Origin of the sequence: Amycolatopsis nalaikhensis (genome assembly GCF_030264295.1) — a bacterium.
In the GTDB taxonomy this organism is placed as follows: domain Bacteria; phylum Actinomycetota; class Actinomycetes; order Mycobacteriales; family Pseudonocardiaceae; genus Amycolatopsis; species Amycolatopsis nalaikhensis.
In genome coordinates this window covers 974194-1029662 of sequence record NZ_CP127173.1, presented here as the reverse complement: position 1 = coordinate 1029662, position 55469 = coordinate 974194, and the positions used below count along the sequence as shown (strand labels likewise).

The following is a 55469-nucleotide window of genomic DNA, read 5'->3' as shown; positions in this document are numbered from 1 at the left end:
CCCTTCTCTCGGCCGGGTCTGCTCAGCGGGTGGCGTGCTTCTTCAGTTCGGCCGCGGCGGCGCCGGGGTCGGTGGCGTTGTAGATCGCGCCACCGGCGACGGCGACGACGGCTCCGGCTTCACGCACGGCGCCGATGGTGTCGACCTTGACGCCACCGGCGATGGAGAACGGGACTCCGGCGAGGCGGCCGTCTTCGAGCAGCTGCTGGATGCTGTAGCCGGGGCGGGCCTGCTCGTCCAGCCCCGCGTGAATCTCCACAAAGGAGACACCCAGCTTCGCGACCTCCTGGATGCGGGCGACGCGGCCGTCGACGACACCGATCATGTCCGCGACGACCTGCTTGCCGTACTTCCGACCGGCCGCGACCGCACCACGGATCGTGTCGTCGTCGACGGTGCCCATGACGGTGACGAGGTCGGCACCGGCTTCGAAGGCGAGTGCGGCTTCCAGTTCACCGGCGTCAGCGGTCTTCAGGTCGGCGAAAACCAGCTTGTCCGGGTGGGCGGCCTTGATGGCGCTCACGGCGGCGATACCGGCGGATTTCACCAGCGGGGTCCCGAGTTCGAGGATGTCGACGTGCTCGGACACCTGGTTGGCCAGGGTCAACGCCGAGGGAAGGTCCAGAACGTCCAAAGCCACCTGCAGCTGCACGGCAATTCTCCTCATCGGTACGGGATCTGCTGAGTCCAGCAACCATCACCCGGCCCGCGAACCCCGGCAACACCCCAGCACATGCGAAACCGCAATCCCCCAATGCGCACAGCGAATAACCCCCGGGCCCGCGGACCGCTCATGACCGGCCGCTCGCCGTTCGTCCGTGATCCGGTGCCGGTCGTTCCCGGCCGGTTGTCAGCCCCCGGCGCGGCCGCAGAAGCTGGTGCGGACAAGCCGACCAGGCCAGGGAGGACGCCATGCGGTGCGAGGCACCTGATTCCGCGGCGGGCACGGCCCGCCCCGCACCCGGGCGTTGAGCGCCGTGTTCGTCCATTGCCTCGGAGTCGCGGCCGGCGGGGGATATCCGCAGTGGAACTGCGCTTGCGCGGGGTGCCGGAAGGCCCGCGCCAAGCCCGAAACCGCGTCGATGCACGCCGGGATCGCCGTGTCCGGAACCGGTGAGAAGTGGTTCCTGCTGAACGCTACCCCGGACGTCCACCACCAGATCGCGGCGGATCCGGCGTTGCACCCGGGGCCGGAGATCCGCGCGACGCCGGTGGCCGGGGTGCTCCTGACCGACGCGGAGTTCGACCACACGATCGGCCTGCTCATGCTGCGCGAGGAGTCGACGCTGGCGGTGTACGGGACCGAACCCGTGCTGACGGCGTTGACTTCGTGGTTCCCGGTCCGCGAGCTGCTCAGTGACTACGCGAACATCTCCTGGTCCCGCCTCGGCATCGGCGAACCCGTGGAGCTGGACGAACGGCTGGTCGCCACGCCGTTCCTGACCGGCTCCAAAGCCCCGCGTTACGTCGGGCGCGCGCGGCACTCGCCGCTCGGCGACTCGGCGGAGTGGGAGATCGGCTTCCGCCTCGAAGACACCGTCACGGGCGGGACCGTGGTGTACGCGCCGACGTTGCCCCGGTGGGACGGGAAGTTCGCCTGGCAGGTCGCGTCGGCCGACTGCGTGTTCGTCGACGGCACCTTCTGGACCGACGACGAAATGTCGTGCCAGGGCGCGGGAAGCCGGACCGGGCGGTCGATGGGGCACATGCCCGTCGGCGGTCCCGACGGCTCCGCTCGCTCGCTGGCCGCCCTTCCGGCGAAACGGAAGATCTACACGCACATCAACAACACGAACCCGATCCTCGACGAACAGTCCCCGGAGCGGCAGTGGCTCGCGAGCCTGGGCATCGAGGTCGGTCGAGCCGGATTGGAGGTGGAAGTATGAACGCCTGGTCCGCGGAGGAATTCGAAGCGCGGCTGCGGTCGATCGGGGAGAAGCGGTACCACCATCTGCACCCGTTCAACGAGCGGATGCACGCGGGCTCGCTGACCGAGGAGGAATTCCGGGGGTGGGTGCGCAACCGCTTCTACTACCAGGTGAACCTGCCGAAGAAGGACGCGTTCATCCTCACCAAGCTGCCCGGGCGGGACGACCGGCGCCGGTGGATCCAGCGCATCATCGACCACGACGGGCGCACCGGTGCCGAAGGCGGGATCGAGAAGTGGGTCCGGCTCGGCGAAGCCGTCGGCCTGACCCGTGAGCAGCTCTTCGACTACGACACCGTGCTGCCCGGCGTGCGCTTCGCCGTCGACGCCTACGTGGACTTCTGCCGCCGGCAGCCGTGGCTGGAGTCCGTGGCGTCGGCGCTCACCGAGTTGTTCGCGCCGGACCTGCTCAGCAGGCGGATCGTCGACGTCCGGCGCCACTACCCGTGGGTCGGGCCGGCGGGCCTGGAGTACTTCCAGGCGCGGCTCACCCAGCAGCCCAAGGACATCGCGCACTTGCTCGAACTCGTGCTGAACCACGCGAAGACGCGCGAGCAGCAGGACGCGTGCGCGCGGGCGCTGGAGTTCAAGTGCGACGTGCTCTGGAGCCTGCTCGACGCCGTCGAACTCGCCTACGGCAAGAGTTCGTGATGGACACCGGCGATCTGACCGCGACCCCGCGGCTGGCGACCAAGGCGATGCTCAAGCACGACAGCGTCCGCGACGTCGAGCTGCTCCTGCTGCCGGAACGCGTCGTGCTGCTGAACAAGTCCGGGGCGGCGATCCTCGGCCTGTGCGACGGCAGCCGGAACGTGCGGCAGCTGGTCGAGCAGCTCGAGCGCGACTTCGAGGCGACCGACCTCACCAACGACGTCATCTCGTTCCTCGAGGACGCCACCGGGCGGGGCTGGGTGGTGGTCACGTGACCGGCCCGCCGCAACCGTTCGGCCTGCTGGCCGAGGTCACCCACCGGTGCCCGCTGCACTGCGTCTACTGCTCGAACCCCTTGGCGTTGCTCGAACGCGAGGACGAGCTCGGCACCGAGGACTGGCTGCGGGTGCTCGGCCAGGCGGCCGAGCTCGGCGTCGTGCAGGTCCACTTCTCGGGCGGGGAACCGCTCGTCCGCGGGGATCTCGAGATGCTGGTCCGCGAGTGCCGCCGCCTCGGCCTGTACACGAACCTGATCACCAGCGGGCTCGGGCTCACCGAAAGCCGCGCGGAATCGCTCGTCACCGCCGGGCTCAACAGCGCCCAGCTGAGCATCCAGGGCGACGCGGCCGAGTCGACGGACCTGGTCGCGGCGAGCAAGCGGTTCGACAAGAAGGAAGCGGCCGCGCGGATCATCCGCGACGCCGGGCTGCCGCTGAACATGAACGTCGTCCTGCACCGGCTGAACCTGGACCGGCTGGACGCGATCATCGACGTCTGCGTCGGCTGGGGCGCCGAGCGGCTGGAGCTGGCCAACGCCCAGTACTACGGCTGGGCGCTGCGCAACCGCGAGCTGCTGATGCCGAGCAAGGTCCAGCTGGACGCGGCGGTCGGCGTCTACGAACGCCGGAAGGCCGAGCTGGCCGGGCGACTGGAGCTGCTCTGGATCCTGCCGGACTACTACGAGCCGTACCCGAAGCCGTGCATGGGCGGCTGGGCGCAGACGGCGCTGACCGTCGCCCCGGACGGGGTGGTCTACCCGTGCCCGGTCGCCGCGGAGATCACGACGATGGAGTTCGCCTCCGTGCGCGAGCACGACCTCGCGTGGATCTGGACGAAGTCGCCCGCGTTCGAGGCGTACCGAGGCACGGAGTGGATGCCGGATCCGTGCCGCAGCTGCCCGCGCAAGGAGCTGGACTTCGGCGGGTGCCGGTGCCAGGCCTTCGCCTTGACCGGGGACGCGAGCCGGACCGACCCGGTGTGCCAGCACTCGCCGGATCACCACCTGGTGCAGGACGCGCTCGTGCGGGCGAACCAGGAGGACGCCGGCACGGGCGGGGAAGCTCCGTTACCGCAGGCCGACGGTGCCGGCGCGAGGACGATGACCCTGACGCGGGACGAGGCCGCGGCCCGGTCGGCCGAGGTCTCGCACGTCCGGTACGCGGTGAGCCTCGACCTGACCGCGGGGGACCGGGAGTTCGGGACGAGCACCGTGGTCCGCTTCCGGGCCCGCACCGGGAACCGGCCGGTCTTCCTGGACTTCGCGGGGGACGTCGAGTCGGTCGAGTGCAACGGCCGCGAGCTCGAGCCGGACGCGCACGAGGGGGCGCGCGTCCGGCTCGCCGTGCGCCCGGGCGAGAACATTGTCCGGGTGCACGGGTCCGCGCCGTATTCGAGCACCGGCGAAGGGCTGCACCGGTTCCGCGACCCGCTCGACGGGAACGTCTACCTGCACACGAAGTTCGAGCCCTTCGCGGCGCACCACGTGTTCGCCTGCTTCGACCAGCCCGACGTGAAAGCTTCGGTCGAGCTGACCGTCACCGCCGAGGACGACTGGGTGGTGGTCGCCAACACCGACCCCGTGACGTCCGGGCCGGTCTGGCGGTTCGAGGAGACCCCGCCGCTGCCGCCGTACCTGGTGGCGTTCGCCGCCGGTCCGTTCCGCCGGGTCGCCTCGAACCACCGCGGACTGCCGCTGGCGTTGTACGCGCGCGGTTCGCTCTTCGAAGACCTCACCGCGGACGCCCCCGAGATCTTCGAGGTGGTCGGCCGCGGCCTCGACCACTTCGGCCGGTTGTTCGCCCTCCCGTACCCGTTCGCCAAGTACGACCACGTCTTCGCGCCGGAGTACGCGTTCGGCGGCATGGAGCACCCGGGCTGCGTGACGCTCAACGAGCGGTTCCTGTTCTCCCACCGTGTCACCGAGGACAAGCGGCGGCGGCGCGCCGAGGTGCTGCTGCACGAAATGGCGCACATGTGGTTCGGCGACCACGTGACCCTGCGCTGGTGGGACGACCTGTGGCTGAACGAGGCGTTCGCCGAGCTGATCTCGGTCGTCGCGCAGCCGGCGGTCACGCGGTTCGGCGAGGGCTGGACCGCGTACGCGCACCACGCCCTGCCGGTGGCCCGGCACGCCGACCGGCTGCCCACCAGCCACGCGATCCGGGTCGACACCCCCGACACCGAGGCGGCGCGGGTGAACTTCGGCCCGATCGTCTACAAGCGCGGCGCGGCCGTGTTGTACGACCTGGCCGGACGCCTCGGCTGGGAGAATTTCTACGCCGGGGTGCGAAAGTACCTGCGGACCCACGCGTGGGGCAACGCCACGCTCGAGGACTTCGTGGCCGCGCTGCGGTCCGGATCGGACGAAGACGTCGACCGCTGGGTGGCCGAGTGGCTGTTGCGCCCCGGCGTCAACACGGTCGAGGTGCTCCACGACCGGGTGCGGCAGCTGCCGGACCCGGACGTCCCGCCGCGCCACCTGCCCCTGCGGATCGCGGCGTTCGACGAGCTCGACGGCAGGCTGCTGCCGCGGCACGACGCGCACGTCCGGCTGACACCGCGCCGGTACGAAGCCGACCTCGGCGAGTTCGGCTCGCCGGATCTCGTGGTGCCCAACGCCGACGCCGGGTGCCACGTCAAGGTCCGGCTGGACCCGCGGTCCCGGGTGGCGGCGTTGCGCAGTCTGTCCACAGTGGAGGACGCGCGGGTGCGAGCGGTCGTGTGGGGCGCGCTGTGGGACGACGTCCTCGACGCGCGGCTGCCCGCGCGCAGCTACGCGTCCGCCGTGCTCACGCACGGACCGCGGGAGACCGACGGCGTCCTGGAGACGCTGCTGGAACGCGCGGTGACCGCCGTGCACGCCTACGGTGCCTCGGAATCCACCCTGGCACACCGAGTGCGCGAGCGCCTGGCGGGCGCGGTCCTGGGCAGTGACCGGCAACTCGTTCTCGCGCGGGCGCTCGTCGGCGCCGTCGCGGATCACGGGCTGTTGAGCGAGATCGTCTGCGGGCGGTCGCCGTGGGCGGAGCTGGAAGTGGACCGGGACCTGCGGTGGCGCGCGTTGGTCCGGCTCGCGGCGACCGGCGGCGACATCGACGGGCTGCTCGGCATCGCGCGCGACGCCGATCCCGGGGACAGCGGACGGCGCAACGCTCTTCAGGCCGAAGCCGCGCGTCCCACGCCGGCCGCGAAAGAACAAGCGTGGACGTGGTTGTCCGGTGACGGTCTTTCGCTCGCGGAGAAGAAGGCCGTCATGGCGGGATTCCGGCAACCGGGGCAGGAAGCGGTGCTCACGCCGTACGCTGACCGTTACCTGCGCGCCCTGGAGTCCATGGCGGACGCGCGGCCCGAGTTCGCGCTCGCGTTCGCCAGGGGGCTCTACCCTCGGTTCACCGACGCCGAAGAGCACGTCTTGGCGGCCACCGGCGATCTGCTCGAGAGCGAGTCGCTTTCGGACGGTGTGCGCAAGGTCGTCCAGGAGGAACGCGCCGAGCTGCTGGTCCTGCGGGCGGCCCGCGCCCGCGACGCCGCGGAACTCCCAGCGGCCGACGGAAAACGAGCGGCGCTCCGGCCGTGACGAACGGCACCCGCGGTGCCACGAAAGGGAACGTGAGCCCGATCACGGCCGCGAAAATCCCGGACCTTCCCGCAAATGGCCCAGTGCCTGCCGTTCGTGCGCGAGTGCCGTGCTTTCGTGCCAGGCCGATTGACCCCGCCGATCACCCCGGGCAATCTCGCTGAATACCGCGAGTCGCCGGTCCGAGCGAGAGGGTGAAAAACCATGGTTCTTCCGTCCAAGATGCCTCAGCTCGCCGACCTCGATTTGCTGCTGTCGGTCGAGAGTTACGGCAGTGTCGGCAAAGCCGCGCAGGCGCACAGCCTTTCCCAGCCGGCGGCCAGCATCCGGATCAGCGCGATGGAACGCCGGCTCGGGCTGCGGCTGCTGGAGCGCTCGCCCGCGGGGTCGAAGCTCACCGAAGACGGGGAAATGCTGGCGAAGTACGCCCGCAACGTCATGCAGGCGGCGCGGGAACTGCTGGAGTTCGGTTCCGGGGCACGGTCTTCCGAAGCGAAACGGCTGCGGATCGCCGGCAGCCCGGCGATCGCCGAGCACCTGATCCCGGAGTGGCTCAACCGCTCCGGGTTCTCGTTCGGCGAGGCCAGGGTCGAGGTGCGCACCGGGGACGTCGACGCGCTGCGCCGGCTGATCCGGACGGGCCACGTCGACCTCGCGTTCATCGACGGCTGGTGCCGGGCGGGCGGCGAGGGACGGCAGCAGCTGCGCGACGACCTGGTGACGCGCTACATCTGCGACGACAAGCTGGCCGTGGTGGTCGGTTCCCGGCACCCGTGGGCGGTGCGGAGCACCCCGTTGACCGTGCCGGAGCTGGCGGCCGCGCCCCTGGTGCTGCGCGAGCGCGGCTCCGGGCTCCGCGAGTTCACCGACGAGCTGCTCGGCACCGAGGGGGCGCCGGAGAGCTACGTCGAGTTCCCGTCCACTTCCGCGATCAAGCAGGCGGTCGCGACCAGCAGGCGGGTGACGGTGCTGAACGTCTCCACCGTGCGGTCCGAGCTCGCGGAAGGACGGCTGCACCTGGTGGCCGTCGACCAGGAAATGCCCGCCAAACCCATTTACGCGGCGTGGAGCGAACACCGGGGACTCCCGGAGTACGCGAGCGAACTCGTGGAAATCGCCGCGTCGAAAGGCTCTCCGGTGCCCGTCTTCGTGCCGGGGCAGAAGACCAGAGACGCCGGCTCGCGCAAGCGGACACGGCCGCGCAAACCCAGCTTGGCGATGGACGTCCACGAATCCATCGCCTGAGCGCCGAACGCAGGAGGAGCAACGACAGTGTCTGCCTTGAACAAGATCGCCAGGACCATGGTGTCCGACCGCCGCGGCATCCTCGCCGCCGACGAGAGCATCGGGACGATGTCGGCCCGGCTGGAGCAGGTCGGCGTCAAGGCGAGCGCCGAGAACCGCCGGGTGTACCGCGAGCTGATCGTCACCACGCCCCAGCTCGCCGAGTCGATCAGCGGCGTCATCCTGGCGGACGAGACGTTCCACCAGAAGCTGACCGACGGCCGCACGTTCCCGCAGTACCTCGACGACATCGGGATCCTCGCCGGGATCAAGGTGGACACCGGCGCGAAGCCGCTGGCCGGATCGCCGTCGGAGAAGATCACCGAAGGGCTCGACGGGCTGCGCGAACGCGTCGCGGACTACGTGAAGGGCGGCGCGACCTTCGCGAAGTGGCGCGCGGTGATCAACATCGGCCCCGACGCGCCGTCCGACCGCGCGGTGCACGCCAACGTGCACGCGCTGGCGCGCTACGCCGGGCTGTGCCAGGAAGGCGGCCTGGTGCCGATCGTCGAGCCCGAGGTCCTGATGGACGGCGACCACTCGCTGGCGCGGTGCCAGGAGGTCAGCGCCGCGGTGCTGGAGGTGCTGTTCGAGGAGCTGGACCTGATGCGGGTGCAGCTCGACGGCATCGTCCTCAAGCCCAACATGGTGGTCGCCGGCTCCGGCAGCGGGGAGCGGCCGTCGGTCGAGGAGGTCGCCGAGGCCACCGTCGAGACGCTGCGGGCGACCGTGCCGTCGGCCGTGCCGGGCATCGCGTTCCTCTCCGGCGGGCAACGCCCCGAGCTGGCGACGCAGCACCTCGGCGCGATGCAGAAGCTCGGCCCGCTGCCCTGGGAGCTCACCTTCTCCTTCGGCCGGGCGCTCGTCGGGCCCGCGCTGGAGACCTGGCGCGGCGACGACAACAACTGGACCGCCGCGCAGCAGGCGCTGTCCGAGCGAGCGGTGGCGAACTTCGCCGCGCGCTGACCCCGATCCGCCGCGGGCGGCCGGGCCCATCCAGTGGTGGCCCCGGCCCGGCCGTTCGCGGTTTCCACCCGCCCGTGCGAGCGAAGTGAGCGTGATGAGTACTCAGGAATGGGCCCCCGCCACGGTTTCCCGGAGACCCGACCAGGCGCTCGCCCTCGAACTCGTGCGGGTGACCGAGGCCGCCGCGATCGCTGCGGGCTGCCGGGACGTCCTCCGCCGCCCGGCCAGCCCGCGGACCGCCGCGGCCGTCGCGCTGCACGACCACCTCGCGTCCGTGCTCATGCGCGGCACCGTGGTGGTCGGCGAAGGCGAGAAGGACGTCACGCCGATCCTGTTCCGGGGCGCGGAAGTCGGGTTCGGCGACGGGCCCGAGTGCGACGTCGCCCTCAGCGTGGGGGACGGCGCCCTGTCGGCGGTCAAGGACGTGACGCGGTCGCTGTCCGCGATCGCGGTGGCCGAGCGCGGGGCGCTGTACGAACCGCCGCCGGACGCCGTCATGGAGAAGCTGGCCGTCGGAGCCGACTGCGCCGGCGTCGTCGACATCACCCGGCCGGTGGCGGAGAACGTGCGCGCGGTCGCCGAGATCAAGGACGTCCGGGTGTCGGACGTGGTGGTCGCGGTGCTCAACCGGTCGCGGCACCGGCAGCTCGCACAGGAGATCCACGACGCCGGCGCGCGTGTGCACTTGCTGGAGGGCGGCGAAATCGCCGGGGCCATCGCGGCGGCGCGGCCCGAGAGCGCGATCGACCTGCTGCTGGGCACCGGGGGAGCGGCGGAGGGGGTCATCGCCGCGGCCGCCCTGTCCTGCCTGGGCGGAGCGCTGCAGACGCGGCTGGAGTCCGAGGGCGCCGACAAGGTCTTCCACGTCGGCGACCTGGTGCGAAGCGAGCACGTCCTGTTCTGCGCCACCGGCGTCACCACCAACGAGCTGCTGCGCGGGGTCCAGTACCACGCGGGCCGCAGCACCACGCAGTCCATGGTGCTGAGCTCGAAGCCGGACACCGTGCGCGTGGTCAAGTCCGAGCACCGGTTCGCATGACGGCCCCGCTCGGCACGCGGTACCGCGGCCTGATCTGCGACCTCGACGGCGTCGTCTACCGCGGCCCGCTGGCCGTGCCCCACGCGGTCGAGACGCTGAACCGGGTGGAGCTGCCGGTCGTGTTCGCGACCAACAACGCCTCCCGCCCGCCCGAAGACGTCGGGAAGCACCTGCGCGAACTCGGCGTCGACGGCGAGGCGTGGTCGGTGGTCAACAGCTCGCAGGCCGCCGCCGCGTACCTGGCCCAGCGGCTGGCGCCGGGCGCTCGGGTCTGCGCGGTGGGCGGGCCGGGGGTCGCCAAGGCGCTCGAAGAAGCCGGGCTGACCCCGGTGCGCGTCGCGGACCTGGACGCCACGCTCGTCGAAGCCGTCGTCCAGGGCCTGGGCGCCGACGTCACCTGGACCGAGCTGGCGGCGGTGGGGCACCTGGCCGAAGCGGGGGTCCCGTGGGTGGCCACGAACGTCGACCTCACCCTGCCGACGCCGTCCGGGCGCGCGCCGGGCAACGGCGCGCTGGTCGCCCTGGTCCGGACGGCGACCAGCGCGTCGCCGCACGTGGTCGGCAAGCCGAAGGCCGCGTTGTTCGACCTGGCCCGGGAACGGCTCGGCACCGACCGCCCGGACACCCTGGTGTGCGGGGACCTGCTGGGCACCGACATCGAAGGGGCCAACGCGGCCGGTCTCGACTCGCTGTTCGTCCTGAGCGGGTCTTCGCGGCTGCGCGACCTGGTTTTCGCCGAGCCCGCCGCACGTCCGACGTACGTGGCCGGAGACCTGCGCGGCCTGCTCGAGCCGTTGCTGCCCCTGCGCGACGCGGTTCCCCGGGGCCGGGACATCGGCGACCACGCCGAGTCCCTCCGGTCCGTGGTCGCCTCGGCCTGGGCCGCCCTCGACGCGGGCCGCGCGGTCTCCGACGACGCCGCACTGTGGGACGGCATCGAGCAACGCCTGGTCCCGCAACAATGACGCGGTTGGCCGCGGCTCGCCTTGTCGTGAGTGTTTAGGGCGGTTCTAACCGCCCTAAACACTCACGACGGCGGTGGCGGTGGCGTCACAGGGCGGGCGGGACACCCGTGCGCTCGTACTCCGCCAGCAGGCCGATCCGGCGCTGGTGACGTCCACCCTCGAACTCGGCCGCGAGGAACGCGTCCACGATCCGCTCGGCCTCCTCGACCGTATGCATCCGGGCGCCGACGGCGGCCAGCTGCGCGTTGTTGTGCCGCCGGGCCAGCAACGCCGTCTCGACGTTCCACACCAGCGCGGCGCGGGCGCCGGGCACCTTGTTCGCGGCGATCTGCTCACCGTTGCCGGAACCGCCGATGACCAGGCCGAGGCTGCCCTCGTCGGCGACCACGCGCCGGGCCGCTTCGACGCAGTACGGCGGGTAATCGTCGTCCGCGTCGTAGGCGTGCGGGCCGACGTCGGTCACTTCGTGGCCGAGTCCGGTGAGCCGTTTGACGAAATGGTCTTTGAGTTCGAGACCGGCGTGATCGGAGCCGAGGTAGATTCGCACGCCGGAAGCCTAGGTCCGCATTCGCGCGAATACCGGCCGCCGGCCATTGTGTTTGCTTTCGGGCCCCTTGGCTTTTCTTATGGTCGCGCGGCGGGGCCGCCGGGCCGCCCGCCCGCCCGTGGTGTGGCCCGTCCCACTCGTCGGCGTCCCGGCGCCGTTCGGCACCGGTTGCCGACCACTGGTTGACGGTCGGTTGCCCCCGGTCCGCCGGGCGCCGGATGCTCGTTCGTGGCCGCGAGATTTCGGGAAGATGTCCTCGGAGTTGCGCGGCGCACGGATGTCCGGTTTTCGCCCGGTAACCGGGCACAGTCGACAGGAGGAGCAAAACATGAAGTGGGAAACTCCGGAGTACACGGTCGTCGAGGTGTGCGCTGAGGCCACCGGTTACTTCTACCGGGGCTGACGAAGCCGGGCCGCACGGCCCGTGTCGTTCGATTCTCCCGTAGCCGCGGCGGATGAGGCGAAATCCGCGACCGGACTACGCCCGTGTCGGCGCAAGGCCCCGGCTCCCGGACCCGCCCGGGCCGGGGCCTTGTGCCACCTGGTCATCCTCACGAGGTGGTTGAAGTGACACTCGAATTCCTTCCGCTGCTCGCCCTCGCCTTCGGGCTCAGCCTCGACAACTTCCGCTCGTCGATCGCCATCGGCACCATCCCCTTCGGCTGGCGGCGCGCCGTGCAGGTCGCGCTCGTCTTCGGCGTGTGGGACGCGGTGGGCCCGCTGCTGGGCGGCGTCCTCGGCCACTACCTGGGTGACTTCCTCGGTGACACGGCGGAGTACATCGGAGCCGCCGCGCTGGGGCTGTACGGCGTGTACTTCATCGTCGGCGCGATCCGGAAGCCGGAGCCCGAGGACATGGACCACCCGTGGGTGACGCTCTTCGGCATGCCGCTCACGCTGACCCTCGACAACTTCATCGCGGGCGCCGGGCTCGGGATCGCCGGGTTCTCCCTGGTCGTCCCGATGCTGACGTTCGGCGCCATGACCGTGGTCATGTCGTTCGCCGGCCTGTTCGTCGGCCGGATGGCGGCCAAGGTCGTGCGCATCCGATCCGATCTCTTCAGCGGGATTTCGCTGCTCGGCGCGGCGATCCTGCTGCCGCTCGTCTTCGGCTGACCCGCGCGCCGGGAGGACACCGATGCCCGAGAATCCCGACACCCACGTCTACCGCACCTACGACCAAGTCCTGGCCGAGCCGGGCGGCCGGCGCCGCAACCCGCACCCGGCGGCGGCCGGCGGGATCGACTGGTGGCCGGAGCGGGTCGACCTGAAAGCCTTGCGGCGCAAGCAACCCGAGTCCGATCCGCTCGGCCCGGACTTCGACTACGCCGCGCAGTTCGCGACCCTGGACCTCGACGAAGTCGCCCGCGACATCGACGCCGTGCTGACGACGTCGCAGGACTGGTGGCCCGCCGACTTCGGGCACTACGGCCCGCTCGTGCTGCGGATGGCCTGGCACGCCGCGGGCACCTACCGCGTCAGCGACGGCCGGGGCGGCGCGGGCGCCGGGATGCAGCGCTTCGCCCCGCTGAACAGCTGGCCGGACAACCGGAACCTCGACAAGGCGCGACGTTTGCTGTGGCCAGTGAAGAAGAAGTACGGGGCCAGGATCTCCTGGGCCGACCTGATGGTCTTCGCGGGCAACCGGGCCCTGGAGTCGATGGGCTTCAAGACCTTCGGGTTCGGTGGCGGCCGCACCGAAGTGTGGGAGCCCGACGAGACGTACTGGGGCCCGGAACGCAAGTGGCTGGCCGAAGAGCGCTACAGCGGCTTGCGCGAGCTCGACCAGCCGCTGGCGGCCGCCGAGATGGGCCTGATCTACGTCGACCCGCAGGGCCCGGCGACCAACCCCGACCCCCGGCTCGCCGCCCGCGACATCCGGGAGACCTTCAAGCGGATGGGGCTGAACGACGAGGAAACCGTCGCCCTCATCGCGGGCGGCCACACCTTCGGCAAGACGCACGGTCCCGCGGACCCGAACCTGGTCTGCGGCCCCGAACCGGAAGGCGCGCCGCTCACCGCGCAGGGCCTCGGCTGGGCGGGCGGGCACGGCAGCGGCATCGCGGCCGACGTCGTCACCAGCGGGCTGGAAGGGATGTGGACCCGGACGCCCGTCCAGTGGGACCACACTTTCTTCGAGACGCTCTTCGAGTACGAATGGGACGTCGAGCTTAGCCCGGCCGGGCTGTGGCAGTGGATTCCGCGCGACGGCGGGGGCGAGGGCACCGTCCCGGACCCCTTCGACCCGGACGAGAAACACCACCCCGTCATGCTCACCACCGACCTCTCGCTGCAGGAAGACCGGGCCTACGAAGCGATTTCGCGCCGGTTCCTGGAGCACCCGGACCAGTTCGAGGACGCGTTCGCGCGGGCCTGGTTCAAGCTGACCCACCTCGACATGGGCCCGATCCAGCGGTACCTGGGACCGCTCGTCCCGGCGGAACGGCTGATCTGGCAGGACCCGGTGCCGGACGTGGACCACGAACTCGTTGACGCCGCCGACGTCGCGGCCCTCAAACGGGAAATCCTCGGTTCCGGCTTGACGATCGCGCAGCTCGTCGCCACGGCGTGGGCCTCGGCTTCGACCTATCGCGACAGCGACAAGCGCGGCGGGGCGAACGGCGCGCGGATCCGGCTCGAGCCGCAGCGCGGCTGGGCGGTCAACGAACCCGCCCAGCTGGACTTCGTTCTCCCCGCGCTGCAAGGGATCCAGGAACGGTTCAACGCCTCACAAGGCGGCGGCAAACGGATTTCGCTGGCCGACCTGATCGTGCTCGGCGGGTGCGCCGCGGTGGAACACGCGGCCGCGGCCGCCGGTCACGACATCGAAGTCCCGTTCCGGCCCGGGCGCACCGACGCGACCCAGGAGTGGACGGACGTCGAGTGGTTCGACGCGTTGCGGCCCACGGCGGACGGCTTCCGCAACTACCTCGGCGACGGGTTCCGCCTGCCACCGGAACACCTGCTGGTCGACCGGGCGAGCCTGCTGACGTTGAGCGCGCCCGAAACGACCGTGCTGATCGGCGGGCTGCGGGTGCTCGGCGCCAACCACCGCGGCTCCCCGCTGGGGGTGCTGACGCGGGCGCCGGGCACGTTGACGAACGACTTCTTCGTCAACCTGCTGGACATGAGTACAGAGTGGACACCCCGCCCCGGCGGGCACCCCTGGACGACGCGCTACGAAGGCCGCGACCGGACCACCGGCGAACCGCGGTGGCTCGCCAGCCGGGTGGACTTGCTGTTCGGGTCGAACTCCGAACTGCGGGCGATCTCCGAGGTCTACGCGAGTGCGGACGCGGACGGGAAGTTCGTCCGCGACTTCGCCGCCGCGTGGGTGAAGGTGATGGAACTCGACCGATTCGATCTCGGTTGAAGTGCTTTCCACGAACGGTACCTCCCGCCGGGCGAACGGCGGACCGGGATCGATTTGTGGTGACGGATTCCGGAACTCGCGGACCGGATGTAGAGTCAGAAGCGTTGCAGGGCAAGGGAAAACCAGAACCGCGGGCCCTGCGATGACGACGTTTCGCGTACGCGGATCATTTTCGCGAATGCGGGTCGAAACACCCATTTCTCAACGATGAGGAGGTGATGTCCGATGACGATCGCCCAGGAACGCGAAGACCTCCTGGCCGAACTCGGCGGGCAGAACAGGGCGACCATCGGGGCCGTGCTCGGCACGGGCACGATCGCCAAGGCGACCGAGCGTCCCGACGGGACGATGGAGGCGACCATCCGGATCCCGGAGGACGCCATGGCGTGGGAGCCGGGCGTGCTGATTCTGCCGCACGGCGGCATCCTCGAGCTGACGATCATCAACGACGACAAGAACACCCACGCCTGCTTGCTGCCCAGCAACGGCGAGCGGCAGTTCATCGGCCTGCTGAACCACTCCAAGGGCACCGCGACGCTCGAGCTCGACGGCCCCGGCTGCTACTGGTACGGCTCCCCGGCCGGCAACGACGAGGGCCGGGGCCTGCAGGCCGCCATCGTCGTGACCGGCGAAGTGCCGCCGGAAGCCAAGCTCGACCGACCCGCCCAGCCGCGGCCGTAGGAAGGCAGACCACCGATGACCCTCGAATACGTCGACGCCGGCAAGGCGTTCAACCACAGTCAGCTGTCCAACCTGCCGCACCGCGCGCCGGACGTCACGCGCGGCGTGAACTACGACCGCATCCTCAAGGCGCGCAGCGAGAAGGACAACTGGATCACCTACTACGGTGACTACGACGGCAAGCGCCACAGCCTGCTGGACCAGATCAACGTAGACAACGTCAAGAACCTCAAGGTCGCCTGGATCTTCCAGGCGAGCGCGACCGGCATGATCGCCTCGACCTCGACCTACGCGTTCGAGGCCTGCCCGCTGGTCGTCGACGGCGTCATGTTCGTCACCGGCTGGGACGGCTGGCTGTGGGCGCTGGACGCCAAGACCGGCGAGCAGCTGTGGCGCTACAAGCACGCCATCCCGATCGACGTCACCCTGTGCTGCGCCAACGTCAACCGCGGCTGCGCGGTGGCGAACGGCAAGGTCTACATGGTGACCCAGAACGCCCAGCTGGTCGCGCTCGACGCCACCACCGGGAAGAAGGTCTGGCAGAAGACCATCGGCGACGTGCGCGCGGGCGAGAGCGCCTCGATCGCGCCGCTGGTCATCAAGGACACGCTCATCACCGGGTCCGCCGGTGGCGAGTACGGCGTCCGCGGCCACATCGACTGCTGGGACCTGGAGACCGGCGAGCAGCGCTGGCGCACCTACACCGTGCCGAAGCCGGGCGAGCCCGGTTCGGAGACCTGGCCCGCCGACGGTGAGGCCTGGCAGCGCGGTGGCGCGAACCACTGGGTCACCGGCACGTTCGACCCGGAGCTGAACCTCTACTACGCCGGCACCGGCAACCCGGCGCCCGACTTCGACGGCGAGGTGCGCGAGGGCGACAACCTCTACACCGACAGCGTCGTCGCGCTGGACGTCGACACGGGCGAGATCAAGTGGCACTACCAGTTCACCCCGCACGACCTGTGGGACTACGACTCCACGATGGAGATGACCCTGTTCGAGCGGGACGGCAAGAAGCTGCTGGCCCACTTCGACAAGAACGGGTACATGTTCGTCCTGGACCGCACCAACGGCGAGCTGCAGCACGTCACGCCGTTCGTCGACCGGATCGACTGGGGCGTCATCACCCGCGACGGCAAGGTGACCCCGCGGAAGTACCCGGACAAGGAAGGCGAGCCCTGCCACTTCTTCCCCGGCCCGGCCGGTGCGAAGGAATGGACGCACGCGTCGTACAACCCGGACCACGACCTGTTCTACGTCCCGGTCGCCGACGTGGGCGCCACCGCCACCCGGCGGCGCCGCGAGTTCAAGGAAGGCATGCCCTACTGGGGTGCCGCGGTCGAGGTCGACATCGACAACATGGCCGGGTCGGTCAGCGCGTTCGACTCCCACGGTGAGGAGAAGTGGCGCCACCGGCTCGACAACATGCCGATGGCCGCCTCGACGCTCAGCACCGCGGGGAACCTCGTGTTCGCCGGCACGCCGGCGGGTGAGTTCCTGGCGCTGAACGCCGAGACCGGCGAGAAGCTCTGGAGCTTCCAGTGCGGCAGCGGGCACCACAGCAGCCCGAGCACCTTCACCGTCGACGGCAAGCAGCACATCGCCGTGCCGGTCGGCTGGGGTGGCTGGCTCGAGGGCATCGTCCCCGGCCTGTCCGCGCAGGGTCACGGTGCTTCGCTGATCGTGTTCTCCCTGTGACCGGAGGATTTTCCGGGTAGTGCCGACCGGTGGTCGAGTCGTTCCGGCGACTCGGCCACCGGTTTCGGCGTTTCGTCGTCGGCGAGGGAAAGGTGATCCGATGAGCCAGCCATCGACGTCCGAAGTGGAGCGGCTGCCGTGCCTGTACTGCGGAGAGCGTTACGGACCGGACGAGGTCGCGCGGCACACCGAGCCCGTGGAGTGCGGGCCCTGCATCACGTGTGTCGGCAAGCCCGCGTGCTTCGAGTGCCGTCTCATGTACTGCGTCTGCGGCGTGCACCGCTACGACGGCTGAGCGGGTCAGATCTCCAGCGCGCGGCGCACGGTCGGGGCGTTCCGGCGGGACACCGGGACCATGGTCTGCGCCTGGTCGTCCATGACCAGGAACAGCTCGCCCTTGTACCGGCGCTCGACCTCGCGGATCCGGCTGAGGTTCACCACGTACTGCCGGTGCACCCGCAGGAACCCGGCGTCGCCCAGCTCGGTTTCGAGCCGGTCGAGGCCCGGCGAGGCGGCGCGCAGCAGTCCCTGGTCGGTGGACAGCCACACGTCGTTGCCGTCCGACTGCGCGAAGGCGACTTCGGGCAGCCGCAACAGGACCATGCGGTTGTCGCGCGTGGCGACCATCCGGTGCGGCTGCCCCCGCAGCGGGACATCGTCGCCGGACCGGGGGAGCGGATCCCCTTCGGTGACCCCGAACGAGACGACGTTGCCGATCAGGTGCCCGGCCAGGAACACCGGCCGGAAGCTGATCGACGTCGGTTCGGCGGCCAGGCGGGTGAGGATCTGCGTCGAGCCCGCCCAGTCCGGGTTGCGTGCCGCCTGCTCGCAGGCGTACATGGCGGCCCGGATGAACTCCGGCAGCTCCGGTTTCCACCGCACGGCGGGATCCGGGGCCGGCGTGGAGCCCGGGATGCCGAGCAGCACGCCCGCGGTGTCGTCGGCGAGCACGACCCGGCCGGCGGGGTCCACGACCGCGAGCGGCGCCCGCGAAGCCGACCGGGCGTGGTTGAAGGCGGCGATCAGTTCGGCGCCGTCGTCCTTCGCGTGCTGGCGCAGGATGCGCTGGGTCATCGTGGCGACGTTGCCGAGCCAGGAGCCCACGCTCGCGGGCAGGTCGCCGCGCCAGCAGGAGATGTTGAGCACCGCCACCGGTTTCCGCGTCACCACGTCCCGGACCGCCACCCCCGCGCAGGTCCAGTCGTGGAAGGCCTGGCACCAGTGCTCGGCCCCGCGGATCAGCACCGGGGTGTACGACATCAGCGCGGTCCCCATGCCGTTCGTGCCGGTGGCGCCCTCGGCCCAGCAGAACCACGGCGCCAGGTTGGCCTCGGCGGCGACCGCGCGGGTGGCCGGGTCGCCCCACTGGGCCAGCACCCGGCCGGTGCCGTCGGTGATGGTCACGATGCCGCCGAGCGGGCCGACCTCGTGCACCAGCGAAGCGGCGCGGAAGCCGAGTTCGGCGAACACGACGTCGTGCTCGAGCGCGTGGCCGACCTCCGCGACCGCGGCCGGGGCTTCGGCGAGGCTCGGGTCGACCCGGTACTGGTCGCGGCAGCGGTGCCAGGAGATCGCGATCTCGGGACGCACGCCGCTGAGGTCGTCTTCACCCCGCGCGAACCGTTCCCACGCTTTGAACACCGTCGTTTCGCCACGGCGGGCCGGGCTCGGTTCGAGCCGGCGTACCTGTGCCATGGGAGACCACCTTCGGTCTGCCGGGCCGGTGGCACGGCGATTTGGCTTCGTCGCAAGCTAAACTCCGCGCCCGGGCGGGGGCAAGCGGCGTGTGATGACCGTGGGTGAACGCCCCACGAACGGTCGTGCGGCGATGACGGGCGGCGGCCGGAGGCCCACCAGCGGTAGCGGTGGAGCGCCGGAGGGTTCCCGTCCTACCCTCGTTTTCCGGGCGGATCGGGTGGTTCTCCCTGGCTACCTGTCCGATCGGGTAGTTCTACAGCGATGTGGCTGAACGTCGTGAACATGTCTTGAAATGGCTCACGGCGTCGAGTTACTTTGTGACGGCTTTCAGTGTCCGGCGGTAGCGAGGAAACGCCGGTGCACGTGGCGACAAGGAGGTCGCGATGACGGGGAGAGTGCCACCGCTGGTGATCGCGCCGAGCCGCCCCAGCGGGCGTGACCGCGTGCCCGGCGGCTCCCTCGTGGCCACCTCGTCGGCGAAGGAAGTGGCCCGCGCGTGGGAGAACTTCGCCGCGGGCGAAGACATCGAGACGGGCGTGCGGCCGGAGATCCTGGCTTCCTGGTACCGGTGCCGCGACCGGTACGAGGTCGACCGCACGCTGGACGTCGCGCCGGGCGCCCGCGGCGAAGAGGCCCAGCGGCTCGACAACGGTGTCATCTACACGTCTCTCGGCGGCCTCGGTGCCCTGGCCGGGCAGGAAGTCGAGCGCGATGGCGCCGTTGTCACGGTGACGGACGGGGACGGACGCGTCCTCGGCGCCTGGGGCGACCCCACCGCGTTGCGGCGCGCCGAGCTGCACAACCTCGCGCCGTGGTCGTCCTGGTCGGAGGAAGCCACCGGCACGAACGGGATGGGCACGTCGCTCGAGGTGTCCGGCCCGGTGACGGTGACCGGGCCGGAACACTGGTGCCAGGCGTTCCACCAGTGGGCGTGCGCCGGGGTGTCGATCCGCGACGTGGTGACCGGCGCCCCGGTCGCCTCGATCAACATCTCGCGGTGGAACGCGTCGCTGTCGAAGCTCGTGCCGCCGTGGCTGACGAAAGCTGTCGCCTGCGTGGAGCAGGAGATCTACCGGCGCGCCATCTACGAAGCCGACAAGGTGATCGGCGAGTTCACCAAGAAGTGCGCGACGGCCAGCGGTTCGTTCATGGCGATGGACCGCGGCGGGAACGTGATCGCCGCCAACGAGGCCGCCGTCGCGATGCTCGGGCTGGCGGGCGAAACCCCGATCGTCGCCGGCGCGACGGAACCCGCCGAGCGCTGGATCCCGGACATCGCCGGGCTGCCGGAAGTGGTGCGGTGGGCCAAGGAACGGGCCCAGGGCAACGCGGAGTGGAGCGGCTACGCGCGGTTGCCGGTGTGCCCCGGCGAAGAGGACACGCCGCTGACCCTGCGGTCCGTTGTGGACTCCAACCACGTGGTCGGCATGCTGTGCGCGTTCGGCGTGCAGGAAGGCGAACCCTACGAAGGGAGCGCCGACGACGCGATCGGGCCGCTGCCGCGGTGCGTCATCGGGATGCGCAAGGACCGGCTGGTCCTGCTGGCCCCGTCGGAGATCCGCTACGCCGAGGCCGACCGGAACATCGTCTGGCTCGTCACCGAACGCGGCCGGATCCAGGCCGCCACCCGCGGCCTGGAGAACGTCGAGCGGCTGCTGACGTCCTTCGGGTTCCGCCGGGTGCACCGGCGGTTCCTGGTCAACCTGCGGCGGGTGGCGGAGATCGAGCGGGGCATCAAGGGCGAGCTGTTCCTGATCATGGACTCCCGCGACCACGAGTTCGTGCCCGTTTCCCGCCGGCACGCCCCGGATCTGCGGCGCATGCTCGGCGTCTGATCAGCCGGAGACGGCTTCCACCTGGCGGCGCAGGCCTTCCACGGCCCGCGCCGGGTCCGCGGCCGAGTAGACGGCCGAGCCGGCGACGAAGCAGTCGACGCCGGCCTCGGCCGCCTGCTCGATCGTGTCCGCGTTGATGCCGCCGTCGATCTCCACCACCAGGTTCAGGTGGCCGGTGTCGACGAGCTCCGCGCCCGGCGCACCTTGCCGAGGACGTCGGCCATGAACTTCTGGCCGCCGAAGCCGGGTTCCACGGACATCACGAGCAGGGTGTCGTAATGCTTGAGCACGTCGACGTAGGGCTCCAGCGGCGTGCCCGGCTTGATGGCCAGCCCCGCCTTGGCACCCGCGGCGCGCAGGTTCTTCGCGAGCATCACCGGGTCCTCGGCGGCCTCGACGTGCACGGTGACGTTGTAGGAGCCCGCTTCCGCGTACGCGATGGCCCAGTGGTCCGGTTTCTCGATCATCAGGTGGCAGTCCAGCGGCAGGTCCGTGGTGGCGAGCAGCGACTGGACGACCGGCAGGCCCAGGGTCAGGTTCGGCACGAAGTGCGCGTCCATGACGTCCACGTGCAGCCAGTCGGCGCCGCGTTTCCCTTGCACGGCGGCCACTTCGTCGGCGAGCCGGGCGAAGTCGGCGGACAGGATGGACGGGGCGATCAAAGGCTTTTTCGACACACCCCGAGCGTACGGCCGCGGGGGCCGGTGCGTGGCTATCGGTACTGCGTATCGGGGGATTGCCGTTTCGCATGTGCGGGGGTGTTGCCGGGGTCCGGGTGGCCGGGTGATGGTTGTGGCACAAGCGATCCCGCACCGATGAGGAGAATTGCCGTGCAGCTGCAGGTGGCTTTGGACGTTCTGGACCTTCCCTCGGCGTTGACCCTGGCCAACCAGGTGTCCGAGCACGTCGACATCCTCGAACTCGGGACCCCGCTGGTGAAATCCGCCGGCATCGCCGCGGTGAGCGCCATCAAGGCCGCCCACCCCGACAAGCTCGTCTTCGCCGACCTGAAGACCGCTGACGCCGGTGAGCTGGAGGCCGGGCTCGCGTTCGAGGCGGGCGCGGACTTGGTCACGGTGATGGGCACGGTGGACGACGACACGATCCGCGGTGCGGTCGCGGCCGGTCGGAAGTACGGCAAGCAGGTCGTGGCCGACATGATCGGTGTCGTCGACGGCCGGGTCGCCCGCATCCGCGAGGTCGCGAAGCTGGGTGTCTCCTTTGTGGAGATTCACGCGGGGCTGGACGAGCAGGCCCGGCCGGGTTACAGCATCCAGCAGTTGCTCGAAGACGGCCGCCTGGCGGGTGTGCCGTTCTCGATCGCCGGTGGCGTGAAGGTCGACACCATCGGCGCCGTGCGTGAGGCCGGTGCTGTGGTCGCCGTCGCCGGTGGCGCCATCTACAACGCCACCGACCCCGGCGCCGCCGCGGCCGAACTGAAGAAGCACGCCACCCGCTGACCCCACCCCACCCGGCGAACCCAGGAGCCCACTCCCATGCCACCGAACCACTCCGCTGACGAGGTCGCCCGCCTGACCACCCGGCGGCTCCCCGCCGACTGGTCCGAAGTGGACCAGCGCGCGATCGACACCGCCCGCGTGCTGGCCGCGGACGCGGTCGAGCAGTGCGGGAGCGGGCACCCCGGCACGGCCATGAGCCTCGCGCCCGTCGCCTACGCGCTGTTCCAGCGGGTCATGCGGCACGACCCCGGCGACGCGCGGTGGCTCGGCCGGGACCGGTTCGTGCTGTCCGCCGGGCATTCCAGCCTGACGCTGTACATCCAGCTGTTCCTGTCCGGCTACGGCCTGGAGCTCGACGACCTGAAGGCGTTGCGCACCTGGGGTTCCCTGACCCCCGGCCACCCGGAGTACGGGCACACCGACGGCGTGGAGACCACGACCGGCCCGCTGGGTCAGGGCCTGGCCAACGCGGTCGGGATGGCCATGGCCGCTCGCCGCGAGCGCGGGCTGTTCGACCCGGACGCCGAGCCCGGCAAGAGCGTGTTCGACCACCACGTCTACGTGATCGCCTCGGACGGCGACATCGAGGAAGGTGTCACGTCCGAGGCGTCGTCGCTGGCCGGCACGCAGCAGCTGGGCAACCTCACGGTGATCTACGACAGCAACGAGATCTCCATCGAGGACGACACCCGCATCGCGTTGTCGGAGGACACCGCCAAGCGGTACGAGGCGTACGGCTGGCACGTCCTCACCGTCGACGGCGGCGAGGACGTGGCCGGGTTCCTGACCGCGATCGAGCAGGCGAAGGCCGAGACCACCCGGCCGACGCTCATCGTGCTGCGCACCGTGATCGGCTACCCGGCGCCGACCAAGATGAACACCGGCAAGGTGCACGGCGCCGCGCTGGGCGCCGAGGAGCTGGCCGCGGTCAAGCAGGCCGTCGGGCTGGACCCGCGGCGCAGCTTCCAGGTCGACGAAGACGTCCTGCGCCACACCCGCGAAGTGGCCGAGCGCGGCCGCGCCGACCGCGAGAAGTGGCAGCTGGAGTTCGACGCCTGGGCACAGGCCAACCCGGAGCGCAAGGCTTTGCTGGACCGGCTGAGCCGCCGCGAACTGCCCGCCGGGTGGGCCGACGACCTGCCGACGTGGACGCCGGACGAGGGAGGAGTGGCGACGCGCAAGGCGTCCGCCGCGGTCCTGGCCAAGCTCGGCGAGGTGCTGCCGGAGCTCTGGGGCGGGTCCGCGGACCTGGCCGAGAGCAACAACACCACGATCAAGGGCGCGGACTCGTTCGGCCCGGCCTCGATCTCCACCGAGGCCTGGACGGCCCAGCCGTACGGGCGGACGCTGCACTTCGGCATCCGCGAGCACGCGATGGGCTCGATCCTCAACGGGATCGCGCTGCACGGCGGGACCCGGCCCTACGGCGGGACGTTCCTCATCTTCAGCGACTACATGCGCCCGGCCGTGCGCCTGGCGGCGCTGATGCGGCTGCCGGTCGTCTACGTGTGGACGCACGACTCGATCGGCCTCGGCGAGGACGGCCCGACCCACCAGCCGGTCGAGCAGCTGGCGTCGCTGCGGGCCATCCCCGGCCTGTCGGTGGTGCGCCCGGCGGACGCGAACGAGACGGCCCACGCCTGGAAGGCGGTGCTGGAGGACACCACCTCCCCGGCGGGGCTGGCGCTCACCCGCCAGAACGTCCCGACGCTCGAGGGCACGTCTGCAGAGGGGGTCGCCCGCGGCGGCTACGTCCTGGCCGACTCGGCGGGCGTCCCGGACGTCATCCTGATCGGCACCGGGTCCGAGGTCCAGCTGGCCGTCGAGGCCCGGAAGGTCCTGGCGGCCGAAGGGATCGCGGCCCGGGTCGTGTCGATGCCGTGTGTCGAGTGGTTCGACCGGCAGGACCAGGCCTACCGCGACGAGGTGCTGCCGCCGGCGGTGCGCGCGCGGGTGGTCGTCGAGGCGGGCGTCGCGCAGCCGTGGCACCGGTTCGCCGGTGACGCGGGCGAAATCGTGTCGCTGGAGCACTTCGGTGCTTCGGCGGACTTCAAAACCCTGTTCAAGGAGTTCGGCATCACCACCGAGGCCGTCGTCGAAGCGGCCCGGCGCAGCGAGAGGAAATCGCGGTGACCAAAACGGTTTCGAAGGAGCTCGACCCGGCGCTGTTCACCGACGCCACCCGCGCGGTCGTCGGCGAGGTCGACCGGGTGCGGGCCGGCGTCCAGTCGGCGGCCTGGGTGCGGGCCGGCGCGCTGCTGCTCAAGGCGCCCAAGGTGTTCACCATCGGCACCGGGCGCAGCGGGCTCGCCCTGCAGATGGCCGCGATGCGGTTCATGCACCTCGGCCTGCCCACCCACGTCGTCGGCGAGGTGACCGCCCCGGCGATCGGCGAGCGGGACGTCCTGGTCGCGGCGTCGGGCTCGGGCACCACGGGCCGGGTGGTGCGGGCCGCGCAGACGGCTCGTGACCAGCGGGCGGACGTGATCGCGCTGACCACGGCGGCCGACTCGCCGCTGGCGAAGATCGCGACCGAGGTGCTCATCGTGCCGGCCGCGGACAAGCAGGACTTCGACGGCACCGCGTCCGTCCAGTACGCGGGCAGCCTGTTCGAGCAGTCCGTCCTGCTGATCACCGACGCGCTGTTCCACACGCTGTGGAAGACCGGCGGCAGCCAGGCCCGCGACCTGTGGCGCCTGCACGCGAACCTCGAGTAGACGCCCCTTTTCCCCCTTCCCCGACTCACTTCCAGGCAGAGGAGCCCGAGATGCAGGCCGCCGATATCAGCACGTTGGAAGCGGTGGCGCTGGCGGCCACGCGCAGCGCCGCATTGGCCAGCTACGCCTGGGTGGGCCGCGAGGACCAGAAAGCGGCCGACGCGGCGGCGACCACGGCCATGCGCGCGGCCTTGGCCGACGCGCCGGGCCGGGGCACCGTGGTGATCGGGGAGGGGGAGAAGGACGACGCCCCGATGCTGTTCAACGGCGAAGTCGTCGGCACCGGGCACGGACCCGACTTCGACATCGCCGTCGACCCGCTGGAAGGCACGTCCTTCTGCGCCCGGGACCTGCCCGGCTCGCTGGCCACGATCGCGTTCGGCGAGTCCGGCACGTTCTGGTCGCCCGGACCCGGGTTCTACATGGACAAGATCGTGGTGCCGCCGGCGGCCAAGGACGTCATCGACCTCGACGACCCGCCCGAGCACACCCTGGCCAAGGTCGCCAAGGCGCTCGGCAAGGAGGTCGGCGACCTGCGCGTGATGATCATGGACAAGCCGCGGCACAAGGAGCTGATCGCCCGGGTGCTGCAGGCGGGCGCGGCGGTGCAGACCCCCGCGGGCGGCGACGTCGGCGGGAGCCTGGCCGTGCTGCTGCCGACGCTCGACATCGACCTCCTGCTCGGCGTCGGCGGCACCCCGGAGGGCGTCATGACGGCCGCGGCGGTGCGGGCGCTGGGCGGCGGGATGCTCGGCCGCCTGGCCCCGCAACGCGACGAGGAAGCGGACGCCATCCGCGCGGCGGGGATGTCCCTCGAGCGCATCTACGACTGCGACGAGCTCGTGGCCGGCGAGGCGTTCTTCGTCGCCACCGGCGTCAACGGCGGGCCCCTGCTCGGGCGGCCGCGGACCGTCGGCGGCACGACCGTCGCCGAATCGCTGCTGATCTCCCGCGGCGAGATCCGCCACATCACCCACACGACCTTCGCATGACTTCGCAGGCCCGCCCGACCAAGGAGCTTCGGTGACGCTGCACCTGGACGACCTCCGCGTTCGCCAGCTGGGCGAATGCCGTTACGACTCGCCGTTCTCCGAGATGCTTTCCACGAAGCAGACCTCGCCGCACTACGTCGCGGAAGGCGACCGGGTCCTGCTCGAGGACACCGTTTCGATGCTGGCCGGGCACCGCCTCCCGTCCGTGCAGGCCCCGAGCTTCGAGGCGGCCGGCCCGCGCCGGAAGATCTACTTCGACCCGGCGAACGTGACCGCCGGGGTCGTCACCTGCGGCGGGCTGTGCCCCGGCCTCAACAACGTGATCCGGGGCCTGGTCCAGGAGCTGGCCGTGCACTACCAGGTCAAGCGGATCCTGGGCTTCCGCAACGGTCTCCAGGGGCTGACGGCCGAGCACCGCGACGACACGGTCGACCTGACGCCGGAGGGCGTGCGCGACATCCACCACGCGGGCGGCACGATCCTGGGCAGCTCACGCGGCGGCCAGGACGCCGACGAAATGGTCGACACGCTGGTGCTGCGCGGCATCGACATCATGTTCGTCATCGGCGGCGACGGCGGCATGCGCGCGGCGACGTACCTGAGCAACGCGATCCGGGCCCGCGGTCTCGACATCGCGGTCATCGGGGTGCCGAAGACGATCGACAACGACCTGCCCTTCACCGACCAGTCGTTCGGCTTCCAGAGCGCGTTCGCCAAGGCCACGGACTTCATCGCGGCGGTGGCGGTCGAAGCCGCGGCGAGCCCGAACGGCGTCGGGATCGTGAAGCTGATGGGCCGTCATTCGGGGTTCATCGCCAGCTACGCGGCACTGGCCGCGAACGCCGCGGACATCGTGCTGATCCCGGAGGTCCCGTTCGCGCTCGGTGGCGCGGACGGCTTGCTGGCCCACGTCGAGCGGCAGGTGAGAGCCAAGGGGCACGTGGTGATCGTCCTCGCGGAGGGGGCGGGCCAGGACCTGCTGGAGGACTACGGGCTGGCCCGCGCGACGGACGCGTCGGGCAACATCAAGCTGGGCAACATCGGCGAGCTGGTCAAGGAGAGCATCACCGCGCACCTGACGGCGGTCGGCTTGACGCCGACGATGCGGTACATCGACCCGAGCTACGCGGTCCGGAGCATCGCGGCGAACGCGTACGACAGCGTGTATTGCCTGAGGCTGGCCCACGCGGCGGTGCACGCGGCGATGGCGGGCCGCACGGAAGCGGCGGTGGCCCGCTGGCGGCGCAGGTTCGTGCACGTGCCGTTGTCGTTGATGACGAGCCGCCGCAACCAGGTCGACCCGGACGGCGACCTGTGGATGTCGGTCCTGGAGACGACGTGCCAGCCGGCCGAGTTCGGCCCGGCCCGGGAGCGCGAGAGAGTCCGCGCGGGGTTCTGCTGATGTCGTGGAATCCGTTGCGGCGGTTGACGCCACTGGAATGGCTGCGAGGCTGGCTGACGGACCTCCGGCGTGCGGAGGCGGCCCGCAACGCGCTGTGCGACCACGACGACCGGTCGGCCCCGTGCGCGGTGTGTGTCGTGCGGTACCTGGATTGAGGCAGCCATCCCGTTGCGCGCAAAGGAATTTCGTGCCTTCGTCACGGGTTCGCTAGCGTCGCTTCCATGGAATGGAGCTTTCGGACGGCCGAAGAACTCGCTGCCGCATTGCGAGCGGGCGCGGTGACGTCGGTCGAGCTGACCGAAGAGGCGATCACCCGCATCGAGCGCGAAGACAAGGTGACGAACGCGATCTGCGTGCCGGACTTCGACCGCGCCCGGTCGGCGGCCCACGAAGCCGACCGGGCGAGGGCACGCGGCGAAGACGGGCCGTTGCTGGGAATCCCGGTGACGGTCAAGGAGTCGTACGACATGGCGGGGCTGCCCACGACGTGGGGCATGCCCCCGCACCGCGACCACATCCCGGCCGAGGACGCGGTCCAGGTCTCGCGCGTGAAGGCGGCGGGCGCGGTGATCCTCGGCAAGACGAACGTCCCGTTGGGACTGCAGGACATCCAGAGTTTCAACGAGATCTACGGAACCACGACGAACCCGTGGGACCCGGACCGCACGTCAGGCGGGTCGTCGGGCGGCTCGGCGGCGGCGTTGGCGTCCGGATTCGGCGCCCTGTCGATCGGGTCCGACATCGCGGGCTCGCTGCGCACCCCAGCGCATTTCTGCGGCGTGTACGCGCACAAGCCGACGGTGGGGCTGGCGGCGAGCCGCGGAATGGTGGCGCCGTCGGAACCGGCGTTCCCGATCGACCTGGACCTGGCGGTGGTCGGCCCGATGGCCCGCTCGGCCCGCGACCTGACGCTCCTGCTGGACGTGATGGCCGGACCGGACCCGCTGACGCACGGAGTGGCGCACCGGCTGGCCCTGCCACCGGCCCGCCACGAGCACCTGCGCGACTTCCGCGTGTTGGTCCTCGAGGAGCACCCGCTGATCGCGACCAGCGCGGCGGTCCGGACGGCCGTGAACCGGGTGGCCGAGACGCTTCTCGACGGCGGCGCCCGCGTCGAGCGGCGAAGTCCGCTGCTACCCGACCTGACCGAAGCGGCGAGGCTGTACATGCAGTTGCTGATTTCGGGCTCGGTGGCACGTTTCCCGATCGAGTCGCTCGAGCGGCTGCGAGCCAATGTGCCGGACGGGAGTCTCGACGCGGTCCGGGTGCAGGCGATGACGTTCAGCCACGCGGAGTGGCTCGAGGCCGACAAGGGCCGCGAGAGCCACCGCCACGCCTGGCGGCGGTTGTTCGCCGAGTACGACGCGGTGGTGTGCCCGGTCACGCCGACCCCGGCGTTCCCGCACGACCACCACCCGAACCCGATGGAGCGGCGCATCGACATCGACGGGGTGGAGTACCCGTACTTCGACCAGCTGGTCTGGGCGGGTCTGGCGACAATGCCGGGTCTGCCCGCCACGGCGATACCGACGGGCAGGTCTGTGGAGGGGCTGCCGGTCGGGGTGCAGCTCATCGGCCCGGCGTTCGAGGACCGCACACCGTTGAGGCTGGCGGAACTGCTGGAGGAGCAGATCGGCGGCTTCGAGGTACCGAGGTAGCGGTCCTAGCGGGGGAGGAGATCCACCGCCACGACAGCGGTGGGCACCGCACTGAGCACGACGAAGGGCAGACCGGCGAGCCAGATGGTTCGGCTGCGAGCCCACCGCGACGACCGCGGCGACGCCGAACAAGGTGAACGCCATCGGACCCGGAACACGGAACCCCTCCGGAGCCGGCCGCAAGGCCTAACCGGAGGGGTTTCGTCCGATGTGGAGCTGAGGGGACTCGGACTCGAATCCCTGTCCCCCTCACTCGGGATCTGGGTCTACCGGGCCGACGGCCGTAGCGGTGGGTTCGACCCGCTGCCCGCTGTGCGGGAGCGTTACTGAGGCATCCGGCTGAGGCCGTCGAGGATGAGGTCGAGCCCGAACTCGAACTCGTCGGCGAAGGCGAACCCGGTCTTCGCCAGTTCGGTGACCACCTCGGCGAGGTAGGGGTAATCCTCGAGTCCCGACGGCTTCCGGTCCACGACGGCTTTTTGCCGCCGCGCGGCTTCCGCCGGGATGTCGCCGGCGAGGGTCTTCTCCTGGAGGGCGAACCCGTAGACGTAGGCGTCCATCAGGTTGTACGCGTGCACGGCCATGCGGAAGGGAAAGCCCGCGTCACGGCGGAGGCACCGCATCACGGCGTTGTGGTGGTGCAGGTTCGCCGGTCCTGGGTTGCCCGTCTCCATCCGGCCGACCGCCCACGGATGACGGAGCAAAGCCAGCCGCATCGATGCCGCCCGGCGGTGCATGGCGGTCCGCCAGTCGACGTCGACGGGGACCTCGACCTCGGCGAAGACCAGGTCGACCATGCCGTCGAGGAGCTCGCGCTTGTCCGCCACGTGCTTGTAGAGCGCCATGGGCACGACGCTCAACCGGGTCGCGAGCCTGCGCATCGTCAGGGCCTCGAAGCCGCCTTCATCGGCCAGTTCGACGGCGGCGCCCAGCACTTTGGCGCGGTTGAGCCGCTCCCGGCCACCGGCCGCGGCGGTGTCCTGCATCGGGGTCCTCCACCTTCTGACCGGTGGCCCGGCCTTGACAGGTGTACATCGTACGCCTAGCTTGAGCCCGGCAGAGGTGTACGTCGTACACCTCGCGCGGACCCCTCTCGGAGGAGCAAGGCATGAGTGCCACGCCAAGACCCGGCAAGACGAAGCAGTTCTCCATGGCCCCCGGCGAACGGGACCTTTCGCGGGCCGCCGGAATGGCTGCCGCGATCGCGGGGGCACTGTTCATCGCGGTCCAGGTCGGCCACCCGGCCATGGACGTCTCGCTGGTCACCACCACCGACTGGGCCGTGCGCAGCACGGCGAAGGCGCTCATGGCCGCGCTGGCACTCGCCGGCATCACCGGCATGTACCTGCGTCAAGTCCGGCAGACGGGAATCCTCGGCTTCCTCGGCTACGTCTTGTTCGCCGCCGGCTACCTGCTGATGTTCGGCATCGAGGTGGTCGCCGCCGCCGTTCTGCCCGCGCTGGCACCCACGGCGCCCGGCTACGTCGCCGACGTCCTCGCCGTCGCCTTCGGTGGCACCGCGACCCATGGCATCGGCGGCATGCAGACCGTCATCGCGGTCAGCTCCGCCGGTTACCTCGCGGGTGGCTGCCTGTTCGGCATCGCGTTGTTCCGGGCGCGCGTCCTCGCCCGGTGGGCGTCGGCGCTGCTGGCCGCGGGCACCGTCGCGACGGTCGCGCTCGCGGTGCTCCCGGAGTCGTTCAACCGGCCGTTGGCCGTTCCGACCGGCGTAGCGTTGATCGGCTTGGGCATTTCGCTGTGGCGGGCCCGGCCGGCCACGGGCAGCGACAACTCGGCGCTTCCCGCTGTCGAACACGCCGCCGCGCGATGATCTCCGCCAACCGAGGTGGCTAGGGCCGGTACACGGCGTCCTGGCCGTACAGGGGCTTGGTGAAGCTGGAGATGTAGGTGTGTGAGTCGCCGGCGCCGAGGTTGTAGGTCAGGTACACGCCATAGCCTTCGCTGACGGTTCGCTGGGCAAGGCCGGCGGCGGTGCCGGCGGATGTCGCCGCGATCTGGACTGCCGCGGGGGAGAGTCCGGATTTGGGGAGGGCGATGTTCGGTACGCCCCAGGTGCCGTAGTAGGGGTTCCAGGCGTAATTGAACTTCGAGGTGATGTCGACGCCGCCGTAGGACAACCTCGATGCCGCCGGGCCGATGTTGTACAGCGAGATCAGCTTGGTGGGCATCGCCGCGCGCAGGGCCGTGACGAGGTGGACGAAGGAGCCGGCGTTGGGCTGGCCGGTGCCGTTGGTGCCGTACTCGGCGTATTCGTCGTCGAAGTCGACGCCGTCGAGCCCGTACTTGGTCACGGCGTCGGACAGCTGCTTGGCGAAGGCCGCGGCCGCTTGCTGGGAGGGGAAGTTGGCGAACCCGGCGCCCTGGTGGTTGCCCAGGATCGACAACAGGACCTTGATGCCTTTGGCCTGCAGCGGGCGGACTTGGGTGCTCACGTGGTCGAGGACGTTCCGCACGTTCGGGTTGAAGTACAGGTATGCCGACTTCGTCGCGGTGTCGTAGTTGATGTTGGCGGCGAAGATGACGCCGATGTCGAACACGTTGCCACCGCCTTGGGCGAGCTCGTACTTGCCCACGTTCAGCATGCTGTTGTTGTTCACCTCGACGTAGGCCACGGTGATCGGCCCGGTCTTGCGCGGCGCGGCGGTACTCGCCGCACTGGGGCCTGTCGTCATGCCCGCCAAGAGGGCGGCGCCTGCCAGCAACGCGGTGATCCGGCCAAGCTTGACCACGGTAGCTCAACTCCTGACGAGTGGTTTGAACCATTGTCCATGTAGGTGCTTTTCCGGCACCTTGTCAAGAGAAGTGATCGAGCAACGCGCTCGGTACCTCGATCGGCCTACGCGGTTCGTCGGACTTGCGTGCCCCGGCAACACGGTGCCACCCCAGGGACGGGGTGGCACCGCGCCCACGGTCAGCTTCCCGCGGGGCAGAAGGTGTCGTCCGGCCGCTTCCCGCTCACGAGGTACTCGGTCACGAGCGCGTTCCCGCACTTGCTGGGCGTGAACAGGTAAGCCCCGTGGCCGCCCTGGTCGATCGTGATCATCCGGGCACGCTCGCCGAACGCCGCGCGCAGCTTGCGGGCCCCGGACAGAGGCGTGCCCGGGTCACGCTGGTTCTGCACCATCAGCACGTTCGCCGGGCCGTGGCCGGTGATCCGCACCCGCGGCTCGGCGGGCGGCGCCCAGTACGCGCACGCCGAGATGTTCGCAGTCGCCGCGCCGAGCAGCGGGTAGCGGACCCGGTCGACCGCGACGTCCAGCTGGTAGCGCGCGATCGAGCGCGGCCACGCCGAGTCGCCGCAGATCACCGCGAACCGGGACGCCAGCAGGTTTTCCACCCCGGTCACCGGTTCCGCCGGCGGCTTCGGGGCCCGGCCCTGCTCGAGCCCCTGCCAGTCCTCGGCGAGCTTCGTCAGGTCCGTCGAGTACAGGCCTTCGAACGTCAAGCCGCGGAAGATCGAGCCCGTGATGCCTTCGACGGGCGCGCGGTCCAGCCGCGCGGCCAGCTCGTGGAACTTGGCCGTCACCTGCGCAGGCGTGGTGCCGAGCCCGTACTCCGGGTGCTTCGCCGCGAACGCCGCGAAGTCGGGGAACCGGTCCTCCATGCCCCGCCCGAAGCCGCGCATCGCGTCGATGTCGTAGCCGCCCGGCCCGAGGCTGCTGTCCAGGACGACCCGGTCGCTGCGCTCGGGGAACAACGTCGTGTACACCGCGCCCAGGTAAGTCCCGTAGGACGCGCCCAGGAACGACACCGTCGGCTCGCCGAGCACCGTCCGGATGCGGTCCATGTCCCGCGCGGTGTTCGCCGTGGTGACGTACGGCAGCATCGATCCGGTCTTGGACCCGGCGCACTGCTCGGCTTCCCGCTTCGCGATCGCGGCTTGCTTCACGACGTCGGCCGGGCCGTTCGCGTACGGCAGATTGCCGACCGCGATCTGCTCCGGCGTCAGGTCGCACGTCACCGGCGTGCTGTGCGCGACCCCGCGCGGGTCGAACCCGATGATGTCGTAGGAGTCGAGCACTTCCTGGGGCAGCTTCACGTACTTCAGCAGCTGCGGGTAGTCCAGGCCACCGCCGCCGGGGCCGCCCGGGTTGGTCAGCAGCACACCCCGCCGCTTCTGCGGGTTCTTGCTCGGCAGGCGCGACACGGCGACGTCGATCGTCCGCCCGCCCGGCTCCCGGTAGTCCAGCGGGACTTTCAGTGTCGTGCACTGCAGATCCGGCGTCGGGAACGCCCCGGCGGGGCACGGTCCCCAGTCCAGGGTGTTCGGTGCGGCGGAGGCCGCGGGGACGGCGGTCGTCGCGCCGAGCACGGCGATCGCGGCCACCAGCAGGGTTTTACGCATCGGATTTCCTTTCGTTCGCACCGCGCTCAGCGGCGCGGTTCCCAGCGGAAGAGCCGCGTCGCCAGCACGACCGCGACGAAGACCCAGGCGAGGGTCGGGGCGAAGAGGAGCAGGGAGTCGGCGGCCGGTTTCCCGCCGTTCCACGCGTCGAGCACCAGCTCGGCCGCCGAACCGCCGGGCAGCAGGCGCTTGAGCAGCGTCAGCTCAGCGGTGCCCGTGAGGCCGACCCAGCCGGCCACCGCGATCACGCCGACGCTGATCGGCAGCGTGGTCACCTGCGCGTGTTCCGGCGAGTTCGTCAGCCCGGCCGTGGCCAGGCCCAGCGCGAGCATCATCACCACGGTGGCCACGACGGCGGCGGCCAGCAGCAGCGGGTTCGCCGGCTTCCCGGTGACCACGGCCAGCACCGCGAGCAGCACGGCGATCTGGACCACCGCGATCGCGGTGACCGGCAGCAGCAGCCCGCCGAGGATCCCGGCGTCCCCGGCCGCGGTCGAGCGCAGCCGCTTGAGGAACAGGTTCTGCCGGCGGGCGGCCAGCGTCGTCACCGTCGTGGTGTAGAGGCCGATGCCCAGCACGAAGAACAACGTCAGCGTGGCGATGTAGCCGAGGCTCCCCACCTCGGCGAAGACGTCGTGCCGGGCGATGAAGAACGCGCTGAGCGCTGCCGGCAGCACCAGGGCGGTGACCAGCACGAGCCGGTTCCGGAAGAGCTGGATCAGCTCGCCGCGAGCGATCGTCAACATGGTTCCTTCTCTCAGGAGTTTTCGATGGCGCGGAAGACGTCGTCGAGCCGCGTCGGCCCGGCCTGCAGGTCGGCCAGCTCCACGGCCTGGTCCTGCGCCCAGGCGAGCAACGTGTGCAGGTCCTTCTGCAGGCCGAAGGTCTCGACGAGGAACTTGCCGTCCACACCCCGCGTGGCGAGCAGGGGCGGCGACGGCGCGTGCGCCGGAAGTCCGAAGTGGATGGTCGAGGGCAGCGTCCGGGTCAGCTCGGCGACGGTGCCTTCGCGGTGGAGGGTGCCCTGGTGCATGAGCCCGATGCGGTCGGCGCGCTGCTGGGCTTCCTCGAGGTAGTGCGTGGTGAGCACGACGGTGGAGCCGTCGTCGCGCAGCCGGTCGACGGCGTCCCAGAGCGCGTCCCGCGACTGGATGTCGAGGCCGGTGGTGGGCTCGTCGAGGAAGACCAGTTCGGGCGTGCCGTAGACGGCGGTGGCGAAGTCGAGCCGCCGCTTCTCCCCGCCCGAGAGCTGCCCGACCTTGGTGCCCGCCTTGCGGGTGAGGCCGGCCACGCCGAGCAGGCGCCCGACGTCGTCGTGCCGCCCGGTGAGCCGCCCGACCAGGCCGACGGTCTCGCGCACGGTCAGGTCGGCGGAAAACCCGCTCTCCTGCAGCATGATCCCCAGCCGCGGGCGGACGGCGGCGCGGTCGCGGGGGTCCTTCCCGAACACCCGCACGGCGCCCGAGGTGGGCGCGCGGTGCCCTTCGACCGTCTCCAGGGTCGAGGTCTTGCCGGCGCCGTTCGTGCCGAGCAGGGCGTACAGCTCCCCGCGATCCACCTGGAACGAAAGGTCTTTCACGGCGGGGAAGCCGCCGTAGGTGAGGGTGAGGTGATCGACGTCGATGACCGGTGTCGTGGACATGCCTCGAATTCCAGCGTGGATCGGCGCGGCCCGGCAGTGCGGCGGCGTCACCCGGATCCATGACGTGGTGTCACTGGTGGTGCCCGCTCAGCCGGATACGCTCGGCTGGTGGAGGTGCCGACGATCGCGCGCAGGACGTCCTGGACCGGCGGGAAGGTCCAGGAACGGCTGCGCCGGCTGAACCTGATCACGACGGTCCCGCCGCTGGCGCTCGTGGGCGTGTTCCTGCTGCTGCTGACCGCCCGGTCCTGGTGGCACGTCGTGCTCCAAGTCGTCGGGCTGGTCGCTGCGCTGGCGACCGCCGAACGCTGGACCGCGGGCGACTACCTCCGCGTGGCGCGGCCGAGCCTGGCCGTCACCGCGGTGGTGTCGCTGGCCGGGTCACTGACCGACGACACCGCCGCGTTCTTCAGCCTGTCCGTCGTGGGGTCGTACCTCATCCCGCCGCTGCCCCGCCACCGGCTCGCCGCGCTGGCCGGGCTGACGGTGCTGATCGCGGTGCTGGGCGCGGCGAACGTCCTCGTGCACGACGACCGGATCGGCTGGCGGCTGTTCCAGTTCGCCGCCGTGCCCGCGGTCGCCATGCTGGTCTCGACCGCGTTCATGTTCGTCAGCCAGCGCTTCTTCGACCTGATCGCGGAGCTCGAGCAGGCTCGCGAGCGCGAAGCGGACCTCGCCGTCACGCGGGAGCGGGTGCGTTTCGCGTCCGACCTGCACGACATCCAGGGACACACCCTGCACGTGGTGAAGCTGAAGGTGGCGCTGGCCGAGAAGCTGCTGGACCGCGATCCGGGCCGGGCGCGCGAGGAACTGCGTGAAGTGCACGACCTGGTCGGCGACACCATCGTCCGGACCAAGGAACTCGCCTACGCCCAGCGGCGGCTGAACCTGTCCGCCGAGCTGGAGAACGCGAAGAACCTCTTCGAGGCCGCGGGGATCCACGTCCGCGTCACGCGCGAGTCCGAAGTGGACGCCGCCGCGGGCGAGCTGCTCGGCCAGGTCCTGCGCGAGACGACGACCAACATCCTGCGGCACGCCGAAGCCCGCCAGGTGGGGATCACGCTCACCCGGCGCGGGATCACGATCGTCAACGACGGCGCCCCGGACACCGGCCCGCCCGAGCTGGGCGGGCTCGCGGTGCTCCGGCAGCGCTTGGCGGAGCACGGCGCCGAGCTGGAAGTCTCGCGTTCCGGCGGCCGCTTCCGCACCGCGGCGGCCTTCCCCGGGCCGGGGGCTTCGCCACCCGGACCCCCCAAAGCGCCGAAGGAGGCCCGAGGATGACGACGGTGGTGCTCGCCGACGACGAAGCCCTGCTCCGCAAGGCACTGGCCGCGCTGCTGCCGCTGGAAGGCGAGATCACGGTGGTGGCCGAGGCCGACGACGGCGAGACGGCGATCGCGGCCACCCTCGAACACCGGCCGGACGTGCTGGTCATCGACCTCGAGATGCCCCGCGTGGACGGGCTCGGCGCGGTCGAGCGGATCCGCCGGGCCCGGCCGGAGCAGGTGATCCTGATGCTGACCCGCCACGCCCGCCCCGGCGTGCTGCGCAAGGCGCTGAAGCTCGGCGTCCAGGGGTTCGTCAGCAAGGCGGCGGAACCGGCCCACATCACCTCGGTGATCAAGACCCTGCACGCGGGCAAGCGCTGGATCGACCCGGACGTCTCGGCGCTGGCCGTCGTCGACGACTGCCCGCTGACCGACCGCGAGCTGGACGTCCTGCGCGCGACCCGCGAGGGATTTTCGGTGGCCGACATCGCCGGGCAGCTGCACCTCGCGGAGGGCACGGTCCGCAACTACCTGTCCAACGCGATGCAGAAGACCCAGACCCGCACCCGCCACGAGGCGGCCCGATACGCCCGTGAGCACGACTGGCTGTAGCCGGTCGACCAGCTTTGCCATCAGTCCAGGCAGAACTCGTTGCCTTCGGGGTCGGTCATGACGATGAACCCGGCGCTGAGCGGCGGTTCGGGCTCGAAGCGGCGCACCCGGGTCGCGCCGAGGGCGATCAGCCGTCGGCACTCCGCTTCGAGTGCCGCCATCCGCTCGGCACCCTGCAGACCCGGTGCGGCCCGGACGTCGAGGTGGACCCGGTTCTTCGCGGTCTTGTCTTCCGGCACCTGCTGGAAGAACAGGCGTGGTCCCTGCCCATCGGGGTCTTCGACGGCGGAGCTGCTGTTGCGCTGGTCTTCGGGCACCCCAACCCGCTCGAGGAACTCATCCCACGCGGCGAACGGGTCGGCGCCCTCGGGCAGCTCGACGCCGGGCGGTGCCGGGTGGACGTAGTCCAGCACCTCGCGCCAGAAGGCCGAAAGCGCTCGCGGGTCGTGGGCGTCGAAGGTGACCTGGACGTGTCGGCTCATCGGGGCTCTCCGTTGGTCGTCATCGGGCTGACGTTGCCCACCTTGGCACCGAACGCGGACAGCGCCGGTCCTCGATTCCATTCGCTGGCGTTGCGGTCGACGCCATCGCTGGTGAGCGCTGAGTTCGCGCTGTTTCGGTTGCGCCTACGAGCCTGTCCTGAGTCGAGGTCAAGTTGAGGTTGGCTCGCGAGGCGCACGCTATGCGGCATGAGAGTGCGTCGGCGGTGCAGGCTTTGGCGGCGGCGTCAGCAGCCTTTTCGCCGAGCGATACTGGTTGTCGACGATTCGGGTCCGAGGGCGGGTTCACCGGCGGGGCCATGGTTGGCCGGTGATGGTCACTGTCTCGATGTGGTGGTGCGGTGCGGCGTCGGAGGGTGCTTCGCCGGAGGTGATCAACCATTCGTCCGCCGAGGATATGACAGTGAGGTCGTCGACGTCGAATTCGAGGAGAACTCCGCTGACGGATGGCTCTGTGGAAGATTCCCGGATCAGGACCGCATCGTTGAGGCGAGAGCCGACGAACCTCGTGAGAAGGCTTGGTGCTTGAGTGGCGCAGATTGCGCTTTCCCCGTACTTGCCCATGTCGTAGGAGCTGCCGGGCGCCGATTCTTCGAGGTGAAGCCGGTCGCCCGTGCCATGCAGTCTCAGGGCGGGGACGCGCTGGAAATGCAGCCAGAACCTCAACAGTGCGCTCCGTCGGCCTTGGTACCAGTGCGACTCCTCGGTTATTGAGTCCAGTGTCAAGCCGAGCCGGGCTCGAAGCAGTGCGGTGGTCTTGGTGCCGTCGTCCGGAGTGAGCATCAGCGCAGGGTAGGGGACGCGGCACGCCAGGCCGTCCGGAGAACTTCCAGTTCGTGCCGGGGGAACGGACAGCCCCAGAGAGTTCGGTAGCCGGCCTCGCCCAGGTCGTTGGCGACGGTGTCGAATGCCCTGAGTACGGTTCTGGCGAGCGCGGTCGTTGGCTGCTCGCTTTGCCAGAGCAGGCTTCCCTCGTGTTCAGGTGTCCTCCAGCCGGCTGCTTCGACGAGGCGGATCGCGATCGTGAGTTGCTCGGGACCGTCGGTGGCGTAGGAAGCGAACGCCTCGGCGCTGGTGTGCTCGTCCTTGACGGAGCAGAGGGCCCAACCGTGGTGCTTGATCGTCCAGGTAAGTCGCACGTCCGGCATTCTGACCGGAAGCGAAGCGCGCTGCCATCCCATTACTACTACGTGGTTGTCAGCGACAGCGGCGTCAGGGCCAGGTGTGCGCCGAGGCGGCGAACGTCTCGGGTTTGCTGTGCACGGGCACCACGCAGAGCAGGTGACCGCCCGGTGCACGCAATGTGTGGGCATCCAGCCAACCGGATACCGGCTCGGCACCCAACGCTGTGAGGCGGGCAACCTCCGCGGCCGGATCGTCGGTCTCGATGTCGACGTGGTAGCGCGGGGCACCGTCGTCGACGGCCTGGACGACGGTGAACAGGTCGGGCACGGCACCGGCCAGGACGGTGAACTGTTCTTGTCCCGGCGCGGGATGGGCCGGGACGCCCAGCGCCGCGGACCAGAAGTCGGCTGCCGCGCCGGCTTGGGAAGCGGGTGCGTCGATGAGGATCCCGACCAGTCGACTTCGGTGCATGGTCTCGACGCTATCCACGATTCAGGAGCCTGGCAAAGCTCGTCGGGACAGCCCCGATGTCAGCACCTGCGTGGTGGCCGCCACCTGATCTCGACGGCTTGCCCAGTTCTGACTCCCCGCGCCACGCCAGGCAACAGCCATCGGCTCAAGCTGTCGTCCGCTCTTCGGCAGAAGCGGACGTGTGAGGACATTGGCGACCTCTTATCGGGCACCTGCAACTTGGCCGGTGGTGGTTTGGGCCTGACCCGTTTTGACGGACATCCACGATCAGGGCTGACGCCCTCGGGAAGGATGTTCCATCATGGAGACCATGGGCAGGAAGAAGCCTCGGCCTCGTCGTTCGTTCACGCCTGAGTTCAAGGCCGAGATCGTCGAGCTGTGCCAGCGGGGCGACCGCTCGATCGGTCAGGTCGCGAAGGACTTCGACTTGACCGAGACCGGCGTGCGCGAGTGGGTCAAGCAGGCCGAACGCGACGCCGGGACCCGCACCGACGGCGGGTTGACCAGCGACGAGCGGGAAGAGCTGGCCCGGCTGCGGCGGGAGAACCGCCGCCTGTCCGAGGACGTGGAGATCCTCAAACGAGCGACGGCTTTCTTCGCGAAGGAGACCCGGTGAACGTGTACCCGTTCATCGAGGCGGAGAACGCCAGCGGTAGCGGCAACGTCAAACGTGCCTGCGAACTGCTCAAGGTCTCCCGAGCCGCCTACTACACCCACCGCGCCGCCACCCCCTCCCAACACGAACGCGACGACGCGGAGCTGACAGCCGAGATCGTCGCGATCCACAACGAGTCGAACGGCACCTACGGAACACCCCGGGTCCACGCCGAACTCCGCGCCCGCGGCCGGCGGCATTCCCGCAAGCGGATCGCCCGGCTCCTGCACACCGCGGGCCTGGCCGGACGGACCCCGAAACGGTGGCGGACCACAACCACTCCCGACCCGGCAGCGACCATGCCCACCGACCTGCTCAAGCGGGATTTCTCCTGCACCGCAACGAACATCAACACCCGCTGGTGCGGGGATATCACCTACATCCACACCTGGGAAGGCTGGCTGTATCTGGCCACCGTCATCGACCTGGACTCCCGCCGCGTCGTCGGCTGGGCCACCGCGGATCACCTGCGCACCGATCTGGTCGCCGACGCCCTACGCAACGCTGTCGCTCGGCGCCGCCCCGAGCCCGGAGTAATCTTCCACTCCGACCGCGGCTGCCAGTACACCTCCGCCCAGTTCAACGCGCTCGCTGACGAGCAAGGCGTGCGGTTATCGGTGGGACGTAAGGGACAATGCTGGGACAACGCGGTCGCCGAGTCGTTCTTCGCGACCATTAAGGCCGAATTACTCGACCGGCAGGCCTGGCCCACCCGCACCGCCGCGCACAAGGCGATCTTCGAGTACATCGAAGGCTGGTACAACACCCGCCGCCTGCACTCCAGCCTCGGCTACCTCAGCCCCGCCAGCTACGAAACGACCACACGTCACGTAGCCTGACCACAGCTCAACGACCCTGTCCGTCAAAACGGGGCAACCCCAAAGGGACCGGGCACCGGGATGGAGTGGGCCAGCAGCTTGATCGGCTTGCCACGGCGCTCACCGACGCGCCGGCACAGCTCGACGACGTCCAGCGGAGGCCGGATGTCCAGCTCCTTCAGCAGCCGCCGGCACCGGCGGCGCAGCAGCCGCTCGTTCACCGCTCCCCTCGCTCCCGCGCTGCCTGCTGGTCGCGGTATACGACGTCGAGCAGGTCCATGACCAGCTGACGACGATCCGGCGTCAGCTCACCGGCCCGCATCGCGATCCGCTGTGCTTCCTGGTCACCGGCGTTCGCCTTGAGGCGTTCCTGCTCCGCGGCCAGGTCGCGCAGCTGCTGGTCGACGCGGTCGGTCACGTCATCGTCGAAGAAGTAGTTGACCGGCACCCCGAAGAACCTGGCCAGCCCCTCGACGTGCTTGATCGTCGGGTTGTCCCGCTTGCGCTTGCGCAGCTGCCAGATGTACGTGCCGGAGATCTTCGTGCCGACGACCGTGATCGAGTCGGCGGCGAAGTCGTTGCTGTACTCGTCGCCGTCCGGCGATTTCGTGACGGCGAACAGGTGGTTGAGCTTGTCCGCGAAGTCACGCCCGGGTTCGGCCATCACCCCTCCTCAGCTCCCCTTGACGGTACCGCTCACCAGGCGTCTTAACTGAAATTAAGACCCGATCAGGTGAACACCCGTCCGATAGTTGAGACACGACCTGCGGAAACTTAAGATCAACAGCCTGGGGTGATCGAACCGGGGAGGGAACGATGACTCGACCGAGCACACAGGCGATCACCGCCGAGGACGCCGAGCGCTTGCGCAAGCTGCACGACGCGAAGCAGCTCTTTGGCGGCGACTGGATGACGGCGATCTTGCTGGCGCTGAAGAGCGGCCCAAAGCACTACACCGAGCTACTCGACATGGTCGGCTCGCTCAACGACGCCGCGGCGGCGAACAACTGGTCCGGACGCCCGCGGGTCCTGCACGCCAGCGTGCTGACGCGCACACTGAAGACGATGACGGCCGACCGCTTGATCGTCCGCGACCAGGAGGCAGGCGTGTTCCCGCCGTCGGTCACCTACTCGCTGGCGCCAGCGACGCGAGAGGCGCTCGAAGCCATGCAGCCGCTGGCCGACTGGGTGAGCCAGCACCCGGATATCGTCGCCCAGGCACGGCATCGCCGGAGTCAAGACTCCGAAGGCGCCCGCCGCTCAGCGTGACTAGCCGAGCCAGCCACCGCAGTGATCATCACGGCAGCCGAGCGCGAGATCTACACGGCGGCTACACGATCGCGGTGCAGGCTTCCGATGGTCGACGAGAGCCAGGGAGGCCGTCTGGCGCCCCGATGACTTCCTCATCGAGGACATGGAGTTCGAACCTGGCTGTGTCGTAGCCGCCGGCCTCCCAGGCGAGGTCACTGTCGCCGACGCGCCACTCGCATCCAGTGACTCGCTCCCGCAGCAACCACGCCACTTCGACCTCCCAGACTCCGCGACCTCGAACGAGCTGAACCTACCACGCAACTAGAACATGTGTTCGATCAAGAGCTTCCGGTCACCTCAGGTCAGGCCATCACAAGGGGACCCGCTCCAATCTGGCCAACTCCGACAGCTCCAGCCAGCCTTGTTGGGGGCGGCCTGCCGCGGCAGCAGCAGAGTGACAGACTCGGGCGCAGAACGGCACCGACGGAAGGAAGAGCCATGCCGGTGAGGGCGGTAGTCCTCGACATCGGGGAGACCGTGCTCGACGACACGCGCGAGTGGAACGCCTGGGCGGACTGGATCGGCGTCGGCCGGCACACGTTCTCGACAGTGCTCGGGGCGGTAACCGCGTCCGGCCGGGACAACGCCGAGACGTTCCAGTACTTCAAGCCGGACTTCGACGTCGCGGCCGAGCGGCAGCGTCGCGAGGACGCCGGCAACGGCGAGCGCATCGACGAGAGCGACCTCTACCCTGACGTCCGGCCCGCTCTAACCCAGCTTCGGAGGAACGGACTCTGGATCGCGCTCGCCGGCAACCAGACCGCGAAGGCAGGGAGCCTGCTCCGCAAGCTCGACCTCCCTGTCGATGCCATCGCGACCTCGGCTGAGTGGGGCGTCGCCAAGCCGGATCCCGCCTTCTTCCGGCACGTCATCGAGTTGGCCGGCGTCGCTCCCAACGAGCTGCTCTACGTCGGGGACCACCGGGACAACGACGTCGTCGCCGGTCACGCCGCCGGGCTCTGGACGGCATTGATCCGTCGCGGTCCCTGGGGACACTTGTGGGCTGACGACCCGACAGTGCTGGCGAACGCCGACTGGGTCATCAACTCGCTGAACGAACTGCCCAACCTGATCGCCAGAACTTGATCACGACACGTCAGCCCATGCGGCGAACGTCGCCAGCTCGTCGCTGACCGTCCGCTGCGCGCGCAGGAGCGACCGCAGTGCCGCCTTGACCCGAGGATGCTCCCGGGTGTGGAGCGGCGCGACGCTTTTGGCCAGCTGGAGCGATGCGAAAGCGTCGTCGGGCCGACCCACCTCGAGCTGCGCCGGAGCCAAGTCGATGTAGAAGTGCGATCGGCGCTCGGCCGGAAGCTCGCGAGGCGGGTGCCAACCGGTGCCGCGTTGGACCGCGGTCGGGCTGTCCCCCAGCTCCTGCGCCACAGCCACTTCATGAATTCGGACCGAAGCGGGACCGAAGGCCGTTCCGAGGTAGACACCTTCGGGCGTGTGCTCGGCAGCTCGATACGCCTCAGCGAGGTGATCATCTGCTTCTTCCGCCTTACCCGCACGTGCGGAAACGACGGCGGCCCGCATCGCCAGCGATCCGCGGGCAGCTTCGCTGTCTACTGTGGATCGGGTAGCCGGTATCCGATCGATGGCACGGACGAGCGAGCGGTGCGCCGTTTCCAGATCTCGCACGGCGAAGAACATTTCAGTACGCACATAGGCGACGGCCGCATCTAGGAAGGGTCGATCGACCTGGGAAGCAGCCAATCGCATGGCGGTGATGATCTGGCTCGAGAGGTCGGTGTAGCCGTACTTGAAAGCCAGGCCGTCAGCTGCCCGGTAAGCCAGGACCAACAGCTCCGTTGCGTTGCTGCGTTCCCGTTCATCGATCGCCAAATCGCGCGCCCGTCCCAGCTCCATCAGCAGATCCGGCAGATCGACGACCAGTTGCGCATAACGCGCCTGGACACGCTGTTCTGTCACCTGGGAGACAGCTGCTCGCAGGGCGTGCGCCGGACGAACGGGACCGTCGTCCGGCTCGTCGCAAGCCAACAGCGCCCGCCTTAGCGCCGTCATGCCGACACGCACCGCATCGTCCCTGAGCTGAGTGGTGCGCGGGGATCGGTTCTCGCGCCGCAGCTCCGCCTGCTCCTGCTTCGCCGCCTCCCAAAGCCGCCGCAAATCGCCACCCGTGCGCAGACCGCGGTCGAGCGCATCGACCAGTTCACGCGACGGCAGGTTCCGCCCTTCCCGCTCGGCCAGTGACACGTAGTTGCGCGTGTAGCCGATCCGCCGGGCCAGCTCGGACTGACTCAGGCCCGCGGCCGATCGGAGGCGCCGGATCTCCCGCACAAGATGATCGGCGGCCGGCCGCGTCTCCGTCTGCTCGTCAGTCACGTTGTTCTCCCGATCCGTTTACAGGGGTAAATCGGCACGTTCGTCATTTACCCCCTTCCGGCATCGTCGCTGGCCAGGGTCCCATGGTGATCGTTCCGACGTCACGATGCAGGAGGGAACCGGTGAACACAACCGCCATGCCGGTATCCGGCGAAGCACTACCTGATTTGAGGAACGCCGAAGGGTGGACTCGATGATGCCCGGGGCATCCGAGCGGCCGCTGACCATCGGGATCATGGGTCCGCACCTGACGGGCAAGAGCACGTTCATCTCCCGCCTGGCCTTGGAGCTTCGACGCAACGGATACCAAGTCGCCACCATCGCGGCGCTTGTGGAGCGGGCCCAACGGTTGGGGATACCGATCCTGCACAACCACTCCTGGGCATCGACGATGTGGTTCATCACCCGCGGCATCAGCGATGAACTGGAAGCGTGGGTCCACGCTGACGTCATCTTGGTCAACGGTGCTGTTCCCGACGCTCTGGCGTACTACCGCGCCGCCCTGGAGCACCGCGGCGATGCACCCGGTCAGGCAGAGCTCGATCAGCTCGAGAGCCTGGTGCGGAACCACAGTTCGAACTACAACCTGCTCTTCCGAACGACGCTCGACGCAGCCGCGACCGATGGAGAAACCGACGATGAGGTGTTTCGGCGCCTTGCTGATCGCTGGGTGCGCCGGGTTGCCGAAAGCCTTGAAGTCACCAATGTTCCCGTGCCCTCTTCCGACCACGGCACCGCCCTGGAACTCGCCATCGGTTATGTGATCGAACGCGGATAACCCCCAGACCGGCGGCGGACTTGCTGCCCCGACCGCAACTCCGCCGCCCCCACCACAGGTATGGCCCGGGTGAACACCATGGCACCGAACGAAGTCCAATGGCCCTCCGAGGACGACTTGCTTCTCGCAGAAGACGCCGGATACGTACTTCTTTGCCGCGTGCTCCTCGGGCTACGCCGTCCGTCCTTTTCGGAATCACCACCACGATCGACCGGAGCACCGATGTCCCGCGAAACCACCCGACTCGTCGACACGCTGCTGGCGACGCAGGTCCGAATCAGCCTGCTCGTGCACCAGCTTCAGGACGGAACGGCGACAACGGACGATCAGCGGCACTTCGCAGATGGGCTCGAGGAGCTGCTGGACATCCTGCAGTCTCACGCCGCGGACGTCGACGCCGGCATCGTGCTGACTCCGCACGACCTTCTTATCGCAGAACGGCACTTGGCATGACCGACGCATCGTTGCGCTACCCCGGCTTCTACGTGGTCGGCCGCGCGATCCGGGAACATCGAATGGCTCGGGACATGAGCCTCCGGAGGCTTGCCCGCCTGATGGGCACGAGCCCAAGCCTCCTTTCGAGTTGGGAGACCGGAGAACGGCGCATTCCAGCGGTGCCGCTGGGCTGGGCGCTCGGCCTACTTGAAGTGCCAGCCGCCGAATGCCATCTCCTGGGCCGACTGCACGCGGAATCCGAGCGCGCGAGCTATGTCGAAGGGAACGACTCCGGCGAGATCAGCCTCCAGCGTGCGTACGACCGATACACCCTTCACACCTACGAATGGGCACCGAAGGTCGTCCCGGACCTTCTCCAGACGTTCGGCTACGCTCACGCGCTTCCGGGAGCGCGCCCCCAGCCCGACGACGTCGACCAGGAGATCTTCGCGCGCCGCGTCCGACAGGTCGATCGAGATTCCCGGCATCGGCACACCCTCCTGCTGGGCTCGGCCGCGTTGACCCTGGAAGGCGTCCCGGCGGAGGTCGTGCAGGCGCAACTTCAGGAGATCACCAGCTCACCGAACCGGTGGCAGGTGGACACCCGGATCGTCCCGGCCGACGCGGCCGTCTCTCCGACGATCGAGTCCTTCGTCATCTACGAGACCGCGGAGAAGGCCTTCACCGTCGTTTTGAGACACGAGCACTCGACGGTCTACCTGTCCGACCTGACGACAGTGAGGCGCTACAAGTCGACGTTCGATGCGCTTCAGCGGGTAGCTGTCGCCTATGATCCGGCGACCTCATGTTGAGCGTCACGGCCTGCCGGAGCGGCAGCCGCGAAGGCGTCCCAGAGCAAGTTGAGTGGGTGATCAGCGGCGTATCGCTGTCGTTCGCCTGCGCGAGCGAAGATTCCCGTGACGATTTCGAGCTCAGGTTCGTAGCCTGTGCCGAGCTGAATCTTGCGGAGGTTCGCGCCGGGCAGCCGGCCTTCGATCGCTGCGTCGGCGACCCGCTCGGTCGTAAGCAGGCAGCCGAACATCAGCTTGCTGCTGAGCAGGTTGAGGCCGTAGTTGAGGGCGTCGATGTCGGCGACCACATGAAGCTTGCCGCGGTACTCCGGGCCGTACCAGCGGGTGAGGAAGTCGGCCAGGAGACCCGCGGTCGGCGCGAGCAGCGGCAGGCCGGCGAGGGCGTCGCGCGTCACCGGCCGGTCGGGGACCTCGCGGGTGCTGAGGTTGGTCAGCAGGGCGACGCGTTCGCGGTGCCACTCGAGGAAATCGTGCGGCACGTCCGGACCGCGGCCGCGTTCGGCAGCGAACGAACCGCACACGAGATCGACCTGCTCGGCATCCAGCTTGGACTTCAGGTCGCGGGTCCGGACATGCTCGATCTTGAGCTGGATGCCTCGGCGTTCGAAGGTGTCGCGCAGCTGCGGCCAGACCTCGCCGAGGAATTCGACGGTGAACTCGGTGGTGCCCACCGTGATGGTGGACCCGACCCGCCGGCGGGCGCCATGGACGCGTTCGGTCCAGGCGCGCAGCGTGCTCGTGGCCAGCGCGACGACCTCGTCGCCGGAGCTGGTGAACAGGAAGTCCTTCCCGCGCCCCTGCTTCGCGACAAGCGCCTCGCCCATCAGCCGGATCGCCGCATCGTTCAGCGTGTCGAGCTGCTTCTGCACGCTGGACTGCGACCGTTGCAGAACCCGGGCCGCGCGCTGCGCACTGCCGGTGGCGTGCACGACGGCCAGCGTCCGCAGTTGGTCGAGGCTCGTGTCCAGCAGCTCTGCAGGGAAGCCGAGCAGCTCGGCGACTTCCGAGTCCCTCACCAGGGTCTCCTCGCTTGTTTTCCAGTCGGATAGTTCCAGTTCTAGTTCGAGCAAGTGTAGCCAGAATGCACTGAAGTTTTCTTTCGAGCATTATTAGTCAATTTATTGCTCCAGCGAGCACCGAGTGGTCTACTCGTGCCACCGCCACCGCTCGCCCGACTTGGAGGTCCGAACGATGACCGTCCGTCCGATCGCCGTCGACGAGCAGGCGTCGAGCTGCTACTTCCGCACCACCGTCGACACCCCATACCGCAAGGCACTCGTCCAGATCACCGAGCGGTGCAACCTGCGCTGCGCGCACTGCTTCGTCTCCGCGACCAAGCGCGGCAAGGACATGCCGCTGACCGAGGTCGTGAAGAAGGTCGTCCCTCGGCTGGCCGATGCCCGGGTACGCCGGGTGACGCTGACCGGCGGTGAGCCGACCGTTCACCCGGACTTCCTCGGCATCGTGCACGCCTTCCGCAACGCCGGAATCGACGTCGGCGTCTGCACGAACGCCACCGAGCTCGATGACAAGCTGATCCGGCAGCTCGCCACGGCCGGGGTGCACGTCAACGTCTCGCTCGACGGGTTCGCCGCCGACTCCCACGGCCTGTTCCGCGGCGACCGCGCGTCCTTCGACGTGACCGTGGCCAACGTCCGCAAGCTCGCCACGGCCAGCCTCCTGCAAGGGCTGCTGTGCACGCCGAACTCCCTGGCCGCCAACGAGGAGTACGTGCAGCTGTGCGAGTTCGCGCGAGAGAACGGCGCGCGCTACGTGCTGCTCAACCCGCTGGGCAGTATGGGCCGCGGCGTGAAGTCCCAGCGGAAGCTCGCGAAGACCACCATGCACATGCAGGAGATCTTCGAGCTGACTACCCCGTTCGACGGCCCCGACCTCGACATCGCCCACATCCGCTTCCCCAACACCGACGGCAAACCCCTCGCCGGCTGCGAAGCCGGAACGATCATCTACGTCTTCACCCCCGGCGAAGTCACCGTCTGCCCCTACCTCGTCTTCTCCGCCCGCACTCCGATCTCTCGCCACCCCGACACCGACTTCATCGTCGGCAACATCTTCACCGATCGCGACATCGCCGCCCGCCTGGACGCGTACCGGTTCCACGAGCGGTTCCAGGTCGGCGCAAATCCGACCTGTACGTCGTGCAGCCTCGAACCACGATGTGGCAAAGGCTGCCCCGCCGCGGTCGTCGCCGCGGGCGGACGCATCGGCGACGTCGACGCCGAGCAGTGCCCGGTCACCGCCGAGACCCACCGGCTGCTGCCCCTGGACGTCGCGTGAGCGCGCCGCGGCTGCCGGGCAAGCTGGTGGCATTCGAAGGCCCCGGCGGCGTCGGCAAGACGACGATCACTGCGCTGGTCGCCGAGCTCCTCGGAGCGGACGGCGTTCCCGTGCACGCCACCGTCCAGCCGTCGCGCTCCCCGCTGGGCGAACTGGCTCGGCATGGCACCGACACCTACTGCGACATGGCTCTGGCCTGCCTCTGCGCGGCTGACCGTCACCACCAGCTGGCCAGCGAGATCCTCCCGGCCCTGGCCGAAGGCAAGATCGTGCTCTGCGACCGGTACGCGGCATCGTCGCTGGTCCTGCAGGGGCTCGACGACATCCCGCTCGATGTCGTCTGGGCGCTCAACCACGATGTGTACCGCCCCGACCTCGTGTGCGCGCTCAAAGCTCCACCCGCGGACGTCGAACAGCGGCTCCGCGCCCGCGGCGGACACAGCCGCTTCGAGCGCACCCCCGGAAGCAGCTTCCGCGAAACCCTCGGCTACCTGGCGGCCATGACTTTCCTGCGCGACCAGGGCTGGCCAGTCGAGATGATCGAGTGCGCCGACGATCCCCGCGCCACGGCTGGCACCATCATCAACCTGATCCACCGCACCCTCACGGAGAGCCCGGCATGCCCCTGACCGTCCTCACCCTCAACGTCGGCAACCCCGCCATCGAACGAGCCCGCCGCCAACGCGACTGGCTCGCCCGCCGCGACGAGGACGTCTTCGTGCTCACAGAGACCGGCTCCGGGCCCGGCACGCAGCTGATCGCCGAGTCCTACGGCGACGCCGGCTGGGCGGTCACCTTCCCCGAGCACCCCGACAAGGAACGCGGCGTCATGCTGCTCTCCCGATTCGAGTGCACCGTGGACCCCATCGGCCCGGCGATGACCTACCTGCCCGCCCGGCTGGCCGGCATTGTGCTGGACACCGACGACGGCCCGCTGCGTGTCCTTGGCGCCTACGTCCCCTCCCGCGACGCCACAGAAGCGAAGACGACCCGCAAACGCGAGTGGTTCGAGGCCTTCCACCGGGCCTATGAAGCCACCGGCGACCACGCCGCCGTTCTCCTGCTGGGTGATCTCAACGTTCTGGAACCGGGGCACGTACCGCCTCACCCGGGGCAGTTCGCGCCGTTCGAGACCGCTTTTTACACTGCGCTAACCCACCAACACGGCCTCACCGATGCCTTCCGCGCGCTGCATCCGACAGCTGTCGAGCACAGCTGGGCTCGCCGCGCCGAGCTCGGCTACCGCTACGACCACGCTCACGCGTCCCCCTCGCTCCTCGCCCACCTCACCAGCTGCGCGTACGTCCACGACACCCGTTCCGGAAACCCTGCGCTGACGGACCATTCAGGACTCGCCGTCGCGCTGACGCTCACCGCGAACGCACCGCTGATAACGTCCGACCCGGCCGCGGACCGCGAGGCAACGCTGTTCTGACCGAGGTAATCGTGCCCGGCCATCAATGAGCCGCCGAGTACGAGGACCCACCGGATGACCGTCGCCAGCGAACCGACCCTGCGGGTCGGCGCCCGCGTCCTGCTCCTTAACAACGCTGACGAAGTCCTGCTCATCCACGCCCGGGACCCCGACGACCCCAGCCACCACTGGTGGGAACTCCCTGGCGGCGGCCAGGATCCCGGCGAGAAGCTCGAGGACACCGCACGGCGCGAAATCGCCGAGGAGACCGGGCTCGTGCTGGACGAGATCGGTCGCAAGCTCTGGACCCGCGAAAGCCGCTTCACCTACCGCGGCCGCAACCACCACCGCCTCGACCACGTCTACCTGGCCCGCACCGACCACACCGCACCACGCACTGCGCTCCGGCACACCGCCAACGAGCGAGCTGGACTCATCGAGCGCCGCTGGTGGCCCGCCGCCGAAGTCTCGGCCTGCCGCGACAAGCTCCTGCCCGCGGAGCTGCCAGACCTCCTGCAAGCACTCCTCGACGACCGCTTTCCCATCACTCCCCTGACGCTCACCGCGTGAGACCGGCCTTCCCGGCGTGGGCACATGGCTGACCAGGTCGGCGCATGGCGATCCGGGCACGGAACGACTGCGCGACCGGGCCGTCCGGTAGCGGCGCCGTCCATCGGTACGAGGGGGCACGGGCCACCGCAGCCGCTACGAGCGTGCGACCGAAGCCGAGGCGCCGGTACTCGGCGGCGACGTGGACGTAGTCGAGGGTGGCCGTACGGCAGCTCACGCACGGGCTAGCGGTCACCGTACCAACCTCGGTGCCGTCGAGACGGAGTTCGATCCGGCCTGCCCTCGTCCCCGCAACCGGTGCGTGAGCGACCAGTACGAGCCCGTCGCCAGGGGCTGTGTCGGGCTCGTACTGGACCGTGACGTCGAGGTGTGCCCACTCGGCGAGGCGCCGGGCCCCGGGATCGCAGCCTTCCTGCGCACGGCAGACCTCGCAGAGCGTGCCATGCCGTCGGTAGCGATGACTGTAGGGCTTCAACTTGTCGTAGAGGTCCAGGTCGAGCCGATGGCCGCGCAAGCAGACAGCGACATTGCCGGTCGCCGGCCGGATCGGAATCAGCCCGCCGAACTCGCCACGCGCACCTGATCGGACGGCCGCGCCGGTGTGGTCGATCATCCGGCGACCTCGCTGAGCCCCCGGCCCGCGGATACCTTCACAGCGCTGCTGGTGACTGCACCACCGCTGCCCGGGAGGCCCAGCGCGACTGTGCGCGGGCGCGCAGCGGCACCGCGGCCGCGGCTGGTCGCGACGACGTCACGGAACTCCAGATGGCCGAAGCCGTCGTCAGTGAGGCCGTGCCACCTGCGGTTCGACACGCGCAGCTCGAGGTCGGCGCCGGGCCACGGCCCCGCAGCGAGCAAGACCGCGCCCCGGTTACGGACCCGTCCGGCCAGCCGGCGCCCGAGCTGTGGCTGCATGCCGCGCGCGATCGTCGGGCCGAGCACGACCAGATCGAACCCGTCGATCAGGGCCGACAGCACCGCAGCGACCTCGGCCCCGGGATCGGGGATGAGAGCGAGCCGCTCGAGCTCGACGCCCAGCTCCACGGCTGCCACCACGCCGATGTCCGGCATGCCGGTGATGGCCGCCCAAGATCCCTCGCGGGTCGGTTCGGCGAGCAACGCGAGAACCAGCGCGGTCGAGCCCGACACCGACACCGCACTGCCGCGCCGCAACCCGCCCGGCACCAGCTCGGTCAACGTCGGCGCCAAGGGCAGAGAGCCGGTTGACGCCGAAGCGTCCAGGCTCGGCTCGCCGAGCTGCGCGGCCGTGCGGACGCCAGGGATCGCCGCCAGCCCTGCGACTACCTCCGGCACCGCCACCATGCACCTCCAGCACCAAGACCACGCACCGGAGACGCCCACGTGGGAAGCCGCGAGCGAACCCGAACTTAGTCGGGTGGCCCGGGGGAATCTCACCCCCAGGCTCCCACGGATCCCGGCGTGACAATCTCTCGTCACCGGGCTCTTGTCACCTTGATCATTGAGCAGGCGGAACAGCCGCGACCCATGCCCAGTGCGCAAACATCCGGGGATGTCGTTCAACGATCCCCCGCCAGCACCGGACCGCGGATTTCATGCCCCGCAAGCGTCTGTATTTCTTGCGGATCCACCGCACCAAGTAGGTGTTGACGCGGGTAAGGAGCCGATGCAGCGCGGAGCGGTAGTAAGCCCCGTAATACTGCATCCATCCCCGCACGACAGGATTGACCCACCGCGCGAGCTGAGCGAAAGTCAGGGTCGTGCGCGTATGCAGCCGCCAGGACCGCACCTGCGAACTCAACCTCTTCAGGGCCGCCTTGCTGACCGCAGGCAGGAAAGCACTGAACCGCTTACCCTGACGATCCTTGGCGCAGCGCTGACGGAACGTGAACCCCAGGAAGGCGAAACCGGTGTGGTCATGAACACCACGCCGCTTACCGTCCTGGCAATACACGATCCGCGTCTTGCCCGGATGCAACCGCAACCCGACCTGTTCCATCCGGACACCGATCGCCCGCGCCACGTGCTCGGCCTGAACCCGGCTCGTGCAGTGCACGACCGCGTCGTCGACGTAACGCTCGAACGAGATGGCCGGGAACGTCCGCGCCATCCACGCATCGAACGCATAGTGCAGGAACAGATTCGCCAGCACCGGAGAGACCGCCGACCCCTGCGGAGTGCCCCGGTCCCGAGACCGGATTTCCCCGTCCGAGGTCTGGATCGGTGCCTGCAGCCACCGCGTGACATACAGCACCACCCACCGCTGGTCGGTGTGCGCCTCCACCGCCTTGACGACCAGGTCCCACGGGACACTGTCGAAGAACTTCTCGATGTCCAGATCGATCACCCAGTCGCTCTTCCAGCAGCGCTCCCGGCACGCCGCGACCGCGTCCAACGCGGAACGACGCGGGCGGTAACCATAGGAGTCCGGATGGAAGGCCGGTTCAGCCGCCCTTTCCAGCCTCCGCGCTACCACCGTCTGCGCCACCCGATCAGCCACAGTCGGCACACCCAGCACCCGCGTACCGGCGCCGTGCGCCTTCGGAATCTCCACCGCCAGCACCGGCGGCGGGAAGTAGCTGCCCGAGGACATCCGGTTCCAGATCTTGTACAGGTTTCCCCGTAGATCTTTCTCGAAGTCCTCGATCGAGCAACCGTCCACCCCCGGCGCACCCTTATTGGCCCTGACCCGTTCCCAGGCTTCCTTCACTTCCCACTTCGAAATATCGAACGCCTTGCCCAACGATTTCAGCTCGCCCACCGCGACTCCTCCCGGGAACCCCGGTTGATCGACGCGAACAAGCCACAGATGACCCGGCCCCTTGGCTCCTCTCCCACCGCGTCAAGCAGGAGACTCACAGCTACTACGGGCCAGTCCGCCAGCGCGCCTCGCAACGGTACTCAGTTCCTTCCGGTTTCAGCCGGTTGAAATTCTCCCTATCGCCACCTGCCGGCAGCAGTATCGGGCACGCCTTCCCACGTTCCCCATCGAAGCAGCAGACCGGATTCACGCCGCCTTCATGCCGGACACCGCCTGGCCAATAAACGGGCACCCGCCAGACTCATCCCGGAACCGTTCGATTGCCCCGGTTTTGATGTCATCCGAACAATTTTCGACACTTCACAGGCTGTGACGCAACGTCTCTCCGATCCCCACCTGACACCTCACGGGCGCCTTTCCCCACATCGCTCACCACGACAGTCTTCAGCTAACGCAGCAGTGGGCGGTTTGAAGCCTCCCCCCGCAGGGCGACTCCGAAGGGCCAACCTTCATCTCCGATGGAACACCGCATCCAGAAGCTCTCCTACATCAAGCCACCTCCGCGCACGTGGCACACTCGAACACTTGTTCGGATACTGCGGGGCAGCTCAGTCGCTGTCAAGTCGCCCCGGTCGAGCTCACGTTTCCCCAACTGTGCCCGCGACACACAGCAAGCGAGCCAGCCCATGAAGTCATGGGCGTGCGGCCCCCGCGGCAACCCCAACGTCGCAGCCGAAGCCGAACAAGAGGAAATCGACGACGAGCAAAGACATTTCGGGACACGGCCGGAGTAAAGTCACCCCTGGTGTGCCGGGAAGCCTGGTCGGCGCGACGATCCTGCGCGCGAAACGAGGCTTCCCATGACGATCGACGCTGTCGGCCTGACCAAGCAGTACCGCGACATCCTGGCCGTCGACGACCTGACCCTGCACACCACCCGCGGCGAGATCTACGCCCTGCTCGGCCTCAACGGCTCCGGCAAAACCACCACCATCCGCATGCTGCTCGGCCTCATCCGCCCCACCCGCGGCCAGGTCTCGCTCTTCGAGGAACCGGTCGAGAAGGCCGTCTCCGACGTCATCGCCCGACTCGGCCTGCAACCCCACGCCCACCACCGCGCGCAAACGCTGTCCCTGGGCAACAAACAACGCCTCGCCCTGGCCAAAGCCCTGCTGCACCAACCTGATCTGCTGCTGCTCGACGAACCCGCCAACGGCCTCGACCCCGCCGGCGTCGCCGAAATCCGGAGCCTGCTGCACGACCTCGCCCACCACAACGGCGTGACGATCCTGCTCTCCAGCCACATCCTCACCGAAGTCGCCCGCCTCGCCACCCGCTTCGGCGTCCTCGACCACGGACGCCTGGTCTGGGAAGACGCCACCACCGAGCTGGTCGCCCAGGCACGCCCCCGGCTGCGCGTCACGGTCCACGCCCCCGGTCACGCCACCGCGGCGTTGCGCGCCGCCGGCCACACCGTCTCCGCCGAGGACGGCGAGCTCACCCTCACCGAAGACCGCGCGATCCACCACCCCGACGAGATCGCCACCCAGCTCGTGACCGCGGGCTGCCCGCCCACCCGGCTCGCCGTCGAGCAAGACGACCTCGAAACCTGCTTCCTCCGCCTGGTCAGCCACACATGAGCACCGCCACCGCCGCCATGTGGGCCGAGCTGCTGAAGGCCCGCCGCTCCCGGCTGCCGTGGATCACCGCGGCGGCGTTCACCATCGCCGCCGGGTTCGGCGGCCTGACCATGTTCATCCTCCAGGACGTACGCCGTGCCCGCTCCTCGGCCTGATCGGCACCAAGGCCGAGCTCACCGGCGGCACCGCCGACTGGCCCGCCTACTTCACGCTGCTCGCCCAGATCATCGCCGTCGGCGGGGCCGTCCTCTTCGGCGTCATCGTGATCTGGACCTTCGGTCGCGAGTTCAGTCAGGACACCGTCAAGGACCTCCTGGCCCTGCCCACACCCCGCACCACGATCGTCGCCGCCAAGTTCGCCGTCACCACGGGGTGGTCGCTGGCGCTCACCGCGCAGACCTACCTGCTCGGCCTGCTGCTCGGGGCCGCCATCGGCCTGCCGAGCTGGTCGGCCGCGGGTGGCCGGCGGCGTCGTGGGCGGCATGCTCCTGACGGAGATGTTCGACGGCGAGGACGAAGACGGCGGGGACGAAGGCTGATCGGGCCGAGACACCCGGCGGGGTGGGAGCCTGAATGCGGTCACCCGCCCCGCCGGCTCACCGAAGCCTAGAAGCTCGCGTCGGCTCGCAGACCGGGCCGTCTTGCTTATCCGATGACGAGCGGACAAGCGCTGACGAGCCGAGTTGACGAACTCCTGTGCCTACCGCAGCCGTCTTGACGTCAGCTTGCGGCGACCAGGTGCAGCACTTGGGGATCAACAGGGGTCAAGTACCTGTAGCTCTGCGGCGGCCGGAAGCCGGTCTCAGCTCGCATCGTGGCCAGGTCCGGTGGTTCGGCAAGCCGCTGGGGCGAACTGATGATCAGTGCGGTTGCGCGCTGCGCGTCCGCGAAGTACGCATCGAACTCACGCCGTTCAAGA

The 55469-nt window shown here is 69.5% G+C and carries 59 protein-coding genes and 1 pseudogene (1 of these 60 running past the window's edge); 39 read left to right on the top strand and 21 right to left on the bottom strand.

Annotated elements, in window-relative coordinates:
* Positions 1–22: 22 nt before the first annotated feature.
* Positions 23–652 (bottom strand): 3-hexulose-6-phosphate synthase, encoded by a 630-nt coding sequence (gene hxlA / locus QP939_RS05045; protein WP_285455363.1) that lies wholly within the window; start codon positions 650–652, stop codon positions 23–25.
* Positions 653–977: 325 nt separating this feature from the next.
* On the opposite strand from hxlA (QP939_RS05045), the gene pqqB reads away from it, so the two are divergent.
* The 8 genes from pqqB (at position 978) to QP939_RS05000 (ending at position 10688) form a co-directional block, all read left to right on the top strand.
* Positions 978–1886, top strand: a complete 909-nt coding sequence (gene pqqB / locus QP939_RS05040) for a pyrroloquinoline quinone biosynthesis protein PqqB (protein WP_285459654.1) — start codon at positions 978–980, stop codon at positions 1884–1886.
* Positions 1883–2578: a pyrroloquinoline-quinone synthase PqqC gene (gene pqqC / locus QP939_RS05035; protein ID WP_285455362.1), complete on the top strand. Its 696-nt coding sequence runs from the start codon at positions 1883–1885 to the stop codon at positions 2576–2578. The genes pqqB and pqqC overlap by 4 nt, the downstream gene beginning before the upstream one ends.
* Complete coding sequence (gene pqqD / locus QP939_RS05030; protein WP_285455360.1) at positions 2578–2853, top strand: pyrroloquinoline quinone biosynthesis peptide chaperone PqqD; 276 nt, start codon at positions 2578–2580, stop codon at positions 2851–2853. Before pqqC ends, pqqD begins: the two co-directional genes overlap by 1 nt.
* Positions 2850–6434, top strand: a complete 3585-nt coding sequence (gene pepN / locus QP939_RS05020) for an aminopeptidase N (protein WP_352250390.1) — start codon at positions 2850–2852, stop codon at positions 6432–6434. The genes pqqD and pepN overlap by 4 nt, the downstream gene beginning before the upstream one ends.
* Before the next feature lie 204 nt (positions 6435–6638).
* Positions 6639–7679, top strand: a complete 1041-nt coding sequence (locus QP939_RS05015) for a LysR substrate-binding domain-containing protein (RefSeq protein ID WP_285455358.1) — start codon at positions 6639–6641, stop codon at positions 7677–7679.
* Positions 7680–7706: 27 nt separating this feature from the next.
* Positions 7707–8684, top strand: a complete 978-nt coding sequence (locus QP939_RS05010) for a class I fructose-bisphosphate aldolase (protein ID WP_285455357.1) — start codon at positions 7707–7709, stop codon at positions 8682–8684.
* A gap of 94 nt (positions 8685–8778) precedes the next feature.
* On the top strand, positions 8779–9723 hold the full coding sequence (locus QP939_RS05005; protein WP_285455356.1) for a fructose-bisphosphatase class II: 945 nt from the start codon (positions 8779–8781) through the stop codon (positions 9721–9723).
* The gene (locus QP939_RS05000) at positions 9720–10688 is read left to right on the top strand and encodes an HAD-IIA family hydrolase (protein WP_285455355.1); all 969 of its coding nucleotides are present in this window, start codon (positions 9720–9722) and stop codon (positions 10686–10688) included. The genes QP939_RS05005 and QP939_RS05000 overlap by 4 nt, the downstream gene beginning before the upstream one ends.
* Before the next feature lie 85 nt (positions 10689–10773).
* On the opposite strand, the gene QP939_RS04995 is transcribed toward QP939_RS05000, so the two are convergent.
* A complete protein-coding gene (locus QP939_RS04995; protein WP_285455354.1) occupies positions 10774–11235 on the bottom strand; it encodes a ribose-5-phosphate isomerase in 462 nt (153 codons plus the stop codon).
* A gap of 328 nt (positions 11236–11563) precedes the next feature.
* Between QP939_RS04995 and QP939_RS52370 the strand changes: the two genes are divergently transcribed.
* The 6 genes from QP939_RS52370 (at position 11564) to QP939_RS04970 (ending at position 17282) form a co-directional block, all read left to right on the top strand.
* Positions 11564–11638: a pyrroloquinoline quinone precursor peptide PqqA gene (locus QP939_RS52370; protein ID WP_491307209.1), complete on the top strand. Its 75-nt coding sequence runs from the start codon at positions 11564–11566 to the stop codon at positions 11636–11638.
* Positions 11639–11802: 164 nt separating this feature from the next.
* Positions 11803–12351, top strand: coding sequence for a manganese efflux pump MntP (locus tag QP939_RS04990; protein ID WP_285455353.1), 549 nt, complete (start codon positions 11803–11805; stop codon positions 12349–12351).
* Between the two features lie 22 nt (positions 12352–12373).
* Positions 12374–14608, top strand: a complete 2235-nt coding sequence (katG, locus tag QP939_RS04985; protein WP_285455352.1) for a catalase/peroxidase HPI — start codon at positions 12374–12376, stop codon at positions 14606–14608.
* Positions 14609–14833: 225 nt separating this feature from the next.
* Positions 14834–15289, top strand: a complete 456-nt coding sequence (locus QP939_RS04980) for an MSMEG_3727 family PQQ-associated protein (RefSeq protein ID WP_285455351.1) — start codon at positions 14834–14836, stop codon at positions 15287–15289.
* 15 nt (positions 15290–15304) lie between these two features.
* Positions 15305–16987 carry a PQQ-dependent dehydrogenase, methanol/ethanol family gene (locus QP939_RS04975; protein WP_285455350.1) on the top strand — a complete coding sequence of 561 codons (1683 nt, stop codon included), beginning with the start codon at positions 15305–15307 and terminating at the stop codon, positions 16985–16987.
* A gap of 100 nt (positions 16988–17087) precedes the next feature.
* A complete protein-coding gene (locus tag QP939_RS04970; RefSeq protein WP_285455349.1) occupies positions 17088–17282 on the top strand; it encodes a recombination activating protein 1 in 195 nt (64 codons plus the stop codon).
* A gap of 5 nt (positions 17283–17287) precedes the next feature.
* Here the strand turns inward: QP939_RS04970 and QP939_RS04965 are convergent, their stop codons facing one another.
* Positions 17288–18682 carry a DNA-binding protein gene (locus QP939_RS04965; RefSeq protein ID WP_285455348.1) on the bottom strand — a complete coding sequence of 465 codons (1395 nt, stop codon included), beginning with the start codon at positions 18680–18682 and terminating at the stop codon, positions 17288–17290.
* 386 nt (positions 18683–19068) lie between these two features.
* Between QP939_RS04965 and QP939_RS04960 the strand changes: the two genes are divergently transcribed.
* Positions 19069–20520, top strand: a complete 1452-nt coding sequence (locus QP939_RS04960; RefSeq protein ID WP_285455347.1) for a DNA-binding protein — start codon at positions 19069–19071, stop codon at positions 20518–20520.
* Here the strand turns inward: QP939_RS04960 and rpe are convergent.
* Positions 20521–21182, bottom strand: a pseudogene (gene rpe, locus QP939_RS04955) (ribulose-phosphate 3-epimerase).
* Positions 21183–21350: 168 nt separating this feature from the next.
* On the opposite strand from rpe, the gene hxlA (QP939_RS04950) reads away from it, so the two are divergent.
* The 7 genes from hxlA (QP939_RS04950) (at position 21351) to QP939_RS04920 (ending at position 28749) form a co-directional block, all read left to right on the top strand.
* Positions 21351–21980 carry a 3-hexulose-6-phosphate synthase gene (gene hxlA / locus QP939_RS04950; RefSeq protein ID WP_285455346.1) on the top strand — a complete coding sequence of 210 codons (630 nt, stop codon included), beginning with the start codon at positions 21351–21353 and terminating at the stop codon, positions 21978–21980.
* Positions 21981–22016: 36 nt separating this feature from the next.
* On the top strand, positions 22017–24113 hold the full coding sequence (gene tkt / locus QP939_RS04945; RefSeq protein ID WP_285455345.1) for a transketolase: 2097 nt from the start codon (positions 22017–22019) through the stop codon (positions 24111–24113).
* The gene (gene hxlB / locus QP939_RS04940) at positions 24110–24697 is read left to right on the top strand and encodes a 6-phospho-3-hexuloisomerase (RefSeq protein WP_285455344.1); all 588 of its coding nucleotides are present in this window, start codon (positions 24110–24112) and stop codon (positions 24695–24697) included. Before tkt ends, hxlB begins: the two co-directional genes overlap by 4 nt.
* Before the next feature lie 50 nt (positions 24698–24747).
* Positions 24748–25689, top strand: a complete 942-nt coding sequence (gene glpX / locus QP939_RS04935) for a class II fructose-bisphosphatase (RefSeq protein ID WP_285455343.1) — start codon at positions 24748–24750, stop codon at positions 25687–25689.
* A 31-nt stretch (positions 25690–25720) separates the two neighbouring features.
* Positions 25721–27091: an ATP-dependent 6-phosphofructokinase gene (locus tag QP939_RS04930; protein WP_285455342.1), complete on the top strand. Its 1371-nt coding sequence runs from the start codon at positions 25721–25723 to the stop codon at positions 27089–27091.
* Positions 27091–27246: a hypothetical protein gene (locus tag QP939_RS04925; RefSeq protein ID WP_285455341.1), complete on the top strand. Its 156-nt coding sequence runs from the start codon at positions 27091–27093 to the stop codon at positions 27244–27246. Before QP939_RS04930 ends, QP939_RS04925 begins: the two co-directional genes overlap by 1 nt.
* 66 nt (positions 27247–27312) lie before the next feature.
* Positions 27313–28749, top strand: a complete 1437-nt coding sequence (locus QP939_RS04920; protein WP_285455340.1) for an amidase — start codon at positions 27313–27315, stop codon at positions 28747–28749.
* 323 nt (positions 28750–29072) lie between these two features.
* Here QP939_RS04920 and QP939_RS04915 read toward each other — a convergent pair whose 3' ends face one another.
* Positions 29073–29735: a TetR/AcrR family transcriptional regulator gene (locus tag QP939_RS04915; RefSeq protein ID WP_285455339.1), complete on the bottom strand. Its 663-nt coding sequence runs from the start codon at positions 29733–29735 to the stop codon at positions 29073–29075.
* Between the two features lie 122 nt (positions 29736–29857).
* On the opposite strand from QP939_RS04915, the gene QP939_RS04910 reads away from it, so the two are divergent.
* On the top strand, positions 29858–30580 hold the full coding sequence (locus QP939_RS04910; RefSeq protein WP_285455338.1) for a hypothetical protein: 723 nt from the start codon (positions 29858–29860) through the stop codon (positions 30578–30580).
* A 19-nt stretch (positions 30581–30599) separates the two neighbouring features.
* Here QP939_RS04910 and QP939_RS04905 read toward each other — a convergent pair whose 3' ends face one another.
* From QP939_RS04905 to QP939_RS04890, 4 genes are all read right to left on the bottom strand, one after another.
* The gene (locus QP939_RS04905; protein WP_285455337.1) at positions 30600–31499 is read right to left on the bottom strand and encodes an endo-beta-N-acetylglucosaminidase H; all 900 of its coding nucleotides are present in this window, start codon (positions 31497–31499) and stop codon (positions 30600–30602) included.
* A 182-nt stretch (positions 31500–31681) separates the two neighbouring features.
* Positions 31682–33115: an alpha/beta hydrolase gene (locus QP939_RS04900; protein WP_285455336.1), complete on the bottom strand. Its 1434-nt coding sequence runs from the start codon at positions 33113–33115 to the stop codon at positions 31682–31684.
* A 26-nt stretch (positions 33116–33141) separates the two neighbouring features.
* Entirely contained in the window at positions 33142–33861 is a 720-nt protein-coding gene (locus QP939_RS04895) for an ABC transporter permease (protein WP_285455335.1), read from the bottom strand.
* 11 nt (positions 33862–33872) lie between these two features.
* On the bottom strand, positions 33873–34757 hold the full coding sequence (locus QP939_RS04890; RefSeq protein ID WP_285455334.1) for an ABC transporter ATP-binding protein: 885 nt from the start codon (positions 34755–34757) through the stop codon (positions 33873–33875).
* 108 nt (positions 34758–34865) lie between these two features.
* Between QP939_RS04890 and QP939_RS04885 the strand changes: the two genes are divergently transcribed.
* Both QP939_RS04885 and QP939_RS04880 read left to right on the top strand, forming a co-directional pair.
* Positions 34866–36038, top strand: coding sequence for a sensor histidine kinase (locus QP939_RS04885; protein ID WP_285455333.1), 1173 nt, complete (start codon positions 34866–34868; stop codon positions 36036–36038).
* Positions 36035–36637: a response regulator transcription factor gene (locus QP939_RS04880; protein ID WP_285455332.1), complete on the top strand. Its 603-nt coding sequence runs from the start codon at positions 36035–36037 to the stop codon at positions 36635–36637. Before QP939_RS04885 ends, QP939_RS04880 begins: the two co-directional genes overlap by 4 nt.
* A gap of 20 nt (positions 36638–36657) precedes the next feature.
* Here the strand turns inward: QP939_RS04880 and QP939_RS04875 are convergent, their stop codons facing one another.
* The 4 genes from QP939_RS04875 to QP939_RS04860 form a co-directional block, all read right to left on the bottom strand.
* Complete coding sequence (locus QP939_RS04875; protein ID WP_285455331.1) at positions 36658–37119, bottom strand: VOC family protein; 462 nt, start codon at positions 37117–37119, stop codon at positions 36658–36660.
* Positions 37120–37422: 303 nt separating this feature from the next.
* Positions 37423–37920 (bottom strand): hypothetical protein, encoded by a 498-nt coding sequence (locus QP939_RS04870; protein WP_285455330.1) that lies wholly within the window; start codon positions 37918–37920, stop codon positions 37423–37425.
* Entirely contained in the window at positions 37920–38276 is a 357-nt protein-coding gene (locus tag QP939_RS04865) for a hypothetical protein (RefSeq protein WP_285455328.1), read from the bottom strand. The genes QP939_RS04870 and QP939_RS04865 overlap by 1 nt, the downstream gene beginning before the upstream one ends.
* Before the next feature lie 73 nt (positions 38277–38349).
* Positions 38350–38733, bottom strand: coding sequence for a VOC family protein (locus QP939_RS04860; protein ID WP_285455327.1), 384 nt, complete (start codon positions 38731–38733; stop codon positions 38350–38352).
* 310 nt (positions 38734–39043) lie between these two features.
* Here QP939_RS04860 and QP939_RS04855 point away from each other — a divergent pair, with 310 nt between their 5' ends.
* Entirely contained in the window at positions 39044–39349 is a 306-nt protein-coding gene (locus QP939_RS04855; RefSeq protein ID WP_434219576.1) for a transposase, read from the top strand.
* Positions 39346–40227: an IS3 family transposase gene (locus tag QP939_RS04850; protein WP_285455104.1), complete on the top strand. Its 882-nt coding sequence runs from the start codon at positions 39346–39348 to the stop codon at positions 40225–40227. The genes QP939_RS04855 and QP939_RS04850 overlap by 4 nt, the downstream gene beginning before the upstream one ends.
* 23 nt (positions 40228–40250) lie before the next feature.
* Here the strand turns inward: QP939_RS04850 and QP939_RS04845 are convergent, their stop codons facing one another.
* Positions 40251–40427 (bottom strand): hypothetical protein, encoded by a 177-nt coding sequence (locus tag QP939_RS04845; RefSeq protein WP_285455326.1) that lies wholly within the window; start codon positions 40425–40427, stop codon positions 40251–40253.
* Positions 40424–40870, bottom strand: a complete 447-nt coding sequence (locus QP939_RS04840; RefSeq protein WP_285455325.1) for an XRE family transcriptional regulator — start codon at positions 40868–40870, stop codon at positions 40424–40426. Before QP939_RS04840 ends, QP939_RS04845 begins: the two co-directional genes overlap by 4 nt.
* 152 nt (positions 40871–41022) lie before the next feature.
* On the opposite strand from QP939_RS04840, the gene QP939_RS04835 reads away from it, so the two are divergent.
* Both QP939_RS04835 and QP939_RS04830 read left to right on the top strand, forming a co-directional pair.
* Positions 41023–41475: a winged helix-turn-helix transcriptional regulator gene (locus QP939_RS04835; protein ID WP_285455324.1), complete on the top strand. Its 453-nt coding sequence runs from the start codon at positions 41023–41025 to the stop codon at positions 41473–41475.
* A 480-nt stretch (positions 41476–41955) separates the two neighbouring features.
* Positions 41956–42603, top strand: a complete 648-nt coding sequence (locus tag QP939_RS04830; RefSeq protein WP_285455323.1) for an HAD family hydrolase — start codon at positions 41956–41958, stop codon at positions 42601–42603.
* Here QP939_RS04830 and QP939_RS04825 read toward each other — a convergent pair whose 3' ends face one another.
* Entirely contained in the window at positions 42604–43863 is a 1260-nt protein-coding gene (locus QP939_RS04825) for a helix-turn-helix domain-containing protein (RefSeq protein WP_285455322.1), read from the bottom strand.
* A gap of 193 nt (positions 43864–44056) precedes the next feature.
* On the opposite strand from QP939_RS04825, the gene QP939_RS04820 reads away from it, so the two are divergent.
* The 3 genes from QP939_RS04820 to QP939_RS04810 all read left to right on the top strand — a co-directional run bounded on the left by QP939_RS04820 (position 44057) and on the right by QP939_RS04810 (position 45888).
* Positions 44057–44641 (top strand): P-loop NTPase family protein, encoded by a 585-nt coding sequence (locus QP939_RS04820; RefSeq protein ID WP_285459653.1) that lies wholly within the window; start codon positions 44057–44059, stop codon positions 44639–44641.
* Positions 44642–44863: 222 nt separating this feature from the next.
* Positions 44864–45094: a hypothetical protein gene (locus QP939_RS04815; protein ID WP_285455321.1), complete on the top strand. Its 231-nt coding sequence runs from the start codon at positions 44864–44866 to the stop codon at positions 45092–45094.
* Positions 45091–45888, top strand: a complete 798-nt coding sequence (locus QP939_RS04810) for a Scr1 family TA system antitoxin-like transcriptional regulator (RefSeq protein WP_285455320.1) — start codon at positions 45091–45093, stop codon at positions 45886–45888. The genes QP939_RS04815 and QP939_RS04810 overlap by 4 nt, the downstream gene beginning before the upstream one ends.
* On the opposite strand, the gene QP939_RS04805 is transcribed toward QP939_RS04810, so the two are convergent.
* Positions 45864–46958, bottom strand: coding sequence for a LysR family transcriptional regulator (locus tag QP939_RS04805; protein WP_285455319.1), 1095 nt, complete (start codon positions 46956–46958; stop codon positions 45864–45866). The two genes, QP939_RS04810 and QP939_RS04805, sit on opposite strands and share 25 nt — an antisense overlap.
* A gap of 121 nt (positions 46959–47079) precedes the next feature.
* Here QP939_RS04805 and QP939_RS04800 point away from each other — a divergent pair, with 121 nt between their 5' ends.
* Genes QP939_RS04800 through QP939_RS04785 form a run of 4 tightly spaced genes read left to right on the top strand, consistent with a single transcriptional unit; the run spans position 47080 to position 50170 of the window.
* Entirely contained in the window at positions 47080–48186 is a 1107-nt protein-coding gene (locus tag QP939_RS04800) for a radical SAM protein (RefSeq protein WP_285455318.1), read from the top strand.
* The gene (gene tmk, locus QP939_RS04795; RefSeq protein ID WP_285455317.1) at positions 48183–48815 is read left to right on the top strand and encodes a dTMP kinase; all 633 of its coding nucleotides are present in this window, start codon (positions 48183–48185) and stop codon (positions 48813–48815) included. Before QP939_RS04800 ends, tmk begins: the two co-directional genes overlap by 4 nt.
* Positions 48806–49621 (top strand): endonuclease/exonuclease/phosphatase family protein, encoded by an 816-nt coding sequence (locus QP939_RS04790; RefSeq protein ID WP_285455316.1) that lies wholly within the window; start codon positions 48806–48808, stop codon positions 49619–49621. Before tmk ends, QP939_RS04790 begins: the two co-directional genes overlap by 10 nt.
* Before the next feature lie 54 nt (positions 49622–49675).
* Entirely contained in the window at positions 49676–50170 is a 495-nt protein-coding gene (locus QP939_RS04785) for an NUDIX hydrolase (RefSeq protein WP_285455315.1), read from the top strand.
* On the opposite strand, the gene QP939_RS04780 is transcribed toward QP939_RS04785, so the two are convergent.
* The 3 genes from QP939_RS04780 to ltrA all read right to left on the bottom strand — a co-directional run bounded on the left by QP939_RS04780 (position 50160) and on the right by ltrA (position 52910).
* Entirely contained in the window at positions 50160–50783 is a 624-nt protein-coding gene (locus QP939_RS04780) for a GNAT family N-acetyltransferase (RefSeq protein ID WP_285455314.1), read from the bottom strand. The genes QP939_RS04785 and QP939_RS04780 overlap by 11 nt on opposite strands.
* Positions 50780–51493 carry a DnaE2-dependent mutagenesis accessory factor ImuA' gene (gene imuA', locus QP939_RS04775; protein WP_285455313.1) on the bottom strand — a complete coding sequence of 238 codons (714 nt, stop codon included), beginning with the start codon at positions 51491–51493 and terminating at the stop codon, positions 50780–50782. Before imuA' ends, QP939_RS04780 begins: the two co-directional genes overlap by 4 nt.
* A 154-nt stretch (positions 51494–51647) precedes the next feature.
* Positions 51648–52910, bottom strand: coding sequence for a group II intron reverse transcriptase/maturase (gene ltrA / locus QP939_RS04770; RefSeq protein ID WP_285455312.1), 1263 nt, complete (start codon positions 52908–52910; stop codon positions 51648–51650).
* 860 nt (positions 52911–53770) lie between these two features.
* Between ltrA and QP939_RS04765 the strand changes: the two genes are divergently transcribed.
* From QP939_RS04765 to QP939_RS04755, 3 genes are all read left to right on the top strand, one after another.
* Positions 53771–54550 carry an ABC transporter ATP-binding protein gene (locus QP939_RS04765; protein WP_285455311.1) on the top strand — a complete coding sequence of 260 codons (780 nt, stop codon included), beginning with the start codon at positions 53771–53773 and terminating at the stop codon, positions 54548–54550.
* Positions 54547–54705: a hypothetical protein gene (locus tag QP939_RS04760; protein ID WP_285455310.1), complete on the top strand. Its 159-nt coding sequence runs from the start codon at positions 54547–54549 to the stop codon at positions 54703–54705. Before QP939_RS04765 ends, QP939_RS04760 begins: the two co-directional genes overlap by 4 nt.
* A 107-nt stretch (positions 54706–54812) precedes the next feature.
* Positions 54813–55160: an ABC transporter permease gene (locus tag QP939_RS04755; RefSeq protein ID WP_285455309.1), complete on the top strand. Its 348-nt coding sequence runs from the start codon at positions 54813–54815 to the stop codon at positions 55158–55160.
* A 110-nt stretch (positions 55161–55270) separates the two neighbouring features.
* On the opposite strand, the gene QP939_RS04750 is transcribed toward QP939_RS04755, so the two are convergent.
* Positions 55271–55469, bottom strand: partial view of an ASCH domain-containing protein gene (locus QP939_RS04750; RefSeq protein WP_285455308.1) — the 3' end only. It continues 272 nt past the right edge of the window; only the last 199 of its 471 coding nucleotides appear in the window; its start codon lies off the right edge, out of view — the gene reads right to left on this strand; its stop codon occupies positions 55271–55273.

Bases quoted from the DNA above. Each gene is read 5' to 3' on its own strand.
- QP939_RS04965 (WP_285455348.1), bottom strand. From the start codon at position 18,682: ATGGCACAGGTACGCCGGCTCGAACCGAGCCCGGCCCGCCGTGGCGAA.
- QP939_RS05000 (WP_285455355.1), top strand. From the start codon at position 9,720: ATGACGGCCCCGCTCGGCACGCGGTACCGCGGCCTGATCTGCGACCTC.
- QP939_RS04790 (WP_285455316.1), top strand. From the start codon at position 48,806: ATGCCCCTGACCGTCCTCACCCTCAACGTCGGCAACCCCGCCATCGAA.
- QP939_RS04785 (WP_285455315.1), top strand. From the start codon at position 49,676: ATGACCGTCGCCAGCGAACCGACCCTGCGGGTCGGCGCCCGCGTCCTG.
- imuA' (WP_285455313.1), bottom strand. From the start codon at position 51,493: ATGGTGGCGGTGCCGGAGGTAGTCGCAGGGCTGGCGGCGATCCCTGGC.
- tkt (WP_285455345.1), top strand. From the start codon at position 22,017: ATGCCACCGAACCACTCCGCTGACGAGGTCGCCCGCCTGACCACCCGG.
- QP939_RS04975 (WP_285455350.1), top strand. From the start codon at position 15,305: ATGACCCTCGAATACGTCGACGCCGGCAAGGCGTTCAACCACAGTCAG.
- QP939_RS04835 (WP_285455324.1), top strand. From the start codon at position 41,023: ATGACTCGACCGAGCACACAGGCGATCACCGCCGAGGACGCCGAGCGC.
- QP939_RS04980 (WP_285455351.1), top strand. From the start codon at position 14,834: ATGACGATCGCCCAGGAACGCGAAGACCTCCTGGCCGAACTCGGCGGG.
- QP939_RS04900 (WP_285455336.1), bottom strand. From the start codon at position 33,115: ATGCGTAAAACCCTGCTGGTGGCCGCGATCGCCGTGCTCGGCGCGACG.
- QP939_RS04760 (WP_285455310.1), top strand. From the start codon at position 54,547: ATGAGCACCGCCACCGCCGCCATGTGGGCCGAGCTGCTGAAGGCCCGC.
- katG (WP_285455352.1), top strand. From the start codon at position 12,374: ATGCCCGAGAATCCCGACACCCACGTCTACCGCACCTACGACCAAGTC.
- QP939_RS04960 (WP_285455347.1), top strand. From the start codon at position 19,069: ATGACGGGGAGAGTGCCACCGCTGGTGATCGCGCCGAGCCGCCCCAGC.
- pqqD (WP_285455360.1), top strand. From the start codon at position 2,578: ATGGACACCGGCGATCTGACCGCGACCCCGCGGCTGGCGACCAAGGCG.
- QP939_RS04970 (WP_285455349.1), top strand. From the start codon at position 17,088: ATGAGCCAGCCATCGACGTCCGAAGTGGAGCGGCTGCCGTGCCTGTAC.
- QP939_RS04875 (WP_285455331.1), bottom strand. From the start codon at position 37,119: ATGAGCCGACACGTCCAGGTCACCTTCGACGCCCACGACCCGCGAGCG.
- QP939_RS04765 (WP_285455311.1), top strand. From the start codon at position 53,771: ATGACGATCGACGCTGTCGGCCTGACCAAGCAGTACCGCGACATCCTG.
- QP939_RS04820 (WP_285459653.1), top strand. From the start codon at position 44,057: ATGATGCCCGGGGCATCCGAGCGGCCGCTGACCATCGGGATCATGGGT.
- QP939_RS04830 (WP_285455323.1), top strand. From the start codon at position 41,956: ATGCCGGTGAGGGCGGTAGTCCTCGACATCGGGGAGACCGTGCTCGAC.
- QP939_RS04920 (WP_285455340.1), top strand. From the start codon at position 27,313: ATGGAATGGAGCTTTCGGACGGCCGAAGAACTCGCTGCCGCATTGCGA.
- glpX (WP_285455343.1), top strand. From the start codon at position 24,748: ATGCAGGCCGCCGATATCAGCACGTTGGAAGCGGTGGCGCTGGCGGCC.
- QP939_RS04800 (WP_285455318.1), top strand. From the start codon at position 47,080: ATGACCGTCCGTCCGATCGCCGTCGACGAGCAGGCGTCGAGCTGCTAC.
- QP939_RS05005 (WP_285455356.1), top strand. From the start codon at position 8,779: ATGAGTACTCAGGAATGGGCCCCCGCCACGGTTTCCCGGAGACCCGAC.
- QP939_RS04890 (WP_285455334.1), bottom strand. From the start codon at position 34,757: ATGTCCACGACACCGGTCATCGACGTCGATCACCTCACCCTCACCTAC.
- QP939_RS05015 (WP_285455358.1), top strand. From the start codon at position 6,639: ATGGTTCTTCCGTCCAAGATGCCTCAGCTCGCCGACCTCGATTTGCTG.
- pqqC (WP_285455362.1), top strand. From the start codon at position 1,883: ATGAACGCCTGGTCCGCGGAGGAATTCGAAGCGCGGCTGCGGTCGATC.
- QP939_RS04895 (WP_285455335.1), bottom strand. From the start codon at position 33,861: ATGTTGACGATCGCTCGCGGCGAGCTGATCCAGCTCTTCCGGAACCGG.
- QP939_RS04870 (WP_285455330.1), bottom strand. From the start codon at position 37,920: ATGCTCACTCCGGACGACGGCACCAAGACCACCGCACTGCTTCGAGCC.
- QP939_RS04810 (WP_285455320.1), top strand. From the start codon at position 45,091: ATGACCGACGCATCGTTGCGCTACCCCGGCTTCTACGTGGTCGGCCGC.
- QP939_RS04855 (WP_434219576.1), top strand. From the start codon at position 39,044: ATGGGCAGGAAGAAGCCTCGGCCTCGTCGTTCGTTCACGCCTGAGTTC.
- QP939_RS04780 (WP_285455314.1), bottom strand. From the start codon at position 50,783: ATGATCGACCACACCGGCGCGGCCGTCCGATCAGGTGCGCGTGGCGAG.
- QP939_RS04880 (WP_285455332.1), top strand. From the start codon at position 36,035: ATGACGACGGTGGTGCTCGCCGACGACGAAGCCCTGCTCCGCAAGGCA.
- QP939_RS04915 (WP_285455339.1), bottom strand. From the start codon at position 29,735: ATGCAGGACACCGCCGCGGCCGGTGGCCGGGAGCGGCTCAACCGCGCC.
- QP939_RS04925 (WP_285455341.1), top strand. From the start codon at position 27,091: ATGTCGTGGAATCCGTTGCGGCGGTTGACGCCACTGGAATGGCTGCGA.
- QP939_RS04815 (WP_285455321.1), top strand. From the start codon at position 44,864: ATGTCCCGCGAAACCACCCGACTCGTCGACACGCTGCTGGCGACGCAG.
- QP939_RS04840 (WP_285455325.1), bottom strand. From the start codon at position 40,870: ATGGCCGAACCCGGGCGTGACTTCGCGGACAAGCTCAACCACCTGTTC.
- QP939_RS04910 (WP_285455338.1), top strand. From the start codon at position 29,858: ATGAGTGCCACGCCAAGACCCGGCAAGACGAAGCAGTTCTCCATGGCC.
- QP939_RS04860 (WP_285455327.1), bottom strand. From the start codon at position 38,733: ATGCACCGAAGTCGACTGGTCGGGATCCTCATCGACGCACCCGCTTCC.